General features: G+C 70.2%; 48 protein-coding genes and 4 pseudogenes (2 of these 52 running past the window's edge). 27 read left to right on the top strand and 25 right to left on the bottom strand.

Annotated features, from left to right (window positions below; genetic code table 11):
* On the top strand, positions 1–731 hold the 3' portion of the coding sequence (locus AMK29_RS20590; protein WP_073814978.1) for an alpha/beta fold hydrolase. Its footprint begins 127 nt before the window's first position; the window shows 731 of its 858 coding nt (coding positions 128–858); its start codon lies off the left edge, out of view; its stop codon occupies positions 729–731.
* Between the two features lie 27 nt (positions 732–758).
* Positions 759–1,631 carry an alpha/beta hydrolase gene (locus tag AMK29_RS20595; protein ID WP_073814981.1) on the top strand — a complete coding sequence of 291 codons (873 nt, stop codon included), beginning with the start codon at positions 759–761 and terminating at the stop codon, positions 1,629–1,631.
* Positions 1,632–2,418: 787 nt separating this feature from the next.
* Here the strand turns inward: AMK29_RS20595 and AMK29_RS20600 are convergent.
* On the bottom strand, positions 2,419–3,408 hold the full coding sequence (locus AMK29_RS20600; RefSeq protein ID WP_073814982.1) for a helix-turn-helix domain-containing protein: 990 nt from the start codon (positions 3,406–3,408) through the stop codon (positions 2,419–2,421).
* 784 nt (positions 3,409–4,192) lie between these two features.
* Positions 4,193–4,270: pseudogene (locus AMK29_RS37295) on the bottom strand (SRPBCC family protein); the annotation flags it as partial.
* Positions 4,271–5,006: 736 nt separating this feature from the next.
* Between AMK29_RS37295 and AMK29_RS20605 the strand changes: the two are divergent.
* Both AMK29_RS20605 and AMK29_RS20610 read left to right on the top strand, forming a co-directional pair.
* Positions 5,007–6,205, top strand: a pseudogene (locus AMK29_RS20605) (hypothetical protein).
* 11 nt (positions 6,206–6,216) lie between these two features.
* Complete coding sequence (locus AMK29_RS20610; protein WP_073814984.1) at positions 6,217–6,816, top strand: hemerythrin domain-containing protein; 600 nt, start codon at positions 6,217–6,219, stop codon at positions 6,814–6,816.
* A 132-nt stretch (positions 6,817–6,948) separates the two neighbouring features.
* Here AMK29_RS20610 and AMK29_RS20615 read toward each other — a convergent pair whose 3' ends face one another.
* Both AMK29_RS20615 and AMK29_RS20620 read right to left on the bottom strand, forming a co-directional pair.
* A complete protein-coding gene (locus AMK29_RS20615) occupies positions 6,949–7,518 on the bottom strand; it encodes a hypothetical protein (RefSeq protein WP_073814986.1) in 570 nt (189 codons plus the stop codon).
* 175 nt (positions 7,519–7,693) lie between these two features.
* Positions 7,694–8,167 carry an SPW repeat protein gene (locus AMK29_RS20620; protein WP_079197015.1) on the bottom strand — a complete coding sequence of 158 codons (474 nt, stop codon included), beginning with the start codon at positions 8,165–8,167 and terminating at the stop codon, positions 7,694–7,696.
* 302 nt (positions 8,168–8,469) lie between these two features.
* On the opposite strand from AMK29_RS20620, the gene AMK29_RS20625 reads away from it, so the two are divergent.
* On the top strand, positions 8,470–8,901 hold the full coding sequence (locus tag AMK29_RS20625) for an SPW repeat domain-containing protein (protein WP_073814988.1): 432 nt from the start codon (positions 8,470–8,472) through the stop codon (positions 8,899–8,901).
* Here AMK29_RS20625 and AMK29_RS20630 read toward each other — a convergent pair.
* Both AMK29_RS20630 and ctaD read right to left on the bottom strand, forming a co-directional pair.
* On the bottom strand, positions 8,898–9,326 hold the full coding sequence (locus tag AMK29_RS20630; RefSeq protein ID WP_073814990.1) for a hypothetical protein: 429 nt from the start codon (positions 9,324–9,326) through the stop codon (positions 8,898–8,900). The two genes, AMK29_RS20625 and AMK29_RS20630, sit on opposite strands and share 4 nt — an antisense overlap.
* Positions 9,323–11,038: an aa3-type cytochrome oxidase subunit I gene (ctaD, locus tag AMK29_RS20635; protein WP_073814992.1), complete on the bottom strand. Its 1,716-nt coding sequence runs from the start codon at positions 11,036–11,038 to the stop codon at positions 9,323–9,325. The genes AMK29_RS20630 and ctaD overlap by 4 nt, the downstream gene beginning before the upstream one ends.
* A gap of 1,368 nt (positions 11,039–12,406) precedes the next feature.
* On the opposite strand from ctaD, the gene AMK29_RS20645 reads away from it, so the two are divergent.
* Complete coding sequence (locus tag AMK29_RS20645; protein WP_073814996.1) at positions 12,407–13,324, top strand: DUF6891 domain-containing protein; 918 nt, start codon at positions 12,407–12,409, stop codon at positions 13,322–13,324.
* Between the two features lie 473 nt (positions 13,325–13,797).
* On the opposite strand, the gene AMK29_RS20650 is transcribed toward AMK29_RS20645, so the two are convergent.
* Together AMK29_RS20650 and AMK29_RS20655 are read right to left on the bottom strand one after the other, a co-directional pair.
* Complete coding sequence (locus tag AMK29_RS20650; protein ID WP_274535644.1) at positions 13,798–14,913, bottom strand: DUF5954 family protein; 1,116 nt, start codon at positions 14,911–14,913, stop codon at positions 13,798–13,800.
* Between the two features lie 192 nt (positions 14,914–15,105).
* A complete protein-coding gene (locus AMK29_RS20655; protein ID WP_073815000.1) occupies positions 15,106–15,840 on the bottom strand; it encodes an SOS response-associated peptidase in 735 nt (244 codons plus the stop codon).
* Positions 15,841–16,231: 391 nt separating this feature from the next.
* Between AMK29_RS20655 and AMK29_RS20660 the strand changes: the two genes are divergently transcribed.
* The 3 genes from AMK29_RS20660 (at position 16,232) to AMK29_RS20670 (ending at position 20,861) form a co-directional block, all read left to right on the top strand.
* Positions 16,232–17,947 (top strand): ABC transporter ATP-binding protein, encoded by a 1,716-nt coding sequence (locus tag AMK29_RS20660; RefSeq protein ID WP_073815793.1) that lies wholly within the window; start codon positions 16,232–16,234, stop codon positions 17,945–17,947.
* A 595-nt stretch (positions 17,948–18,542) separates the two neighbouring features.
* Complete coding sequence (locus AMK29_RS20665; protein ID WP_073815005.1) at positions 18,543–19,787, top strand: hypothetical protein; 1,245 nt, start codon at positions 18,543–18,545, stop codon at positions 19,785–19,787.
* A gap of 504 nt (positions 19,788–20,291) precedes the next feature.
* Complete coding sequence (locus AMK29_RS20670; protein WP_073815007.1) at positions 20,292–20,861, top strand: DUF6434 domain-containing protein; 570 nt, start codon at positions 20,292–20,294, stop codon at positions 20,859–20,861.
* Between the two features lie 130 nt (positions 20,862–20,991).
* On the opposite strand, the gene AMK29_RS20675 is transcribed toward AMK29_RS20670, so the two are convergent.
* Positions 20,992–21,294 (bottom strand): hypothetical protein, encoded by a 303-nt coding sequence (locus AMK29_RS20675; protein WP_241845585.1) that lies wholly within the window; start codon positions 21,292–21,294, stop codon positions 20,992–20,994.
* A gap of 381 nt (positions 21,295–21,675) precedes the next feature.
* On the opposite strand from AMK29_RS20675, the gene AMK29_RS20680 reads away from it, so the two are divergent.
* Positions 21,676–22,272, top strand: coding sequence for a hypothetical protein (locus AMK29_RS20680; RefSeq protein ID WP_073815012.1), 597 nt, complete (start codon positions 21,676–21,678; stop codon positions 22,270–22,272).
* A gap of 40 nt (positions 22,273–22,312) precedes the next feature.
* On the top strand, positions 22,313–23,083 hold the full coding sequence (locus AMK29_RS20685; RefSeq protein WP_073815014.1) for an IS5/IS1182 family transposase: 771 nt from the start codon (positions 22,313–22,315) through the stop codon (positions 23,081–23,083).
* 673 nt (positions 23,084–23,756) lie between these two features.
* On the opposite strand, the gene AMK29_RS20690 is transcribed toward AMK29_RS20685, so the two are convergent.
* Positions 23,757–24,209: an SRPBCC family protein gene (locus tag AMK29_RS20690; protein ID WP_073815017.1), complete on the bottom strand. Its 453-nt coding sequence runs from the start codon at positions 24,207–24,209 to the stop codon at positions 23,757–23,759.
* Between the two features lie 388 nt (positions 24,210–24,597).
* Between AMK29_RS20690 and AMK29_RS20695 the strand changes: the two genes are divergently transcribed.
* Positions 24,598–24,960: a PRC-barrel domain-containing protein gene (locus tag AMK29_RS20695; protein ID WP_073815020.1), complete on the top strand. Its 363-nt coding sequence runs from the start codon at positions 24,598–24,600 to the stop codon at positions 24,958–24,960.
* A 213-nt stretch (positions 24,961–25,173) separates the two neighbouring features.
* On the opposite strand, the gene AMK29_RS20700 is transcribed toward AMK29_RS20695, so the two are convergent.
* A complete protein-coding gene (locus AMK29_RS20700; RefSeq protein WP_073815023.1) occupies positions 25,174–25,725 on the bottom strand; it encodes a hypothetical protein in 552 nt (183 codons plus the stop codon).
* Positions 25,726–25,967: 242 nt separating this feature from the next.
* On the opposite strand from AMK29_RS20700, the gene AMK29_RS37975 reads away from it, so the two are divergent.
* On the top strand, positions 25,968–26,348 hold the full coding sequence (locus AMK29_RS37975; protein ID WP_198942297.1) for a hypothetical protein: 381 nt from the start codon (positions 25,968–25,970) through the stop codon (positions 26,346–26,348).
* A gap of 276 nt (positions 26,349–26,624) precedes the next feature.
* Positions 26,625–27,821, top strand: a complete 1,197-nt coding sequence (locus tag AMK29_RS20705; RefSeq protein WP_073815025.1) for a serine hydrolase domain-containing protein — start codon at positions 26,625–26,627, stop codon at positions 27,819–27,821.
* Between the two features lie 398 nt (positions 27,822–28,219).
* Here AMK29_RS20705 and AMK29_RS20710 read toward each other — a convergent pair whose 3' ends face one another.
* From AMK29_RS20710 to AMK29_RS20725, 4 genes are all read right to left on the bottom strand, one after another.
* Positions 28,220–28,774, bottom strand: a complete 555-nt coding sequence (locus AMK29_RS20710; protein ID WP_073815028.1) for a tellurite resistance TerB family protein — start codon at positions 28,772–28,774, stop codon at positions 28,220–28,222.
* 204 nt (positions 28,775–28,978) lie between these two features.
* Positions 28,979–32,254 (bottom strand): tetratricopeptide repeat protein, encoded by a 3,276-nt coding sequence (locus AMK29_RS20715; RefSeq protein ID WP_143202934.1) that lies wholly within the window; start codon positions 32,252–32,254, stop codon positions 28,979–28,981.
* A 181-nt stretch (positions 32,255–32,435) separates the two neighbouring features.
* Positions 32,436–32,765 carry a trypco2 family protein gene (locus tag AMK29_RS20720; RefSeq protein WP_073815034.1) on the bottom strand — a complete coding sequence of 110 codons (330 nt, stop codon included), beginning with the start codon at positions 32,763–32,765 and terminating at the stop codon, positions 32,436–32,438.
* A 449-nt stretch (positions 32,766–33,214) separates the two neighbouring features.
* Positions 33,215–34,354: a PucR family transcriptional regulator gene (locus AMK29_RS20725; protein WP_073815036.1), complete on the bottom strand. Its 1,140-nt coding sequence runs from the start codon at positions 34,352–34,354 to the stop codon at positions 33,215–33,217.
* Between the two features lie 86 nt (positions 34,355–34,440).
* On the opposite strand from AMK29_RS20725, the gene AMK29_RS20730 reads away from it, so the two are divergent.
* Together AMK29_RS20730 and AMK29_RS20735 are read left to right on the top strand one after the other, a co-directional pair.
* Complete coding sequence (locus AMK29_RS20730; RefSeq protein WP_073815039.1) at positions 34,441–35,496, top strand: ferredoxin reductase; 1,056 nt, start codon at positions 34,441–34,443, stop codon at positions 35,494–35,496.
* Between the two features lie 7 nt (positions 35,497–35,503).
* Entirely contained in the window at positions 35,504–36,622 is a 1,119-nt protein-coding gene (locus AMK29_RS20735; RefSeq protein ID WP_073815045.1) for a fatty acid desaturase family protein, read from the top strand.
* Positions 36,623–36,799: 177 nt separating this feature from the next.
* Here the strand turns inward: AMK29_RS20735 and AMK29_RS20740 are convergent, their stop codons facing one another.
* Positions 36,800–37,300 (bottom strand): ATP-binding protein, encoded by a 501-nt coding sequence (locus tag AMK29_RS20740; protein ID WP_073815796.1) that lies wholly within the window; start codon positions 37,298–37,300, stop codon positions 36,800–36,802.
* A gap of 324 nt (positions 37,301–37,624) precedes the next feature.
* On the opposite strand from AMK29_RS20740, the pseudogene AMK29_RS37315 reads away from it, so the two are divergent.
* From AMK29_RS37315 to AMK29_RS20755, 4 genes and pseudogenes are all read left to right on the top strand, one after another.
* Positions 37,625–37,711, top strand: a pseudogene (locus AMK29_RS37315) (MarR family transcriptional regulator); the annotation flags it as partial.
* Positions 37,712–37,802: 91 nt separating this feature from the next.
* Positions 37,803–38,081 carry a GlsB/YeaQ/YmgE family stress response membrane protein gene (locus AMK29_RS20745; RefSeq protein WP_073815048.1) on the top strand — a complete coding sequence of 93 codons (279 nt, stop codon included), beginning with the start codon at positions 37,803–37,805 and terminating at the stop codon, positions 38,079–38,081.
* Between the two features lie 162 nt (positions 38,082–38,243).
* On the top strand, positions 38,244–38,528 hold the full coding sequence (locus tag AMK29_RS20750) for a hypothetical protein (protein WP_073815050.1): 285 nt from the start codon (positions 38,244–38,246) through the stop codon (positions 38,526–38,528).
* A 598-nt stretch (positions 38,529–39,126) separates the two neighbouring features.
* Positions 39,127–39,978 carry an arylamine N-acetyltransferase family protein gene (locus AMK29_RS20755; RefSeq protein WP_073815052.1) on the top strand — a complete coding sequence of 284 codons (852 nt, stop codon included), beginning with the start codon at positions 39,127–39,129 and terminating at the stop codon, positions 39,976–39,978.
* Between the two features lie 161 nt (positions 39,979–40,139).
* Here AMK29_RS20755 and AMK29_RS20760 read toward each other — a convergent pair whose 3' ends face one another.
* Genes AMK29_RS20760 through AMK29_RS20770 form a run of 3 tightly spaced genes read right to left on the bottom strand, consistent with a single transcriptional unit; the run spans position 40,140 to position 42,996 of the window.
* On the bottom strand, positions 40,140–41,345 hold the full coding sequence (locus tag AMK29_RS20760; protein WP_073815055.1) for a cytochrome P450: 1,206 nt from the start codon (positions 41,343–41,345) through the stop codon (positions 40,140–40,142).
* Positions 41,345–41,947, bottom strand: coding sequence for a cupin domain-containing protein (locus AMK29_RS20765; protein WP_079197016.1), 603 nt, complete (start codon positions 41,945–41,947; stop codon positions 41,345–41,347). Before AMK29_RS20765 ends, AMK29_RS20760 begins: the two co-directional genes overlap by 1 nt.
* A complete protein-coding gene (locus AMK29_RS20770) occupies positions 41,944–42,996 on the bottom strand; it encodes a type III polyketide synthase (protein ID WP_073815058.1) in 1,053 nt (350 codons plus the stop codon). Before AMK29_RS20770 ends, AMK29_RS20765 begins: the two co-directional genes overlap by 4 nt.
* Positions 42,997–43,430: 434 nt before the next feature.
* Here AMK29_RS20770 and AMK29_RS20775 point away from each other — a divergent pair, with 434 nt between their 5' ends.
* Together AMK29_RS20775 and AMK29_RS20780 are read left to right on the top strand one after the other, a co-directional pair.
* Positions 43,431–44,039, top strand: a complete 609-nt coding sequence (locus tag AMK29_RS20775; RefSeq protein ID WP_073815061.1) for an SGNH/GDSL hydrolase family protein — start codon at positions 43,431–43,433, stop codon at positions 44,037–44,039.
* A gap of 484 nt (positions 44,040–44,523) precedes the next feature.
* On the top strand, positions 44,524–46,023 hold the full coding sequence (locus AMK29_RS20780) for a carboxylesterase/lipase family protein (protein ID WP_241845588.1): 1,500 nt from the start codon (positions 44,524–44,526) through the stop codon (positions 46,021–46,023).
* 472 nt (positions 46,024–46,495) lie between these two features.
* Here the strand turns inward: AMK29_RS20780 and AMK29_RS20785 are convergent, their stop codons facing one another.
* Entirely contained in the window at positions 46,496–48,181 is a 1,686-nt protein-coding gene (locus tag AMK29_RS20785; RefSeq protein WP_073815066.1) for an amidohydrolase, read from the bottom strand.
* Positions 48,182–48,275: 94 nt separating this feature from the next.
* Positions 48,276–49,763 (bottom strand): APC family permease, encoded by a 1,488-nt coding sequence (locus AMK29_RS20790; protein WP_073815069.1) that lies wholly within the window; start codon positions 49,761–49,763, stop codon positions 48,276–48,278.
* A gap of 135 nt (positions 49,764–49,898) precedes the next feature.
* Between AMK29_RS20790 and AMK29_RS20795 the strand changes: the two genes are divergently transcribed.
* A complete protein-coding gene (locus AMK29_RS20795; protein WP_073815072.1) occupies positions 49,899–50,642 on the top strand; it encodes a TetR family transcriptional regulator in 744 nt (247 codons plus the stop codon).
* 1,108 nt (positions 50,643–51,750) lie between these two features.
* Positions 51,751–52,740: a competence protein CoiA family protein gene (locus AMK29_RS20800; RefSeq protein WP_241845590.1), complete on the top strand. Its 990-nt coding sequence runs from the start codon at positions 51,751–51,753 to the stop codon at positions 52,738–52,740.
* Positions 52,741–52,747: 7 nt separating this feature from the next.
* On the opposite strand, the gene AMK29_RS36510 is transcribed toward AMK29_RS20800, so the two are convergent.
* A complete protein-coding gene (locus AMK29_RS36510; protein ID WP_073815075.1) occupies positions 52,748–52,930 on the bottom strand; it encodes a hypothetical protein in 183 nt (60 codons plus the stop codon).
* 45 nt (positions 52,931–52,975) lie between these two features.
* Here AMK29_RS36510 and AMK29_RS36515 point away from each other — a divergent pair, with 45 nt between their 5' ends.
* Positions 52,976–53,113, top strand: a complete 138-nt coding sequence (locus AMK29_RS36515) for a hypothetical protein (RefSeq protein WP_158071348.1) — start codon at positions 52,976–52,978, stop codon at positions 53,111–53,113.
* 801 nt (positions 53,114–53,914) lie between these two features.
* Here the strand turns inward: AMK29_RS36515 and AMK29_RS20815 are convergent.
* Positions 53,915–54,331 (bottom strand): hypothetical protein, encoded by a 417-nt coding sequence (locus AMK29_RS20815; RefSeq protein ID WP_073815078.1) that lies wholly within the window; start codon positions 54,329–54,331, stop codon positions 53,915–53,917.
* Positions 54,332–54,787: 456 nt separating this feature from the next.
* On the opposite strand from AMK29_RS20815, the gene AMK29_RS20820 reads away from it, so the two are divergent.
* Together AMK29_RS20820 and AMK29_RS20825 are read left to right on the top strand one after the other, a co-directional pair.
* Positions 54,788–55,393: a DUF485 domain-containing protein gene (locus AMK29_RS20820; protein WP_073815080.1), complete on the top strand. Its 606-nt coding sequence runs from the start codon at positions 54,788–54,790 to the stop codon at positions 55,391–55,393.
* Positions 55,390–57,009, top strand: a complete 1,620-nt coding sequence (locus AMK29_RS20825; protein ID WP_073815083.1) for a sodium/solute symporter — start codon at positions 55,390–55,392, stop codon at positions 57,007–57,009. Before AMK29_RS20820 ends, AMK29_RS20825 begins: the two co-directional genes overlap by 4 nt.
* A gap of 129 nt (positions 57,010–57,138) precedes the next feature.
* Here AMK29_RS20825 and AMK29_RS35855 read toward each other — a convergent pair.
* Positions 57,139–57,207: pseudogene (locus AMK29_RS35855) on the bottom strand (transposase); the annotation flags it as partial.
* A gap of 168 nt (positions 57,208–57,375) precedes the next feature.
* On the bottom strand, positions 57,376–57,671 hold the 3' portion of the coding sequence (locus AMK29_RS20835) for a VOC family protein (protein ID WP_073815086.1). 151 nt of this gene lie beyond the right edge of the window; 296 of the gene's 447 nt are visible here — the last part of the coding sequence; the start codon falls outside the window, past its right edge; its stop codon occupies positions 57,376–57,378.

A 57,671-nucleotide genomic window follows, 5' to 3' on the forward strand; every position in this document is an offset into this window, starting at 1 on the left:
CCGACGAGAAGCAGGCCGGAAAGCCGACCGTGGTCCTGGTCCACGGTGCGTTCGCCGACGCCGCCAGCTGGAACCCCGTCACCGAGCGCCTCCAGCACCAGGGTCACCAGGTGATCGCCGCGGCCAACCCGCTGCGCGGCCTCACCCACGACGCCGACCAGGTGGCCGCCCGGCTCGCCGCCGTCCCCGGACCCGTCGTCCTAGTCGGCCACTCCTACGGCGGGGCAGTCATCACCCAGGCCGCCGCCACCGCCCCCAACGTCAAAGCCCTCGTCTACGTGGCCGCGTTCGTCCCCGACACCGGAGAGGTCCTCGGCGAACTCGCCGCCCGGTTCCCCGGCTCCCAGCTCGACGCCGCGCTCACCCCCGTTCCCGTGCCCGGCGCCGACGGCACCAGCGCCATCGACCTGTACATCCGCCCCGACCGCTACCGCGAGGTCTTCGCCCAGGACGTCGCCCGCCCCACCACCCGGGTGCTGGCCGCCGGGCAGCGCCCGCTCAGCGCCTCCGCGTTCACCGACCGGGTCAGCGGCGCAGCCTGGCACACCGTGCCGTCGTGGACCCTGATCTCCACCCAGGACCGGGGCATCGTCCCGGCACTCCAGCGGTTCCAGGCCGCCCGGGCTCGCTCCCGGACCATCGAGGTGCCCTCCTCCCACCTGCCGATGCACAGCAGGCCCGACGCTGTCGCCGCCCTGATCCGCTCCGCAGCCCGCACCGTCCACCCCTGACACCCGTCGCCGTCAAGGAGCCCTTTCGTGTCGTCCCCCGAATCCATTCCTCCCTACGCACGTGACCTCGCCCAGGTCGAGGCGGCCAACGCCACCGGCCGCGTTCCCGTCGTCTTCATCCACGGCCTGTGGCTGCTGCCCACCAGCTGGGACCGCTGGGCCACCGTCTTCGAGCAGGCCGGCTTCGCCCCGGTCCTGCCGGGCTGGCCCGACGATCCGCACACCGTCGAGGAGGCGCACGAGCACCCCGAGGTGTTCGCGGGCAAGAGCGTCGGCCAGGTCGCCGACCACTTCTGCGACCTCATCGGCCGCCTGGAACGCAAGCCGGTGGTGATCGGCCACTCCTTCGGCGGCCTGATCACCCAGATCACCGCCGGACGCGGCCTCTCCCAGGCATCGGTGGCCATCGACCCCGCGCCCTTCCGGGGCGTGCTGCCGCTGCCGCTGTCCTCCCTACGCGCCGCGAGCGCTGTGCTCGGCAACCCGGCCAACTACCACCGCGCGGTGCCCCTCACCTTCGACCAGTTCCGCTACGCCTTCGCCAACGCCGTCAGCGAGGAGGAGGCCCTGCACCTGTACAACACGTTCGCGGTGGCCGCCCCGGGTGAGCCGCTCTTCCAGGCCGCCGCCGCCAATCTCAACCCCTGGACCGAAGCGAAGGTGGACACCCACGCGGCCGGCCGTGGACCGCTGCTGATCATCTCGGGCGAGAAGGACAACACCGTGCCCTGGGCCATCGCCAACGCCGCCTACAAGAAGCAGGCGCAGAACGAGCACGCCGTCACCGAGATCACCGAGATCCCCGGCCGGGGCCACTCCCTGACCATCGACAGCGGATGGCGCGAGGTCGCCGACACCGCGCTCACCTTCACCCGCCGCTTCGTCGACCCGACCATCTGACACTCCGGGCCAGAGCCGGCCCCCATCGGACACGCCCCCGTGCCGACCCCCAGCTCGCACGGGCCATCCCGGCACGGGGCCTCCCACGAGGCGGGCACGCTGTCCGAACAACCACGCCAAGGAGAAACACGAAGTCGAGTCCGCCGCCCAGCGCCAGGAAATCGAGAGCGCGCCGGGCGGCGCGCTTGCCGATGGTGGCGCTCGCCACCTTCACCTTGCTGCTGACCGCAGGACTTTCACCCGCGACGGCGACCGCACTGGCGACAACGGAACGGTCTCCTACAGCCTCCGGGGAGGCGCCGCCCGGAGACATCTGGTCGCCCTGGCCGCAGCTGGGCCACGTCGGCATGAACCATGGTCTCTCCGTTGTCGGCTTCCGCAACGACGCCCGGCTGTTCCGGTCGGCGGCAACCGGGTATGGACTGTGGAGATGACGATTTCCGATAGCCGGGTCACCACCGGGCCGTACTGGCGCCCGTAGACGCATCCCCGGGTCCTTTCCACCTCCAGCTGCATCCACACTCCCCTGATCTTCGACCACGGCGTTCAGACGCGGGGCGGCCCGGAGCAGCTGCTCACCGACCGCAACGACCCGGCTTGGCGGGCGCAGCGGAAACGCAGTGCTCGGATGCATCAGCCCCGAACCACCAGCTTTGGCACGACCGTTCCACCGACGGTGGCTGCACCTGGCAGGGCGCCGGGTCGGCCATGCGCCCCCGCCTGCGGTCGAGCAGGCCACATCTGGCGGCTCCTCAGGGCCAGGCACTCAGCCCCGAGGCGCTCGAACTCACGGGCGGACGACGCGAAGGTCTTCACCACTGCCGGTGTGCAGGGATCGCCAATCGCTGGGGGAGAGTCCGAAGGCGCCCTTGAAGACGCGACTGAAATGGGCGGCGTTCGGGAAGCCCCACCGGTACCCCACGGCCGCGATCGACCGGTGGCGTGCCGAGGGATCCACGAGTTCAGCGCGGCAGCGTTCGAGTCGCTGCGAGCGCACCCACTCGCCCAGATGCACACCGTTGCGGGCCAGGACCTTGTACAGCTGGCGGACCGAGACGTGGTGGCAGGCCGCGATCCGAGCCGGCGTAAGGTCGTGATCGCCCAGGTGGGCGCGGACATAGTCCATGACCCGCAGATGCAGAGTCTCGTCCGAAGCCTGGACGGTCGCGCGGTGGTCACCGAGACGGGCGGCGATGAGAGCGCGCAGCAGTTCAATGCCTGGTCTGCCTGCAGCGTCCAAGCCCTGGCCGGGAGATGCTGCGGATCGGGCCTGCTGGCGCGCGATTCGCCGCAGACAGGTGGCGGTAAGGTCGGCGAGCGGGTCCCGGCGGCTGAACAACACTGCGGTGGCACGCTCCAGCAGCCTCGTCGGCAAGGCAAGTTCAGTACGCGGGATCCGGAAGTAGTGCTGATGTATCCCGTCCCTGTTGAGGAGTGTGTAGGGGCGGGTGGTGTCGTACAGCACCAGGTCGCCGGGCCGCAGCACAGCCTCCCTGCCATCCTGCACCACGACGCTGCTGCCCGTGACCTGCAACCCGACGAACAGGCTCGGCTCCATGTCATCCCGGACCAGTGCGGGAGTACGTTGCACGGTGGTGGCATTCGCGCGCACCGAGCAGACGGTCAGCGGCCCGACTTGGCTGATCGCCCCCACTGTGCGGATCAGCTGAGGATCGGGCTGATGGGTAATCTCCACCCGCACTACGCTGCTCCAGATCACCTCGCGGATCGCCTCCGCGCGCTCACCAGGCGCCATGGCCATGCTGTCGATCAACATCCGCTGCTTACCTCCCCCTGCCGCCGCTCGGAAAGCCGGCGCCTTGGCCAAGTCAAGCGGGTGACGACATCGGTGACAAGGCGTAGCTGGACGGCGGGATGAAGGCCTTCCACTGAGGTACGGACCGGGGTGCTCCCTGCCGGACCGCGGGCGTCCCACCGCCACCTCGCACGGCGGGGATCCGTTGGCTGGTCATGACCGGCCGGCTGCCGTCCTTCGAGCCCGCGGCCCACCTGCGCCGGCGCGGCATCCGGCACGCATCGCGTGGACGGCGTGGAGCGGATCGAACAGCGTACGGACACGCTCTCCCACTGAAGTCGCCCACCTCGAAGAGTCCGAGCCGCACCGGCCCGCCTATGGCGGGCTCGGACCGCCCACGCTGCCCCACTACCGCACCCCGCTACGAGCCATCTGCGTCCGGGGGCAGGAAGCGGGGCGGAGCGGTTCGCCGAGGTCAACTGGCGGGAGGGCAGCAAAGGCTCGATGCCCTCATGGCTTTCCGTCCTGATGGTCCGGCCCGCGGTCAAGCAGTCCTTGGGCGCAGTCCAGAACGCAGGAGGTGGCCACAACCGAGGGAACGGCGTCCTGCCCACCCGGACCCTCCTGGTCGAGTCGTCCCACGGCCAGGACACGCCGACGGGCTAGTGGATATCGAATCTGCCCGCCACCACCCTGGCCGAGGACTTCGTCAAGTGGGCGAAGATGCGCCGGCGGATCGAGCGCCCGGTGGCCAGCTGCCGGGCTGGCCACCGGGCTGGCCGCGTCGATGCGGTTGGCAGCGATGCGGGAATGTCTCGAACTGGGTCCACTGGTCGTACGCGGCGCGGACCGGGACCTCGACGGACGCCTCGACCTTCGACATGGGGACAGCAGACCGTCGACCCTGCCCTCACGCAGGAGACAGCGCCCCGGACCCGCGACCCGCACCTGATCGGCTACGCCATGGTCCGTTCGGCGCAGGTCAGCACCGACCTCGGTGACGGAGCCGGCGTCGTCGACCTGTGCGAGGCCGCCCTCGACGACGACCGCCTCGTCCCGAGGATCACGGTCATGCAGCGGCAGGCCCCACGGCGCGAGCCTCCTGCGCGACCGTGCGGCCGGCGACCGGCTCATCGACGACGCCGACCGGCTTCTGCCCCGCGTCCTTGACGGCTCGCCCTGGGGCAACGCACGCAGAAGGACGCCTGGGCTGCGTTGCCCGAAAGGCCGGCACGACGGACGCCACCGGGCCCACCGGCCGGCGGGGTCGGTGCCGTGGCAGGAGGCTAGGCTCACGGCCGCCACCGCCCCGAGAGGACCGCCACGACTTCGAGCGGTCACGCACAGAGTCTGTTTTCTTCCGGTCACACCGTGACCGGTGCCACGCCTGTTGTCCGGCCCATCGACACGCAGGTGGCCGCCTCAATGCCTTGTGTGCGCACCCACAGGTCTCGCTCTGGGCCATTCAGGGCAGAGCCGTGCGCGACCGGGCGTGGGAGCGCTGGTCAGCCCTGGGTGAGGGAGAAGCATGTGGCCGCTCGCCCGCGTCCCGGACGGACTTGGATCGCGGCTGCCAGGCGCCCGGGGCGCCACGCTGTTTCTCGAGGAGGAGAACCGCTGTGACCTCCAATCCGCTCGAGCAGCGAGGTGTCCCGCTGGACCGGCAGCTGCGTAGTTGGCGTGAGCTGAACGTCAAGCCGATCGACCCCGCCCACTGTGATCCGTACACCCGGTGCCGCATCATCACGATGAACGGCATCGAAGTTGAAGCGATCATGTTCAGCCATATGCTGGCCCGCAACACGGTCGACCCGGAGGTGAAGCGGCAGCTGGCGCGGACGCGTTACATCGAAGCCCAGCAGCAGAAGGTGGTCAACTGGCTGTTGCCCGGTGTGTCGTCGGTTCTGGAGACCACGATCGCGTACGAGCAGGTCGCCGTGGACCTGACGGCCTGGATCGCCCGGATGGAGCCGGACCCGTACCTGAAGCAGGCGTACGAGTTCGGTGTGCTGGAGGACTTCGATCACTTGTACCGGTACGCCAACCTGTACGAGATGATCGAGCACCGCAAGGCGGAGTCGATCGTCGACGGGCTGACCGAGGTGATGCGGGGCCGTCCGACGAAGTTCCACCACCGCAACCCTGTCGACAACGTCCGTGACGCGTACAAGAAGGACGCGACCGGCCCGCTGTCGAAGCTGCACGCCCTGACGGTCATGTCGGCCGAGCAGCAGACGATGAATTTCTACATGAACACCGGTCCCACCTATATGGAGCCCATCGCGCGGCAGCTCTACCAGGAGATCGGCCTCATCGAGGAAGAGCACGTCACCCATTACGAGTCGCTGGTCGACCCGGGCGAGACGTGGTGGGAGCAGCTGGTCAACCACGAGTACAACGAGTGCTACCTCTATTACTCCTTCATGAGCAGGAGAGCGATCCCAAGGTCAAGGGGATCTGGGAGCTGCACCTGAACATGGAGCTGGAGCACCTGCGCATCGCCTGTGACCTGATGCGCCGGCACGACGGCCGCGATCCGGAGTCGGTGCTCGCGCCGGAACTGCCCGACGTGCTGACCTTCGAACCGAACAAGGCGTACGTGCGGGAGCTGCTGGACACCCAGATGGATCTCACCACTCTGGGCGCCGGGTACGTCCGTGAGGCGCACGAGCGATTCGAGGAGATGCAGCAGCAGATCCACGGGGGCGAGGAGCCGCCCAGCGAGCGTGTGATGGCCGAGCACGACGCGATGTTCGGCCGGGAGTACCGGGTCGAGACCGAGGGCAAGCACCCCGATCCCGCGATGCGCGAGAAGTGAGGGATGCGGCCATGTCGGAACTGAAGACCCCACAAGCAGGCGACGATCACGACGCCGACGACAACGTGGTGGCGCTGCTGATGCGTCAGCACGGGGATATCCGCAACCTCTTCGACGAGGTCGAGTCGGGATCCGGTGACGAGCGCCGCGACGCCTTCCGGCGCCTGGTGCGTCTGCTGGCCGTGCACGAGACCGCGGAGGAGGAGGTCGTCCACCCCTACGCCCGGCGTGCCCTCTCGGGCGGTGCCCAGGTCGTCGACGACCGTCTTGCCGAGGAGAAGGCGGCCAAGGAGAGTCTGGCGACGCTCGATGACCTCGACACCGACGACCCGACGTTCATGCCGCGGTTCTTGAAGCTGCGCAAGGACGTGCAGGAACATGCCCGTGCTGAGGAACGCTACGAGTTCATCCACATCCGCCGCAGTACCGACGCGGTGAACCTGGCGGCGATGGCCGCGGCCGTCAAAGCCGCTGAGGCCATCGCCCCGACCCGGCCGCACCCTGGGGTGGAATCGGCTGCCGCCAACGTGGTGCTGGGTCCGGTCGCCGCGGTCATCGACCGGACCAGGGACGCCGTACGCAAGGCTCTGGACCAGGACGGCTCCAGCTGAACGGGCGCGGGCGATCGTCGGCCTGTCTGCGCCCGGACCCCGTCGGCGCGGGCTCGGCGGCTGCCTCCGCCCCCGCCGCCTGAGGGGCCTCGACCTTTCGCCGGCGTCTCTTCGTGAGCCGGGAGTGGAGTGTCATGTCATGAAGGGGCTCACGGAGCGTGCTCGCTCCCACATGCCGGTGACCTGCTGGTGGGCACGCTGCTGTTCGCCGTGGAGGGCGTTGAGGACCACCAGGCCCCCGGTGAGTGCCGGGACCGCCCACTGGGCCCAGGTCAGCTGCCTGCGGGCCTTGTAGAGGTCGATGGGGTGCTCGTTCGCCTTCTCGGCGTCGTCCGGGTCGGTGGACGCGGCCAGCTCGACTTTCTTGCCCAGGACGCGGGCGTAGGCGGTGGCGGCCAGGGCCGCGGCGGTGAGGACCGTCTTGGCCGTGGTGGAGGCGGCCACGCCCTGCTGGGTGGCGACGCGGTGGGCGTTGAAGGCCAGCAGTCCGCCGCCGCCGAACAGGTGCGCGCCGATGGCGGCGGCGTTGACCGGCGTCCACTTGGCCCAGCCGGCGGACGCGATCCGGTCCGTGGCCGTGTCGGTACCGCCTTCGTCCTTGGCGGCGCCGTTGAGGCCGATCGCGCCCATCAGCGAGCCGCCGAACCAGGCGGCCAGGCCGACATCGTGCAGGCTGCGGATGAGCGTGTTGCGTTCGGACATCACAGTGCTCCTGTAAGGGGTGGGGTGGATGTGGCCGGCGAAGATCCTTGGGGAGGCCGATGGGGATGGTCGGTGAAGCGACCGAGCACTGTTCACCCTCGCCGTATTCCGGCGGGGCCGCCATTACGGCTGGCCCGAACGATTCTTCCCAAGGATCTCGCCGTGCGGGATCAGGTCAGCGCTCGTCGGCCGTGGAGCGGCGGTTGCGGGCACCGTGGCGCTTGTCTGCGCGGTCGCGGGCCGCGAAGGCGGCGGCGAGGGCGAGGAGGGTGGCGACGGCGCCGGTGATGAGGTTGCTGGTGATGGAGCGGGTGTGAGCGACGTCCCCGGCGACGACCCAGGGGGCGACACAGGTCCAGACGCCGATGGCGGCGGCGGCCCAGGCCATGGAGTGGGTGCGTTCGTAGGAGTTTCCGAGGCCGCCGAGCATCAGCATGTAGGCGATGCCGGCGATGAGGTTGGTGACAGCAAGGGTGGTGAAGCCGTTGAAGCCGGCTATCCACGGGGACGCGGCGAGATAGAGACCGGTGATCAGGGCCAGGGCCTCGATCATCTGGGCCCGCGGAGTGGCGGCGGCACGGTCGTGCCGGGCCCGCAGCTCCACCAGGTCGGGATGCTCGTCGATGGGTGCGCGATGAGTGGTCGCCATGATGACCTCCAGAGAAGGATTGGTCGACGGGCCCCTACCCATAAAATGGAGATAAACATACACATCCCATAAAAAGCCGGGCTGAACCGGTACGGAGCGGTCGGACTCGCTGCCCCGCGACCACGCGCGGTATCGCACCCGGCTGCCGCCTCACGGGCAGAAGCGTACGTATGCCCGATATGCAGGTATACGTGGATGGGTAATCCCTGAGTCGATTTGGTCGGTGGCTCCGGTTCGGCGTCCACGCCCCGCGCGTCCGGGCGGGGACGCCGGATGGGCCGTAGCACGAGGAGATGAGGGGCATGGTGATGCACATCGATCGAGGACTCACTCCGCGAGTCTCGGATCCCGCGCATGTGCTGCGGCAGGGGGCACACGATCAGATACTGAGCGTGCTGATGCTCGTTGTGGGAGTGCTGCTCTTGGCGGTGCCGATGGCCACGCAGGTGGGGACGAAGGACGCCCAGGTGAATGAGCTGGTGGTCGGGCTCATCGTCACGTTCACCGCAGGCATGCGCCTGTACCGTGGCGCGGGTGTGCGTTCGGACGCCGTCGTGGGGGTTGCGGGCGTGTGGCTGATCGTTTCGCCGTTCCTCCTCGACGCTCAGAACACCGGCATCCATACCGCGGACCGCGTGCTCAGCTTCGCGGCCGGCAGCGTACTGGTCGCCCTGAGCGCGGTGTCCATGCTGGTGTGGCGCCTGGACCGCAAACGGACCAGGACCAGGGGCTAGTCGGTGACTCTCAGCGCGACCGCCAGGACGACCGTCATGCCGGCGGCCAGGCTGATCACCGTGGCCACGAGGCGCCGTCGTAGCCGGGCGTAGCGGTCGCCGTACTGCGCGCTCAGCCCCTCCGCGCGCGCGACGCAGGCCCGGAACATCGCACGGCGCATGGCGAGATGCTCCCGCGCGAACTCACGGGCGACGTCCGACTTCTCTTGTGGCCCCATCCAGGTGAACCGGCAGGCGAAAGCGGCGCCGGCCTCATCGGCTTCCGTCCTGGCCTGGTGCGCGAGCAGGTACCCCTCGACCCGAGCGATGCCCGCCTCGGCCTCGGACGCCAGGGCACGCGCGTCTGCGCCCGCGGCCCTCCCTCGGGGGTCGCGACGTCGCTCGATGGGTGAGCCCTTCGGGTGCGGACGGCTGGGCAGGCTCATTCTCCCGGGCCCCTGGCGGAGCCGACGTCGTCGATCACATCGCGCTTGCCATGGCCCGATTTGCCGGCGTCCAGCGCGGCCACGCCGGGAAAGTTCAGGTCGAAGGCCGGCGATTCGGAGCGGATCTTCGGCAGGGTGAGGAAGTTGTGCCGGGGCGGCGGGCAGGAGGTGGCCCACTCGAGGGAGCGGCCGAAGCCCCAGGGGTCGTCGACGGTGACCCTGGGGGCCGTCTTGGCCGTCTTCCACACGTTGTAGAAGAACGGCAGGGTGGACATGCCCAGGAGAAAGGCACCGATGGAGGAAACGGTGTTCAGAGCGGTGAACCCGTCGGCTTCGAGGTAGTCGGCATATCGGCGGGGCATGCCCTCGGCGCCCAGCCAGTGCTGGACGAGGAAGGTGGCGTGGAAGCCGACGAAGAGCGTCCAGAAGTGCATCTTGCCCAGGCGTTCGTCGAGCATCGTGCCGGTCATCTTCGGCCACCAGAAGTAGAACCCGGCGAACGTCGCGAAGACGACGGTGCCGAAGACGACGTAGTGGAAGTGGGCGACGACGAAGTACGAGTCGGTGACATGGAAGTCCATGGGCGGCGAGGCGAGGATGATGCCGGTCAGCCCGCCGAAGAGGAAGGTGACCAGGAATCCGATGGACCACAGCATCGGGGTCTCGAAGGAGAGGGAGCCCTTCCACATGGTGCCGATCCAGTTGAAGAACTTCACGCCCGTGGGTACGGCGATGAGGAACGTCATGAACGAGAAGAACGGCAGCAGCACCGCTCCCGTGGCGAACATGTGGTGGGCCCAGACGGTGACCGAGAGACCTGCGATCGCGATCGTCGCGGCGATCAGGCCGATGTAGCCGAAAATCGGCTTACGGGAGAACACCGGGAGGATCTCGCTCACGATTCCGAAGAACGGCAGGGCGATGATGTAGACCTCGGGATGGCCGAAGAACCAGAACAGGTGCTGCCACAGCAGGGCTCCACCATTCTCCGGATCGAAGACGTGGGCGCCGAACTGGCGGTCTGCTTCCAGCACCAGGAGGGCGGCGGCCAGGACCGGGAAGGCCAGCAGAACGAGAACCGAGGTGAGCAGAACGTTCCAGGTGAAGATCGGCATCCGGAACATCGTCATGCCCGGCGCCCGCATGCAGATGATCGTCGTGATGAAGTTGACGGCACCCAGGATCGTCCCGAAACCGCCGAGCGCCAGCCCCATGATCCACATGTCACCCCCCACATAGGGGGTGCGCTCCCCGCCGCTGAGCGGCGTGTAGGCGGTCCAGCCGAAGTCCGCCGTTCCCTGCGTCGTGAAGATTCCCGCGAACGCGATGAGGCCCCCGAAGAGGAAGAGCCAGTACGAGAGCATGTTCAGCCGGGGAAAGGCGACGTCGGGCGATCCGATCTGCAGAGGCATGATCGCATTGGCGAATCCGGCGAAGGTCGGCGTCGCGAACAGCAGCAGCATCACCGTCCCATGCAGGGTGAACGCCTGGTTGTACTGCTCGGGCGAAATGATCTGGATGCCGGGCCGAGCCAGTTCCGCCCGGATCAGCAGAGCCAGCAGGCCGCCCAGCAGGAAGAACACGAACGACGTGATCAGATACAGATGACCGATCTTCTTGTGATCGGTCGTCGTCACCCACGCCACGACCACGGAACCGAAGCTCCTGCCCGGCACGGGAATGGGAGTGACCGGCTCAGTCGAAGTCGCCATGACAACCCTCCTGCATAACGCCGGATGCGCGGCAGGCCCGGCACCCGCCTTCTTGTCTACTCGCAGGAAATACCGGCAAGGCCTGCGCATCGCGGATACGCAAGAGTGATACTCCCCGAATGGCGCTGACCAGCCGTCAACCGCCGTGCAGAATCGGCGACGCCTGCCGATGCGCGCATGGCATCGTCCTGTGGCCCGTCACCGGGAATCGCCAGCACGGCGGCGAGTGCGACTTCGACCAGATCGCCGCCGTAGTACATGATCAGTGGCCTGCCGGGCGCCCACGCGGGGCTGACGGTCGGACGCCGGGCGCGGCATCTCGCCGGCCGACGTGCCCTCCGCCGGCGTGAAGCAGGAGGGATCGGGAGCCAGGGTCGTGGGCCTTCCTGAAGGACGGCGTCCATAGGGAACACGAAGGCGTTCAAGGAAAGCGGTCGCCGCCACGCTGGCCCACCGGGGAGTGACCGTCCGTCCGGGTACGGTCGCCGACACCGTCGAGCGGAACATCCGCACCGTAGCCGAGTGGCTCGGTATTCAGGAGGAGCGGCGCGCGATTCAGGAGACTCTGCCTGGCGGTATGTCCCAGCGTCGGCCGCACGTCGTCGAAGAAGCGACAGTCGCCGGCGAACGTGGGGCGCAGTCCGGTGCACTCCTCGGCGGTGACCCGGCGGGTTTCGGGCTACTCGCTCATTTGTGACTGTGTCAACGACGGTCATCCTTCAACCGGCGTCACTGGCCCACAGGCTGAACGGCCCGCACCGTCACCCGGTGCGGGCCGTTCATCCACCCGAGAGCCTGCCGGAAGGGGGAGTACGGCAGACCCTGCATATCCAGAGCGGTCCCATGCGCTCCATCCCCGCATGCCCCCGATCTCACGACCTACACCCAACCTTCCGACCGAACAGCCCGGACAGCCGGGTCGGGCGTGCCAGGGGGCCGGGAACGCATTGCGCCCCCGCACCGAGGCACGGGGGCACACAGGGTGAGGGTGATCTCGTCGCCCGCGACAAGGCCGGTGTCCTCTGGTACTACGAGGGCTCTGGGAACCCGGCCGCGCCGTTCACGTCTCGCGTTCGGGTCGGCGACGGCTGGAACACGTGCACCGCCATCGTCGGCCAGGGGGCAGTGGCTACAACGCCGTGGCACGTGACACCAGCGGCGTGCTCCGGTCGTACGGGTACGCGTTCGAGAAGCGCTGGTTCTTGATCGCGGCGAAGACCTCCGGGTGCCGTGGGGGTGCACGGGCGCCACACCACATACGGAGGTCTTCGTGTCCCACCCTGATGGCCACGGCAGGTCGGGGCGCCCAGAGTGCGGGGATCAGGGTCCGTGGATCGGTTGTCAGAGGCCTGTGTCAGAGTCTGTTGCATGCTCGAGATCGTGGTGAAGACGGAGAACGGGGAGCGGCACGTCCGTGTGTCCGCAGAGGAGTTGGCCGGGCTCGTCCGGCGCATCGGCGATGAAGGGGACCGTTTCCTGGTGGTCCAGCGGATACCGGACCTGCCCGATGTCTTTGCCCAGGTCTGGCACAAGACGGGTGGCGACTACACGCTGGAGCACCGGGACGGTGCTGCCACCCGCCACTTCCAGGTGATGACCGGCGGCCCTGAGGCCGTGATCGCGGCAATGGCCGGCTGGGCGCGCCAGGAGGCAGGCTGGGACACCGGGCTTGACTGGTCGCTACTGGACATGGGCCCCGCCCGCGAAGTGCCGCCGCTCGACCTCGACGCGCGCGAAGCCGAGGAGTTGGAACGGCGCGTCCGGGAGGTGCTGGCAGGCGGCTACGCCTCCCGCGGCGAACTGACCGAGATCGCGGAACATTACCTGGTCACCGAGGACCGCCGGCCGGTCACGCGTGAGCAGGCCGAGGCGCTGGTCGACAGGCTGTGGCTGGAGCGGGTCGAGGAGCAGTCGAGCTGGCGGGGCGAGACGGACCCCGAACGCCTCACTCGCGCGTTCGAGAGCCTGCGGGAGGCCGGCATCACCGCTCGCGAGAACTTCGCCTGCTGCCGCACCTGTGGCGAGTCGGAGATCGGCGGCGAGGGCGGGCCCGACGCCCGCGGCTTCGTCTACTTCCACACCCAGTGCACGGACTCCGCCGCCGCTGGCAAGGGACTGATGCTCCTGTACGGCGGCTTCGACGGCTCACCCGAGACGACGACGGCCATCGGCCGCGAGGTCGTGGCCGCCCTCGAAGCAGCCGGCCTTCCCACCGAGTGGGACCGGAGTCCCGACCGAGCCATCACCATCACCCCTCTGGACTGGCGCCGCCGCCTGGTCGGCTAGGGACTGAGCCTTTCCAACCTGTCCGGGGCTCAGGGGCGGCGTGATAGAACGACGAAGCTCCTGGTCGATGGGTGACGACCAAGATCAGCCTTCGCTGCCGAGGAGCTTCGCGTGCTTGTCCACTCATCAGGACTGGGCCTGTCCGCTTCCGCGCTGCGGCTGCTGCGGCGGGAGCTGGCCGCTCGGCGGCGACGATCGGTACCCGCCGGCGGCGGCTCGCCTGCGGCCACCAGGCGCTGCTGCCTGGCTGTGCTTGGGTCCCGGCTGGCTGCGGGGTGGGCCTCGACGCGATGGGCCCGTTCTTCTTGCCCGGGTATGCCGACAGGACGTAGCCGGTGGCGGAGAAGTTGGACAGGCTGAAGAGTTCCATCAGCCGGACGGGGTGCGGCGCTGTGACGCGCCTCGTCGACGATTCGGTCCACGCGCAGGCGGCCGACTTGCTGGCAGACCGACACGCTGGCAGCGCCCGCCCGCTACTGAGCGGAGTCGTCACCCGCGGACTGGTCGAAGCGGACGGTACCGTCCTCGTCGAGGCGCGGGTGAAGCACCGCTGGGGTGTGCGTGCTGGTGTCGGACGGGCGTGGGCTTTCCGGTCCGTCGAGGCCCCAGCGCAGCAGGCGGCGGGAGCGGGCGATGCGGTAGACGGTGCCGTGGGCCTCGACCTGGTCGCAGCGGCCGACACGCAGTCTGTCCGCGGCCTCCGCGAATTCCTTCAGCTTGGCGGCTGCCGTCTCCGGGATTCCGGCGGCCGGATGACGGGCGTCGATCGTGCGGTCGGCGTCGTAGGGGATCAGGCCGCGAGTACGCGGTTCCATCCAGGTCAGGGCGAAGTCCAGAGTGCGGCGTGCGTCGTGGGCGGTGGCCTGCAGCCCGCTGCCCGGCGACCAGGGGCCGTTGCCGGTCCGCTCGACGATCAGGAAGGCCGCCGGCATCAGCAGGACGTCCGGATGGCTCTCCACGGCCCGCGCGGAGTCGGCCAGCACGGGGGCGGGGAAGCCGCTCCCGCTGTAGGCCAGGGGCCGCAGGGCGACTCGCTCCGCCGCCTGGAGTGGGTAGAGGGGTGCGTCCGGGTCCAGGACGAGGCCGTCGTCGACCCGCGGACTGCGGGCACCGGCGCCGGGGCTCCAGTCGGGGGTGAGGGGCTCGGGGTCGGTAGGCCGCGGAGTTTCGATGCCGCCGTGCTCATCGACGGCCGCGTACTCCTCGGCTCGCACGACGCGGTAGCGGGTGCCGAGCACGGTCAGCTCGTCGACGTCCTCCGTCTCCAGCCGGGCGACCGCCGCAAGCAGCGCGCGCCGCTCCCGTGGGCTCTTCGCCTCGTCCTTCGCCCGGAACCACAGCAGGGAGTTCAGCGCGTCGCGGGCCTGCTGCGGACAGCCATGGGTCACCTCGACGACCACCCGCCACCGCCGCCCGCCGCCCTGGTCCCGGGCCTGCGCGGCGACACCGAACAAGGGGCCCCGTACCGCAAGAGCGCTGTAGCGTGCCGCCGCGTCGAGGGCATCGGCCTCCATCGCGGCCTCCACCGGCTCCACCGGAACCCTCACCACCACCGGCCACTCCCCCGGCCCCGCATCCTCGTCAGTCACGCCACCATCGTGGCGGCCCCGGAGCGCCCGCACCGCCATTTCACCGGATTCCACCTCGGCCATCGGCAGCGGGGACACGGCGGGCGCAGGGGTGGCTGCGGGCTTGCGGCAGCCCCGCCGCAGCCTGCGGCAGGCCGCCGCCATGGCTGGGTCTCTGCGACCCGGTCTCGGACGGGCACGGCAGACAGCGGGTCAGGTGACCGCGTCCAGGAGATGGGCGCCGTTGTTGCGGACGCTGTTGACGGCCGCGGAGACCGGCCTGGCGTCGAGCCGGCCGTCTGCGGGCTGGATGAGCAGGGCGCGGAGGTCGTCGGTGTCGTGGTGGCTCGGGTCGAGCCAGGTGTCGTAGTGCTCCGGGGTGAGGGCGAGTGGCATGCGGGGGTGCACGCGGCCGGCCGCGTCGGTGGCCTCGGTGGTGATGATCGTGCAGGTCGTCAGCCAGGCGTCGGGGTCGTCGCCGCTGGTGATGTCGGGATTGCGCCAGTATTCGTACAGGCCCGCCATGGCCATCGGCTGGCCGTCGGCGGGGTGGATGAAGTACGGCTGCTTGCGGGTCTTGCCCGTCGCCTCGTCCTTCACCGGCTCCCATTCGTAGAAGCCGTCGGCCGGCAGCAGGCAGCGGCGCTTGGCGAAAGCACGCCGGTACGCCGGCTTCTCGTGCACGGTCTCGACCCGGGCGTTGATCATCCGGGAGCCGACCTTCGGGTCCTTCGCCCACGACGGCACCAGGCCCCAGCGCAGCGCCCGCAGCTCACGGCGTACGTCGTCGCCGTCGTCCCGCCCGGCGCGTTGCAGGACCGCGTAGACCTCGTCCGTCGGCGCGACGTTCCAGCTCGGTGCCAGCGTCTCCGCGGGGTTCCAGTCGGTGACCTGGAAGAGCCGGGTCAGGTCCTCGGGACCACGGGTCGAGGCATAGCGGCCGCACATGTAGCCACTGTGCCACGGAACCTGTCGCAGTCCCGTGCAAGAAGGCGAGTCACTGAGGACGTCGGCGCCTCCCGCCCCCGGTCGGCTGCGGCAGGGTGTCGCCCGGGGCGGCCGGCCCGCGGAGAGCCGACGCGGCTGCCCTCCTCAACCGCAGGGCCTCTCAACGCGTCTGGCTTCCTGGAGGTTCACCCCACGGCCCGTACCCTCCCGGCTCGGACGTACATTGATGCCTTCTCCCGCCCGGGCGGACCCCGGCCCCCCACCCGGCACAGCACACCAACGAGGAGCACGCGTGGCCACCACCACAGAGTCGGCCCCACCCGCCGAGCCCGCACCGCTGGACCGGCCCGCGAACGATGAGCCGACCGGAACCGCCACGCCCGCCTGGCGCATGCTCCTGGGCTACGTACGTCCGCACCGCTGGACGCTGCTCCTCGGGGCGGTGCTGTCGCTGGTCACCGGAGCCACAGGGCTCGCGCTGCCTCTGGTGGCCAAGTTCCTCATCGACGCGCTCTCCGACGACCGTCCGATCGCCGGGGCCCTGCTGCTGATGTCGGCTCTGGTCGTCGCCAACGCGGGGATCGGCGCGCTCGGTGGGTACGTCCTGCAGCGCACCGCGGAGTCGGTCGTCCTCGGCGCGCGGCGCACCCTGTCGTCGTATCTGCTGCGACTTCGCATCGCGGCCGTGGACCGCAGTGAACCCGGCGACCTGATGGCCCGGGTCACCTCGGACACGACCCTGCTGCGCGAGGTCACTACCGACTCCCTGGTGGGCCTCGGCACCGGGGGGCTGACACTCGTCGCGACGCTGGTGATGATGGGCGTGGTCGACCCGGTCCTGTTGGCGGTCACGCTCGGCGTCGTGGTGGTCGCGGGAACGGTGATCGGTGTCTTCGTGCCCCGTATCAACAAGGCCAGCAGGCAGGCACAGGACGCCGTCGGGGCGATGGGGGCATCACTGGAGCGCGTCCTCGGCGCACTGCGCACCGTCAAGGCATCCGGCGCCGAGCACCGTGAGGAGCAGGCCGTGCACGCGGCGGCCGAGGAGTCCTGGCGGCAGAGCCTTCGAGCCGCCAAGTGGTCCGCGCTGGCCGGTAACACGGCCGGCCTCTCCATGCAGATCGCGTTCATCACCGTGCTCGCGGTCGGCGGCGCCCGGGTCGCCACCGGCGCGATCGACGTGGGAACGCTGGTCGCCTTCCTGCTGTACGTCTTCTATCTGATGTCGCCGATCCAGCAGGTCGTCGGCGCCGTCACCCAGTACCAGGCCGGAGCCGGCGCCCTGGCCCGTATCCGCGAGGCTCTGCAGTTGCCGGCCGAGCCGGCCGCCGCCCCCGCGCCGCTGCCCGCCCCCGGTGCCGAACCCGCCGCGCTGGCCTTCGAGGACGTCATATTCCGGTACTCGGACGATCTGCCGCATGTCCACCACGGCGTGACCTTCTCCGTACCGCAGCGAGGCATGACGGCCTTCGTCGGTCCGTCCGGCGCGGGCAAGACAACCGTCTTCTCGCTCATCGAGCGGTTCTACGACCCGGAGGCCGGACGGATCACCCTTGACGGCCGCGACCTGGACGCCTGGGAGATACCCCAGCTCCGTTCCGCGATCGGGTACGTCGAACAGGACGCGCCCGTCCTCTCCGGCACCCTGCGCGACAACCTGCTGCTCGGCAACCCCGGTGCGGGCGAGGACGACGTACTGAGGGTGCTGGGGACCACTCGGCTCGACGGTCTCGTCGAGCGGCTCCCCCAGGGCCTGGACACACTCGTGGGCCATCGCGGCACGAAGTTGTCCGGCGGCGAGCGTCAGCGCGTCGCCATCGCCCGCGCACTGCTGCGCCGACCCCGGCTGCTCCTGCTCGACGAGGCCACGAGCCAGCTCGACGCCGTCAACGAGGCCGCGCTGCGCGACACCGTGGCCGATGTGGCCCGCACCACGACCGTGATGGTGGTCGCCCACCGGCTGTCCACGGTCACCATGGCGGACCGCATCGTCGTCATGGACGCAGGCCGCGTCCGGGCCGTGGGCACACACCGCGAACTCATCGCCGCCGACCCGCTGTACGCCGAGCTCGCCGCGACCCAATTCCTCGCCACGGCCGACAAGTGACCGCGACGAGGCGCCGGTCGCATCACCCGGTTCGCGCGGGCCTCCGAGGGCTGGAAGAGGGCCCGGGGGCTCGCGACCACCCCTAGGGGCGGCTCCCCGTACGGCCGGCCCACGGGCGGTCGAGGCCGGCGTACGGGGACCCGAACCGGTACGGGTGCAGCACTGTCTGATCCTCGGTGTCCCATGGGTACAGGGCGCGCCGGTGGCCGGTCATGATCCGGCGCCCGTGGCTGGGGGAGCTGTCGGTCCCGTGTACACGATCTGCTTGTCCGGTCCGGGGTCCGGGTCGGCCCCGCAGGCGTAGGCGAGGTGACGGCGCGCTGCGGCGAGCAGGTCGGGGCGCGCGAACACAATATTCGAGGTCACAGCCCGCCCGGACCGGGTTGTCCTAGGGATGGGAATAATCGACGAGATCGGGAGCCCGCTCGGCGCGCACCTCCGCTTCCTCGTGGCCGACGAGTCGAGATACTTCTGCGCCCGGCGCACGGGACCGTCTGCTTTCAGCCCATTTGAGCGCGACGCCGGGCCACGTTCGGCCTGCCCGGTTTCCCCTAGACTGCACGATCCGCGAAGGCTCGACGGGGGGAGCAGGAACATGGGTAGTGGGGCAGCGGACGTTGATCCTCCCCTGGTCGCCGCGGTCCGGGCCGGGGATACCGACCTGGCGAGGAGCCTGCTTCTGGAAGACGATGGTCCCGAGATGCTGGATTTCGCGTTCTGCCTGGCCGTCGGAACGTACTCGGGAGCCCTCGCCCAGATGCTGCTCGATCACGGCGCCGACCCCAGCCGGTGCGAAGCGGAGGCACTGCTGCCACTGCGCGAAGCGGTGGCTTCGGGTTCGCCCGCGCTGTGCGAGGCGCTCCTGGACGGCAGGGTCCGCAACACGTACAGCAAGTCCGAGCTTCTGGACATGCGGGATCTCGCACGCCGCTGGCACGAGACGGGGGTCGAAACCGAACTGCGGCGCCTCACAGGCTCCCAGGGCACCCTTGTCCGTACCCGGGTTCAGGACGACGAGTACTACAGCGTCGACGAGTACGCGCTCGGGGCCAGGACCGTTCGCGACGGGCACGCCGCGATCCTCACGCGCCTGGAAGAGCTGCTGGGGATACGAACCTCCTTCCAGGAGCTGATGGCACGCGCCTTGAACCACGGCCAGGACCACACCGCATGGGGCAATGCCACCATCCTGCTGGCCCACCGACGCGACCAGGAGACCTGGGCGGCTGCGGCGGCTCTGCGCACGCATCCCGAGCCGGCCCGCCGACTCTTCGGCGCCGAGGTGCTACGGCTGACCCACCTCCTCGACGACAGCGACGAGGACGCATTCGTCGGCCCCGCCCTGGACCTCTTCATCGACTGGTCGACCGAGGAAGGGGACGTCACGGTCCTCACCGAAGTTCTGGTCGCGCTCGGAGACCACGCCGATCCGCGTGCCGACGCGGCCCTCGTGGGCTACGCCGGCCCCCCTGACGCCAGGGTTCGGTGTGCGGTGGCGCGGGGACTTTCCTCATGGCCCGAGCCACCCGCCTTCTCCGACGATGTCCGTGAGACGCTGCTGGTGCTGATGACGGACACGGACGCGGTGGTACGGCAGAGCGCCTGCCTCACGGTTGCCGTGAGCAGGGACCGCGATCTCGTCTTCGCCGATGCCATGGCCGCTCTGCTGGACGACGCTGACCGCCGAGTCCAGCTCGTCGCCGTGTACGGGCTCGCCCTCCACGACGACGAACGGTGCGTGAGCGGGGCAGACCGCCTTCCGTCGGCGCCGCCCGGCACTCCGCACGAGCACGAACTCGACGCGGTGTGGCGATACGAACGGCGGCGCGACAGCCGCTGATGCCCCGGCCTCCGCTCCTCCTCCGCGACCGGGACAAGCCGATCGCCTAGGCGGGCTGCCACGGCGCGGGTGGGATGCCGGAGCAGGTCGGCCCGCCCCCGGCATCGGGACTCCCGGCCCAGGCGGAGCGCGTGCTGCCCAAGACCCGCCTTCTGGGTCCGGTACCGCAGCGTGGAGAACTGGTCGCGGTCCCGTAGCCACAGGTAGAGCCGGTCCAAGGAGCGACTCTGGCTCTCCCACCTGAAGGACGGGAGCAGGAAGTGGTACCAGCAGGCGGCACACAAGCAGGACCGCGCGGCGGTCAAGCTGACGCTACGACTCGGCGTCGAACCGCCGCTCCCCCAGCGCCGTCGCGTCGACTGGGACATGCAGGACTGTCCTGCCGCAGTGCAGCTCGCGGACGCACAGTCGGTAACCCGGGCCGCCAGATTCTCACGGCGTCGCGGTTGGCCGCCGGTTCGTCTCGCGGAACGCCTGGGTTACCACCCCTTCTACCATGGGGATATGGGTTCGAACACGGGGGCTGAGACGCGACCAGTGCTGAGCGCGGCGTTGAGCGGTGAGGAGTTGTCCCGCTGGTACTGGACGCTGGCCGAGCTGACCGTGCTTGCCCGCGAGCTCGGGGTGCCGCGGGGCGGTGGGAAGGCGGCACTGACGGAGCGGCTCCAGGCCGCATTGGACGGCGTCGCCCCGCCGGCCGCGCCGCCCCGGACGCGCAGCGCCGGCCGCCAGCTCGCCGCGCCAGTGAACGGGTTCACCGTGATTCCCGCGGGCCAGCGGTGCAGTCAGGTGCTACGCGAGTACTTCCGCCGCGAAATCGGCGAAGGATTTCACTTCGACGCCTCCATGCGGACATTCGTAGCCGAAGGTGCAGGGCGCACCCTGGCCGATGCCATCGCCCACTGGCACGCCACGCGTCAAGCCGCCGCCCAGCCTCAGGAGATCGGCTCGCAGTTCGAGCTCAACCGTTTTCTGCGTGACTGGTATGCCGAGCATCCGGCTGGCAGCCGTACCGAAGCGCTCGCCGCCTGGCGCGCTCAGCGCGACCGGCCTCGTCGCCCGGCCGCGGGGTGACCGGTCCGCAGCTGAGTGCCTCGCCTCCTCGCCCGCCCGAGCGGACGGGCGGCCGCCTGTTGGGTGTGGACGACCGATTCACGTGTGAACGACACCCAGGTTCATCGGCAAAGGCCGTGAGAAGCGTGTGTCAGCGGCTGCGCGTGAGCGTGTCGAGTTCACAGCTGTCGGGGTCGCCAACGTATCCGTAGAGGTGTGGATTCTCACGACTGCCGCTGACGTACAGGCCGTTTCCGTGATATCCACCGTTGACAGCGCTGTCCCAGTAGCCGCTGATCTTGTGGAAGGTGAAGGAGACAGGCCAGTCAGAGCCGTCGACGGAAGTCAGCTTCCAAGTTCCGCTTCCGGTTCTGCTCTGCGGGTCCCCGGTGGCTTCTTCAAGACTTGCGGGCCACCCGAGTGTGGTGAACGTCCCGTCGCTGCTGAGAGTCAAGCGTCCGACAGCACCTTGATAGGTGCCGACCAGGTCCTGCGTGCTGAGCCCCTCCGGCCTCTGGCCCGCCCCCGGGCATGGGGAGTATCGGCCGCAACCGGTGGCACTCGCCGATGCCGCCATGATCATCGTGCATGCCAGACCAAACAGTCGTCGGTTCAAATCCCGCCCCCACCATGAGACCTCACTCGTTGCAGTCTCCCAGTGAGCCTCTCGGGCCTTGCGCGGGGTCTCGCTTGTCGACAGCGCCGAACCTCGCAGCGGCGGGCATCGCTGATCCGGTGGTTTACGCCCTAAGGGCTGTCCCGCAATGGCCTGGAGGCACACGTCAGGGCTCGAAAAGATGCGATGCCATGTGCGTAGCGTGTGTACTGTGCCGGAGTGATCGACTTTGATGGTGCTTGGTTGGGTGCGGAGGCGGCGCGGCGGTTGGCGGAGGCGGACTGCTGTGAGATAGCTCCAGGGCTCACGGAGGAAGAGTTCAGCCGGATCGAGGCGACCTACGGGTTTGAGTTCTCCCCGGAGCATCATGCCTTCCTGGCGGCTGGGCTGCCGGTCGCCTCGCCTCCCAAGGAAGGCGCGACGTGGGAGCAGCCCTGGCCCGACTGGCGTCACGCTGATACGGACGACCTGCGCGATCGGCTGGAGTGGCCGGTACGAGAAGTGCTGGGCGACGTTGCTCATGGCAGCTGGCATTCGGCCCTGGGGGTGCGTCCCGCCTCTAATGAAGAGGCCGTGGAGGTAGCCCGAGCGGTACTTGCACGAGCGCCGCAACTCGTGCCCGTCTACGCGCACCGCTTCATACCCGCGGGTCGCGACACTCCGGGACATCCGGTCCTGTCAGTGTGGGGAACCGACATCATCTGTTACGGCCACGATCTGGCCGACTACATCGACCGTGAGTTCGGCGAGGTCGACGAGGAAGCGCCGTGGGCTCCGCAGGCGTCCGTGCCGTTCTGGAAGGACTTCCTCGGCTGAGATTGCCCACGGCTGGTGCCGGGCACAGATGATCTCTGTCGTGCCTGGTGTGATCACGGCCTCGGAGCCGTCCTGGATAGCCCCGTTTACTGGCGTGACCCCGCGCCAGTTCAACCGGGTGGTGCGTGCGCTGCGGCGCGAAGGCGCCGACATCGCTCGGCGAGGCCGGCCGTGGGGGATTCCGCTGGAAGACCGGTTGCTCCTGGTGGCCGCGTACTGGCGTACCAACCTGACACTGCGCCAGCTCGCCCCGCTGTTCGGCGTCTCGAAGTCCGCAGCCAACCGCATCGTCAACCACCTCGGGCCTCTTCTCGCGCTCCGGCCCGGTAAGCGGTTTCGCAAGGACGCCGTGCTCATCGTGGACGGCACCCTGGTCCCCACCCGCGACCACACGGTGGCGGAGCAGTCGAAGAACTACCGGTACTCGACGAATCACCAGGTCGTCATCGACGCCGACACCCGGCTCGTCGTCGTGGTCGGCCAACCTCTGCCCGGCAACCGCAACGACTGCAAGGCATGGGCGCTGTCCGGCGCCAAGGACGCCGTCGGGAGCACCACAGTGATTGCCGATGGAGGCTATCGAGGTACCGGGCTCGTCATCCCGCACCGCCGCAACCCTGGGCAGAGCGAACTGCCTGCCTGGAAGGAAGAACACAACGCCTCCCACCGCAAGGTCCGCGCTCGGGTCGAGCATGCCTTCGCCCGGATGAAGACCTGGAAGATCCTGCGCGACTGCCGCCTCAAGGGCGATGGCGTACACCACGCGATGAGCGGAATCGCCTGGCTGCACAACCTCTCCCACGCTGGGTGACCGCTCGGCCCGAACAGCGACCGGCTCGTCCACACCGGCCCAAAGATCGTTTACGGGACAACCCTTAGGCAAGCCTCGCCATCTCCTGGGCTAGCCCTGGGTGCACCGACCCTGAGCAAGCCGTCGGTTCGGGGTGCGGCAGCTCTGATTATCGGGAAGGAAGCGCCTGGCCCTCATCAAGGACCAGACTTTGCTCGTCTCGCCGGTCAAGACCTCACCGCGCCGGCCCGACGGCCCCGCGTGCGGCGGGCGATCTGCAGCTACTTCAGGAGCCGGAAGTCAGGTTGCCGGGCCCCGCTCTGAGGAATTTCGCTGAGCCTTATGCCGCAGGCTACGAATCGGTCATCGTCGCTACGATGCCAGAAAGAAAGGCCACGATCGGCACTTGATCCTCACGGAGTTCGGCGCTGACGACGTCGCGGAGACGAGCGCACCGATTATCGCCCAGCTGTTCTGCATGCCTGGGTCCCTGCGTACGGGCCGGCCGCCTCCTCATAACGACGACTCCGACCTGCCGTACGACCTCGCCCGCACCCTGGCGGCGAGTCGGCTGGGCCTTTCTGGCGACGCCCGAGGGCGTGGTCCGGACAGTCAGCTCGTACGGACCACGCCCTCAGGCATATCGGGTCGCTCCTGATCGCGCGGCGGCGCGAAGCCGCGCCTCCCCGGATCCTTACACCGAACCGCGCCAGGCACCCGTCTCGTGACCGCCGCGCTCTTCGATGAACGACTTGAACCGCTTGAGATCACCCGTGACCTTCCGCTTGACGAAGCCGAGCTTGTCGCCGACCTGCTCCGTCAGCCCCTCGGGGGCGAAGTCCATCTGGAGCATGACCTTCGTCCGGGTGTCGTCGAGACGATGGAACGTCACGACACCCGCCTGGCGCGCCTCGCCCTCGACGGTCGTCCAGGCGACGCGCTCGTCGGGGATCTGCTCGGTCACGACGGCGTCGAACTCCCGGTGCACTCCGCCGATCTCGGTGACCCAGTGGGTGAGCGTGTCCGTACGCTGTTCGATCCGCTCCACGCCGTCCATGAAATGCGGGAACGTCTCGAACTGGGTCCACTGGTCGTACGCGGTACGGACCGGGACCTCAACCTCGACGGACTCCTCGACCTTCGACATGGGTAACGCCCTTCTTGTCCGGTTGCGGGTTACTGGGATTCGCGTAACCCGCTCCCGAGAACTCACACCTCTTCAATGAGAACCGGACGAACTTCGCGCCGCCGACTGCTGCACCGGACCGGGAGCCGGAGCCGGTGTGGTGGTCGCATCGGCCTCTGGCGCCCGCCCGACCGTGACCTCGGGCCGCTCTGGGACCCGGCGACGGACGTCCTCATGCGCAGAGCCCCAGGCATATGGGGGACGGATCGGGGCACTCGGATGCCAGAGGTTGTTACGAAGGAAAGAGCGGTCGACGCACAGGGCCTTGAGCGGGACAAAGAAAAACCTTGCGCCCCCGCCCCCGGTCCGGTCGGACTGCCATCGAATGCGAACCAGGAGTTGTCCGTACGTGACTGAGAACGCGTGGAATTACCGGCCGTCCTTCAACTACGCCGTCGGCACCGACCTCACCGGCTACAAGGTGGAGGCGGTCGACGGGAGCATCGGCAAGGTCGACAAGCACTCCGAAGAGGTGGACGACTCCTACGTCGTGGTCGACACCGGAGTGTGGATCTTCGGCAAGGAGGTCCTTCTGCCGGCGAACACGATCTCGCGCATCGACGCGGAAGACGAGAAGGTCTACCTGGACCTCAGCAAGGAACAGATCAAGAACGCCCCCGAGTTCCACCGTGAGGAACACCTCGACGAGATCGCGTATCGCGATCAGGTGGCCTCGTACTACGGGCACACGGGCGGCGCGGGCCCGCTGTAGGACTCCGGCGAGCATCTGGCCGTGGCCTTCGGAACAGGCCGTACAGCCGTCCGCCGACGCGCTTGTCTCTCGAACGCGTCGGCGGACGGCTGTACGGCCTGTTCCGGGGGTGGGCCGGGCGAGCCATGTGCGGCTCTGCAGGGTCCGCCTAAGGGCTGTCCCGCAAAGATCTTGGGTCCGAGTACAGAACAGCCCAAGGAGCTGTCGAGGTGCTCAGCCAGTGGTTCGTGGGATGTCCAGGGACCGGGCAAAGGCGGCGAGCGCGTGGAAGTCGTTCTCCTGTAGGCCGATCCGCGGGTTGACGTGGTGCAGGAGCCCGGCACCTCGGTGGTGGGCGGTCACGTAGGTCTCATCCAGCTCGCTCTGCTCGTCGTCCACCCAGGCGAAAGGACGGCCGCCTGCGTGGTCCACCAGCGGCCCGGTCTTCCAGTGAACTCCATCAGGGCGTTCTCGGAGTAGGACGTCGCCGAAGTCCACGAAGGGAAGGTCTGGAAGGCCCAGCACCGGTGCGATCCATCGGTTGGCGTCGTCCATCCACGTGGTGGCCCAGCACAGCTCGAAGCCGAGCTGGAGCAGGGTTCGTCCGTGCTCCGGGTTGAGCCAGACTCGCAGGGGACGTCGTCGGGACGACAGGCCCGTGCCGTCGTGGTGGGCGTCGTTCCGGGGGACTCTGAGTGTGGTGTAGCCGTCGGGACGCCTCTCCGGCTTGGCTGCGTAGGGGTTGAGCGGTCCGTCCACGTCGAGGAACAGGAGTGGTCGGTTCACGGTATCCCCCGGTCTTTGCGCACTGTGGACTGCCACGGTCAGCGTAGCTATGGGATTGTCTCGGCACTGGGCTGGCCTCAGTGATGATGATGTGGCGAGTGTGATTACGGCATCGGAGCCGTCCTGGATAACCCCGTTCGCGGGGCTGAGCCCGCGCTGCTGAGGCAAACTGCTGCGGACGGCGCTACGTTTCCGGACACCCCTTGCCGCCACCTATGCACGCCTCGCGCGGGAACGGCCTCATGAACTCCGCATCCTTGTGGAACCCCGCCGACGAACCCGAAGCGGTGGCGCGCCCGGCCGAGCTGACTTGTGAGCAGAACGCGAAGCTCACCGACGCCCTCCGCGACCTCGTCCTCAAAGCTCAGCAGCCGGGAACGCCCTCCCACCCATCGAGGGTGTACACAGGTCAGCCCGATCTCGTTGAGCCGGTGGAACACGCCCCGGACGGTGTCCTCGTCGGTCTGCACCAGCTGCGCGATCTCCGGGACCGGCCTGCCGCCCGGCGAGGCCACCAGCATCATCGTCCACCGGACCCGCACCGCACCGGTGTCTCCCCGCCGAACGATCCGTGGCAGCCTCTCTCCCTCCTGCTCGGTCAGCCGGCGGATTCTCACCGGTGATGCCGTGCCCACCCCTGCCGAATATCGCCACTGACACCCAACGCAACGAGCAACCCGGCAAAGATGCCCGGTCACGGCATCAGCGGGGCCACGTCAGCGCTGCGTCCTCCGTCCCACGCGGCGCGCCACGCCGGGGAGGGCATTGCCGTGTCCGCTGATCGGGGGTGGCGGCGCGCGCCGCCACCCCCGCGCGGCCCCGGGGCTGCTAGGCAGGCAGGTGCACCGGCCGGTGTCGCCGACCCCTGCCGCCCCACCGCACACCCAGGAGACACGTACGTGCTGACCCGTGCCCGCGGACGCCGACTCCGCCCCGGACTCGCCGCCGCCGCCCTCACCGCCGCTGCGCTCGGCGGGCTGCTCCAGCCCGCGCAGGCGGGCGTCGGTCCCGAACCGGCCCGGGACCGCCCGCACCACGACAAACGCCTCCAGCAGCAACTCGAGCGGCTCGTCGCACAGGAGGACGGCCCTCCCGGGGTGATCGCCGTGCTCACCCGCGGCGACCGTACGCAGGTGTACACCGCCGGTGTCGGCGACATCGCAACCGGCCGCCCGCCCCACCCCGACGACCACATGCGCATCGCCAGCATCGCGAAGGCCTTCAGTGGGGCCGTCGCCCTCAGGCTGGTCGACCAGGGGAAGCTCTCCCTCGACGACACCATCGGCGAGCTCCTGCCCGACCAGCCCGCCGCCTGGCACACGGTGACCTTGCGCCAGCTCCTCCAGCACACCAGCGGCCTGCCCGACTTCTCGGCCGACCCCGAGTTCCTGGAGATCATCACCGCCGACCCCCGCCACGTGTTCGACTCGCGGCGACTCCTCGACTTCGTAGCCGACGAACCGCTGCTCTTCGCCCCCGGCGCCCTGTACGAGTACTCCAACTCCGACAACATCGCCGTCGCCCTCATGGCCGAGGCCGCCACCGGCCGCCGTTACGAGGCCCTGCTCAAGGAACTCGTGTACCGTCCGCTGGGTCTGCGCCGCACGAGCCTGCCCCAGGGCTACCGGCTCCCCCAGCCCTACTTCCACGGCTATGACGTCGCGCCGCCCGCCGAACCCGAAGACATCAGCGAAGCCATCAGCGCTTCCGGCGTCTGGGCCTCCGGAGGAATCGTCTCCACCCCCCGGGAACTGGGCGCCTTCATGCGCGGGTACGGCGGCCCCGAGCTGCTGTCGGAGCAGACCCGCAAGGCACAGCTCACGTTCATCCCCGGAGGTTCCTCCGAGCCGGCCGGCCCCGGAACCAATGCCGCCGGGCTGGCGATCTTCCAGTACACGACCCGCTGCGGCGTGCTCCACGGCCACACCGGGAACACCCCCGGCTACACCCAACTCGCCGCCACCACCCCCGACGGCACCCGATCACTGACCTTCTCCATCAACACGCAGACCAGCAAGAGCAACAAGCCCGCCCTGCTGGCCCGGCTGCGCACGGTACAGGAGAACTTCGCCTGCGCTCTGCTGGAAGGCCGTTGACCCGCAGCCGCATCCACCGGCGGCGACACCATGCCGGGCCATCCGAGCGGTGGCCCGGCATGGGCGGCAGTCCGAGACGACCGGTCAGGGCTGTCATGTGATCGGCTTGCGTATCTCGTCGCGAATCTCGCGGGTCTCCTACGCCGCCGTTTCGAGGGAGCCGGTCGGGATGGGGGCGGCCAGCACGAACGTGGAGGCGTTCGCCGCCTGGGCAGATCAGGGGCCAGGGGGCTCCCGCCGAGTGGAGGGGCCCCTGTCGTCAAACGAGGGAGCGCATCCGGGGCACGATCGTGTCGGCGACCGGATCGGACAAGACCATCACGCCCGCAGCGTACGCGCGGGCTCGCCGGGCCCGCAGCAGGTACACGGCCGCGCGTCTCTTCGCCGAAGGCAGCGGGTCAGATGCCGAACTCCGTCGCCGACAGGCCAAGCGCAGCGCACGCCTCGCGGATGATCTGCTCCTCGGCAGGCGCGATGAAGCCGTCCGCACCCGCGACCACGATGCCGGTCTGGATGACAGCCCGTGCCTCGGTGGGCTTCTTCGCCACCTTGACGACGTCCTGAAGCACCGCCGCCTTGCCCATGACGAAGCCGGCCGAAAGCTGGTCGACGTGCTTGTTGAAACGCTGGCGGAGCTGGTCGGCGGGGAAGTTCTGAAGAACGTCGTTGGTGAGGATGAGTGACTCGACGTGCTGGCGCTCGGCCGGGTCGACCCGTCCGTCAGCGGCGGCCACCAACGCGCACATGGCCATGCTGGCGTCCCGGAAGGCGCCGCTCTTCAGCTCCGTCTTCAGCGACGTGAGCTGCGTCTTCAACGCGCTCACGAGCTCGGCCCTGGAACCACCCCCGGGCCGTGCACCGGACGGTCCATGGCCGCCGGAGCCGCCGCGCACCCCCTGGGCCTGCTGCAGACCTCTGGTCGCCTGGTCCTTGATCCGATCCCACATCGCCACTCGTGCCACCTCAGCTTCTGCCACGTCGTCCCTCGTCGGACGCTCATCATCGTGCAACACCCCGCTAACGCCTGCCACACACCGTGAAGTTCCGCCACCACGACGAGCGCGCCGAGGAACAGCTGCTGCAGCCGCGCGGAGCGGCGGCCGGGCCGACCGCCGAGGTCGCCCGGCAACCGCTGCGCGGTCTCGGTCGCAGCTGGATCAACGTCGCTCGTACAGCGCCAGCTCGGGCAGAAGACGGAAGGCCTCGCGGACCGCGGCGAGCGCCTCGTCCCACCGGCGCAGCCCCTCCAGCCTGCGGGAGAGCCCGTACAGGGCCCTGGCGAGGTCGGGGACGTGGGCGGGACGGGTGGCAGCCAGGGTGCGGTAGACGGCGACGGCTTCCTCGAGGGCGGCGACAGCCTCCCCCGGCCGGCCGGACTGCTCCCGTCGTACCGCTACGCCGATCAGGCTGCTCGCCAGGCCTGGCAGGTGGGCGTCCGGGTCGCGGGATGCGAGGGTGCGGCGAATGCCCAGGGCTTCCTCGACGGCCGCCAGGGCCTGCTCTGTGCGGCCCACGGCCGCCAGCTGGGTGCCGAGGGTGTGCAGTTGCACCGCCAGATGGGGCAGGTGGGCGTCAGGGTAGGCGCGCGCCAGGTCGCGGATGATCCGTACACACTCCTCGGTGGCGGCGAGAGCCTGGTCGGGCCGGCCCAGGGCCGCGTAGAGCGGCGAGACCGTGCTCAGGCTCGCGTTGAGCGCCGTCAGGTGGGCGTCGGGATGGATGGCGACCAGGCCCCGTTGGATGGCCAAGGCCTCTTCGGCGACGGCCAAGGCTTCTTCCTGCCGGCCAGAGTCCTCCAGGGCCCAGGCCAGCCGGCCGAGGCTCTGGGCCAGCTGGGGAAGGTAGGCATCGGGGCGGTTCCTGGCCATTGCGCGGCTGACATGCACCACACGCTCGGCCACCGACAGGGCGCCTTTCAGCCAGCCCATCTCCGCACCTTTGACCGCCATCTCGTTCAGCGTCGCGACGTAAGCGGGTGAGTACGCAGAGCCCGCACCGGTCATGCCGTCGTGCAGGCGGGCGGCTTCGATGAGCACTTCCATGGCCTCCTCCTTCCGGCCCAGGTCCCACAGGCGTCCGGAGTGGATGTTCAGGCTCCGGGCCAGCTGACGGGCTTCGGCGTCCGAGCCTGCTCCGGCATCGCGGCGCAGGCGCACCGCCTCCTCGGACGCGGCCAGCGCCGCCTCGTGCCGCCCGAGATCACCCAGCAGGGCGGCAAGCCTGTTCAGACTCTCGACGAGCTCGGGGGTGCGGCCGTCGCCCAAGCCGCGGGACAGTGCTACGGCCTCTGTGATCGGGGCCATGGCCTCCTCACGGCGTCCCAGGTCACGCAGCCGGTCGGCGTACGTGTTCAGGCTCGCGATCAGGGGGATGGCGTCCGCCAGGGAACGGGCGACGGTGACCGCTTCCTCGGCTGGGGTCAGGGCCTCCTCCCGCCGGTCCAGGGCCGCCAGGCGCGAGGAGAGGGAATGCAGACTCCACACCAGGCCGGGGGTGTGGGGGAGGCCGCGGTGGCGTGCGACCAGGTGCCGGGCCAGGTCGCAGGCCCAGACGGCCAGGCGCTCGCTGCGCGGGAGCCTGTCGTCGAGCTGCCTGAGGGCGTCCAGCGGGGTCTGGGGATCCGCGGCGATCTGCTGCAATCCGGCCACCAGCGGGCCGGGACGCTCCACCTGGGTGGCGGCGGCCATCGCCGGGGACGCCAGGACGGTACGGTGCCGGACGCACAGCGCGGTCAGTCGGTCGTCGAGCCGTCCCGCGAAGACGGCGTGCGCGGCCGCGCGGCTGTAGAGGGTCAGCAGCCGGCCCGCCTGTTCCTCGGTGATGCCCGGTACGAGGTCGTGGGCGAGCCCGGGGTGTGCTGCCAGGCGGCGGCCGATCAGACGCTCCGTCAGCCGGTCGGGCTGCAGGCTGCCCCACGGACCCGCATCGGCCGGCGGATAGAGGGCGGCGATCCAGGCCAGGACGGCATCGCGACGGTCGCGCGGCTGGTCGGCCAGCCCGCCGACCTTGCGGAGGACCTCGGCGGCCTGATCGCGATCGGCTGCCCCCACCAGCAGAGCGGCGGCGAGCGCGGCATCGAGGGTGGCCGTGCTCAGCGCCGGGCTGAGACCCGAGGCGGTCGCGCTCTGCTCCCAGTAGCGGCGCTCGTGCAGGAGCAGGCGGTCCTCGACGCCGGTGGCGGGTCCCGCCGTGTCCTCGGCCGAACCGGTGTCGGCGGCGTCCAACAGGTCGGCCAGGGCGGTCATGTGCAGGGTCAGCGCATTGTCCATACCCGCCCGGTCCACGTCGGGGAAGGGAAGAGCGGCAGCCAGTACCGGCCAGTCGGGCCCCTGCCGACCGCGAACGTCGGGCAGCGCGGCCGCGAAGGCCTGCGCCGCCCTCCGGTACGCCTGCGGACGTGCGGCCGTATCGCTCTCCAGCGCCGGCAGCGCAACCACCGGCGTGCCGTCGAGCAGTTCTTCGGCGGTACGGCTCACGGCCTGCGTGCTGGTCCACCAGTCCCCGGCCGTCCGCGCCAGCAGGAGGACCTTGAAGGGCGTCGCGCCCCCGTGCTCGGCGGCGGCCTCCAGGAGCGCGGCGAGCTGTTCCGCGCGGGTCTCCGCGTAATCCAGCACCACCAGCAGCGGCTTGGCGGCCCGGCCGACCGCCCGCAGTTCTGCCGGAGCTGCGGTGGCGCGCGGCCACAGCACCGCCCAGCCGTCCGGAGCCATGGTGCCGGCGAGCTCGTGGGCCAGCCGGGTCTTCCCCTGCCCGGCCGGGCCGTGCAGCAGCCAGCTGCCGAACCCCTCCTGCCGGCACCAGCGAGCCAGCCGGTCCAGCAGTTCCTCGCGGCCATGGAAGGCCACAACCTGCCGCCCCGCCTGCAGGAGCGCCGCCGCCGAGCCCAGGCCGCCGGCCGGCGCCACCGGGTCGGCCTCGGCCACGTCCTGGAACTCGACCGCGTCGAGCATCATCGCTCCGGCGCAGTGCTCGGCCAGCACAGCCCGGAACTCCGCGTCGTGATGCAGCACGTACGCCGGCACCACCGAGAGCGCGGCATGCCCGGAGCGGCCCGCGTCGGCCGCGACCACCCCGGTCAGCAGGCGGCCGCAGAACACAGCCGCCCCTGACAGCCCGCCCCAGGGCGACGACCCATCGGCCGGCCAGACCGGCGGGAACGAACCGAGGTCCATCAGGTGCCGGTTGGCCACGAAGCCGCTGCCCGGATTCACCGTCCCCGCCAGCTGCGCGGCCTCCACCGCCGCTCCGGGCTGCTGTGCCACGTCCGGTACGCCCCAGGTAGCACAGGGCTGCCCGGGCTGCTCGGTCACCAAGCGGCCCCAGCGCACCCCCGCGCCCGCAGGTGGCCGCCACCTGGCGTCGTCCACTTCCACCAGGGCGGCATCGTCGCGCCCGCCGGGCGTGCCGCACCACACCACGACACCGCCGGACACCGCGTCGGCGCCCGGCCGGAACACCTGCACCAGGGTGCCTCGCCGACCGACCACGTGTGCCGAGGTGAGCACCAGCCGGGGACCGATCACGTACCCCGATCCCGGCCCGCCGGGTCCTCCGACCGCGACCAGACGATCCCGCCTCATGGCGTCCCCCGTTTCGTACGCCGACGCCCGCCGGTCAGTCCTGGATCCGCCCGCTCACGTCGCCGGGACCGGCCGGCCGGTCCGCGCCCCCGCTGACCAGCAGATCGCCGCCGGCGGGATTCCTCGGGGTGAGTGTGAACGACACCCGGTGCGTCCGGCCGCGGGCCACCCCGGCCTCTGCGTCCGCAGTCACGGCCCACACCCGGAAGCCCGCCTTGGCCCGTGCGTCGGCGCGCAGCTCGACTTCGAACTCCATCTCCACGGGCCCGACCACGAACGAGATCTCGTGTCCCGCGCCGCGCGCCGTGGCATCCAGCAGCTCGTCCCGTACCGCCGCCACCGCGTCCGCCAAGCCGATCTCCACGCGTCCCATCCTGTCCCCGTTCGACTGCACGTCTCTTGCGGGTCGAGCGTAAGGGCACGGCGCCGCTCGGCGCAGGCGATCAAGAACGGTTGTCCGAGTCCGCACGGGGACAGGGCAGTTGCCCGCGACGACAGGCGGCGGGCGCGGGTGGCGAGCCGGGCGCCGCAACGCCTCGAACGACCGTCGGCGGGCTTCGGTCTCCCAGGCGACGAGTTCGCGGACCAGGCCGTACGCCGACCGCGCCTCGGCGGCCGCCACACCAGGTCCGGTCACCGGTCCTGGACCAGGGCCCCGCAGTGACGTACCCCACGTATCACCGGGTCGTCATCGACACCGACACCCGCCTCGTCGTGGTGGTCCGGGGTCGCACGAACCAGCTGTTGGCACCGAGAACGAGGCACGATTCCTGGACCGCTCACGGACGCGGTCGTGGACGGTCGAGGGACGCGTCAGCTGACCCGAAGACCGACCGCCAGCGTCAGTTCAAGGACCCGGTGGGGCGATGCGAGATCCGGAAACAGCTCCCGCAGCTGCGACATCCGGTACCGGACCGTCTGGGGATGGACGAACAGCGCCGCCGCCACCTCGTCCCGCCGGCCCTGGTGCAGCAGCCACGCCCGCAACGTCTCCTCCAGCCGCCGCGCGGTCGCGACAGGCAAGGCCCGCAGCGGTGCGAGGGCTCGGGCACGCAGGTCCGCGAACGCGTCCATGTCGGCGCTCAGCACCAGCTCGGGCAGGTGGTCCTCGGTGTCGCGAATGTCGGAGGAGAGGGAGCGCGCGCGTACGGCTCGTGTGTACGAGGCGGACGCACGAGTCCATGGCCGGGCCGGGCCGGCCACGGCGGTGCGGTCGGTCAGCTGCCGCAGGAGATGCGATCGGTCGGCATCGGGGACGAGCAGCACACCGGTGGCGTCCGGCAGATCGTCGAGGATGAGGGTGCTCGGGTCGAGCGCGCGGTAGGCCGGCCGGGCCTGGGCGGCGGGCAGCAGGACCGCGGTCAGCGAAAGCGGAGGCTGCCACCCGGCCCGTTGAGCAGAGGCCAGCAGCACGTCCGGACTCGCGCCGGCGATGAGGTCGCGGGCCAGGTGTTCCAGGTGGCGCTCGTGGGCCCTGCCCCGGGCGGCCAGTTCGTCGGCGTGGCCCGCGGCACTCGCGGCGGAGAGCTCGTCGATGTAGGCGAAGGTCAGCTCGGCGAACTTGGCGACTTCGGCGGCGGGCAGGCCTGCGGGTACGGCACCCGCTGCCAGGCATCGCCAGGCCACGCGGGCGCCGACACGGTATGCGCTGAGCAGGGCGTCCATCGAACGGCCGGAGCGCACCTCGCCGCGGCCCAGCTCGTAGGCTGCGTCACCGGCGTCGCCGCCGGTGGCGTTCCCGCTCGCGAGGTCCAGGTAGTGCCCCAGGGCGGTACGGACGGCTCGGCGGATGGTGGCGCCCATGCGGCCCGAGAGGGCGTTGGCATAGGGAGGGACCTCGTCGATGATCGCTTGGACGACCTCGTCGGCGGTGGTCCTCAGCGCGGCCCGAAGCGCGGTGACCGTCGTGTCGTCCAGGGCCAGCTCGCTGGCCCTCTGAATTGCATGACTCACGTTTTGTTCCCTGCGAACAATTCGGCCGATCAGATTCACGTCCTGCGGTCAGGACTTTACCCCCTGAGACGCAGCAAGCTGGAGCCATGACGAGTGCAGCCCTCCGCAGCAGGGCGTGGAAACTGCTGGAGATGGTCACGACGCCGCTGCTGCCGTCGGACTACCTCGACCTGGTCAGCCCACTGCGTGCGGGCGCTGACCTGCGTGGCCGCATCGAGGCCGTGCAGCCCGAGACGGGTGACGCCGCCACTATCGTGATCAGGCCGGGACGGGGCTGGCGCGGCCACGCAGCCGGTCAGTACACGCGGATCGGGGTCGACGTCGACGGGGTGCGCCTGTGGCGTGCCTACTCCGTCACCTCGCCGACGAAACGCCAGGACGGCCGCGTCACGATCACCGTGAAGGCGATCCCGGACGGCAAGGTCAGCAACTACCTGGTCCGCAGGGCGAAACCGGGCACGCTGGTCCAGCTCGACCAGCCGACCGGTGACTTCGTGCTGCCGCAGGCCAAGCCCGCCAAGGTGCTGTTCCTGACGGCCGGCAGCGGTATCACGCCCGTGATGGGCATGCTGCGCGACATCGAGTTCGACGACGTCGTCATGGTCCACTGCGCGCCGCAGCCGCAAGACGTGATCTTCCGCGACGAACTGCACGACCTGGTCGCGGACGGGAAGCTGCGGCTCACCGAGGTGCACACCGACACGGACGGCATGCTCGACATCGCCCGTCTCGGCGACATCGTGCCCGACTGGGCCGAGCGCGAGGCCTGGGCTTGCGGGCCCGCGGGCCTGCTCGACGCCGCCGAAAAGCACTGGAGCGAGCACGGCGTACCCGAGCGCCTGCATACCGAACGTTTCCGCCCCGGCATCGTCGTCACCGGCGACGGCGGCGAGGTCACGTTCAGCGCCACCGGCAGGACCGTCGACGCGGACGGCGCCACGCCGTTGCTGGACGTCGGCGAGGAGGCCGGCGTGCTCATGCCCTCCGGGTGCCGTATGGGCATCTGCTTCGGCTGCGTCACGCCGCTCAAGGCGGGCGCCGTCCGGGACCTGCGCACCGGAGAGATCACCGAGGCCGAGCCGGGCGTCCTCATCCAGACCTGCGTGTCCGCCGCGGCGGGCCCCTGCGACATCGAACGGTAGGAGCACCTTGACCGCCATCGACCCCACCGCCCACCTGACCGCGGAGCAGATCGAGGAGCTCGGCCGCGAGCTGGACGCTATCCGCGACGAGGTGATCGCCGACCGCGGCGAGAGGGACGCCGCATACATCCGGAAGGTCATCTCGGCGCAGCGCAAACTCGAGCTGGTCAGCAGGGGCGTGTTGCTGTTCTCGATCTTTCCGCCCGCGTGGCTGCTCGGCACCGCCGGTCTGTCCGTGGCGAAGATCATGGACAACATGGAGATCGGTCACAACATCCTGCACGGCCAGTGGGACTGGATGCGAGACCCGAAGATCCACTCCACCACCTGGGAGTGGGATCACGTCTCGCCGTCCGAGCAGTGGAAGCACTCGCACAACGAGCTGCACCACACGTACACCAACGTGATCGGCAAGGACAACGACCTCGGCTACGGCATCATGCGCGTCGACGAGGACCAGAAGTGGCACCCGTTCCACCTCGGCCAGCCGCTGTGGAACTTCATCAACGCCTGCTTCTTCGAGTACGGCATCGCAGCGTACGACCTGGAGCTCGGCAAGAACCTGCACAAGCGCCGCCGCAAGAACCCGGAGTTCCGCGCGCAGGCCAAGGCGGTGGGCCGCAAGATCCGCAAGCAGGTGCTCAAGGACTACGTGATCCACCCGCTGCTGTCGGGCCCGTCGTTCCTCCCCACGCTCGCCGCCACGTTCACCGCGAACCTGGTCCGCAACCTCTGGTCCCACTCGGTGATCATGTGCGGGCACTTCCCCGAGGGCGTGCAGGTCTTCGAGCGCCGGTCGATCAAGGGCGAGACACGCGGCCAGTGGTACCTGCGCCAGATGATGGGCTCGGCGAACATCAGCGGCAGCAGGGCCATGCACTTCATGACCGGCAACCTGTCGCACCAGATCGAGCACCACCTGTTCCCGGACCTGCCGAGCAACCGGTACGCCGAGGTCGCGGTGAAGGTGCGCGCGCTGTTCGAGAAGTACGAGCTGGAGTACGTCACCGGCCCGCTGCCCAAGCAGGTGTTCTCCGCGTGGCACAAGGTCTTCCGGCTCTCGCTGCCGAACAAGAAGCCCAAGGTCAAAAGGCCGGCCCGGGAGCGGGAGCTCGTCGCTGTCTGATGCCCGGCGTCGGTACAGGTCTTTCGGCCGTACCGCGGCACCGCCGGTCAGGTCAGCCGCGGTGAAACAGGGCTGCGCCCGCTGACCGGTGCCTTCCTTTCGACGCGGCTCCTTCGCGGCGGCTCCTTCGCGGCGGTCAGCGTAAGGCGCGAAAGGGTCACCCGTGCTCGGGTGATCTCACGGGTGGTCAGGGTGGGGCTGTCGCGACTGGTGGCCGACGGTGTCTTCGCCGGGGTCGTCGGCCAGTCCGATGGCGGTGGTGATCCGTTTACCCACAGGCTCGCGGTGGACCGCGAAGCTCTGGCCGACCGCCATGACGATCTCCAGCCCGTGCTGGCCGATCCGGGTGGGATCGGGTGCCAGGATCGCCGGTGGTGTGGGGCTGCTGTCCCACACGCTCACCTCGACCGAGGCACCGTCGTTGACCTCCAGAGTCAGCAGGCACGGACCAGGTGCGTACTTGCGGGCGTTGGTCACCAGCTCACTCACCACGAGCTGCACGGTGCCCATGACGCGCCCGGACACCGGCAGGCCGTACACGGCCTGCACATCAGTGAGGAAACTCCGGGCGAGGTCACGGGCAACAGCGATGTCCTCGCTGCCCTCGAACGCCCCCGACACGGAGAAGACATCTCCACGCAGCAACCGCCTGCGCTCGGCGCCCGTCATCTGTTCCATCAATCCGCCCTCGTTCATTCGACCGGCTGCCGTCTACCCCTGGATCTCCAGCACAAACCCGCCTCTCACCGGCCCACCGACCGGCCCGCCCCGCGCCCATCCGCCGGGACATCCGGCAGTCGCACCGAAGCCTGGACGCCCCGAGCGGGCGGGTAGGGACGGTTGTACTACTCGTGCGAGGGCTCGGTGCCGTCCCCACCGATGACGACACGAACGGGCTATATCTCGAACGCGTCATCGAGCACGCCCAGGCGGGCATGGGGAGGCTCTTGTCATCCCCCGCAACCCCCGCCCCGCGTCCTCGGGCGCCGGACCCATGCACGCGTGCCGACGGCGATCTCCGACGACCCGAACGCCCGGATCCGTGACATCGCCGCTCACTGCCGGCTCACGGAGCGGGCGGTCCAGAAAGACCCGATGCCGACGGGAGACGTTTACCTGGACGAGATCGGCGCAGACGTTGAGCTAACACTGCCTTTATGTAACGAAATGGAGAGGCATCATGGGCATCATCGCGTGGATCCTCATCGGTCTGATCGCCGGCGCCATCGCCAAGGCCCTGATGCCGGGCAAGGACCCCGGCGGCATCATCATCACCATGCTCATCGGCATCGCCGGCGGCCTGCTCGGCGGCTGGCTCGGCAAGGTCCTCTTCGGCGTCGACTCCGTCGACGGTTTCTTCGAGATTTCCACCTGGATCGCCGCGATCGTCGGTTCCGTCATCCTCCTCGCCCTCTACCGCCTGGTCACCGGCAACCGACACTCGCACCGCCACGCGTAACCCGCCGAAGGCGCCAGTCTCCGACGGCTCCCTCTTCCTGGTTGCAACAGGATGGGAGCCGTCGGCCTGTACAGCCCGCCCCCCTCACTCCGACGCCGCCTTCGACGCATGGAGTGTGAGGACCTTCCGCCCCGTACTTCCGCCGCACGAGGAGATGCCGCCATGATCCCCACCGCGGTCCTGCCCGTCCCCCGCCACTCGGTGCCCGCAGCCGCCCATGCGTCCGCCGCTTTCCCGCCTTCGGCGCTCGATGCGATGCTGGACGCCGCCTACGAGACGCACCGCCGTTTTCGGCACGGCCCTTTCGCCGAGCCCTGCCCGACCTGCCACGTACCGGCGGGCGAGCTCTGCCTGGCACGTCGCAGTGTGCACGCCGCCCGCCGCCAGGCGCACCGGGTTCGAGCGGTGCAAGCCAAGCTGGTTCCCCACACGGCCGCGGCCCGCTGACCGCAAGGACGGGTGGCGTCGGCGTCACGCGTGCCGTGTGACGCCGAGACCGCGTGCGTAGGCCGCAACGGCGCGTCGCCGTCGCCCGCGTCGCGCGGACGTCACTCCTCCGCGTGCCGGAACCGCTCCACCGAAGAACGCTGGATCGCCGAGGACACCGCCACCGGTGCGCTGACCCGGAACATCGAGTACGGCAGCCCCCGCCCCGATCAGGCGACCACCCGCTACAACTGGCTCGGCGCAAAGCACCGATTCGCCGACCCTCACCGGTCTCTTCAACCCCACCACCAGCCGCTTCTTCTCCGTCGACCCTGTGTACGGCGGGAACGCCAACGCTTACGAATACGTCACCGCCGACCCAGCAGGTCGGTGCCATCGGCGTCACAGCGGCGGCGGCTCTGGGCTGCGACGTGTCCATCGTCCGCGGACTGGCGGCCGGAGCGGCTGTCTGAGCCATGGGCTACCGGGGCACCTCGAGGCTCTTGCTTCATCGCCGGTCCGCCATATCCCCTCGCGCTACACCGTGATCACTGTAAGGAAAGATCCATATCCGCAACAGGCCCTAGGATGATCACCCGTTTGAAGGGTGAGGGGGAGCATGATCGACGTCGACGCGTACTTGACCGTGCTGGGGGTGGCCCGACCCGCCGCCCCGACCCTCAAGTCGCTGTGTGCGCTGCACCGGGCGCAGGTGGAGCGGGTCACCTACGAGAACCTCGACATCCATCTGGGGCGCCCGACGGGCATCAGCGCTGCGGAATCCGTTGCCCGGATCGTGCGCGGGCGGGGCGGCTACTGCTTCCATCTGAACGGCGCCTTCGGCGCGCTCCTGGCGGCCCTGGGCTTCGACGTCACGCTGCACCGGGCCGGGGTCCAGGGCACCCCGGAGGATCCCGCGGGCGCGACCGGCGACCACCTGGCGCTGACCGTACGGCTCGACGGCGAGCGGTGGCTGGTCGACGCCGGGCTCGGCGACGCGGTGCACGAGCCGCTGCCGCTGCGCGAAGGCAGCTACGTCCAGGGGCCGTTCACCTACGCGATGACCCCGTCGGCGGCGGAGCCCGGCGGATGGCGGTTCAACCACGACCCCCGCGGCTCGTTCACCGCGATGGACTTCGCACCGGACCCCGTCGAGCTGTCCTCCTTCGCCGCGGAACACGCCCGGCTGTCCACTTCCCCCGAGTCCGGCTTCGTCCGGGTCCTCACCGCCCAGCGCCGCGACGCCAAGGGGGTCGACGTGCTGCGCGGCCGCGTGCTGCGCCGGGTCGACGCCGGGGGCACGGAGGAGCGGACCGTCGACTCGGCCGACGAGTGGTACGACGTACTGGCCGGTGTGTTCCGCCTGGATCTGACCGATGTCGCCGCCCCCGCGCGGGCGGAACTGTGGCACCGCGTCCACACCGCGCACGAAGAGTGGAAGACCGCAGGGCAGCGCGGAGCAACGCTCTGACGAAGCGGGATGTTTCGCGCAGGATCCGAGCGTGAGGGGTGATCACGCTGGGTGTGTTGTATGTCAGCACGGCCGGAATGGACGGGGTGGGCACGAACCGGGGTGGGCCCGTCGGCCGCTGCCGGACCGCCGGTCTGCGGCCCCGGCTCCGTCCCGTGGGCTTACCAGGTCACCGGTAGTCCCACCGGCCCGCGGATGAGCACGTTCCTCTGCCACATGACCTCGCCGGGGTCAACTGCCAGCCGGAGGTCCGGTAGCCGCTCGACCAGGGTGGTCAGGAGCAGCTCCGCCTCCAGCCGGGCCAGCAGCGGTGCCACGCAGTGGTGGGGACCGTACCCGAAGGCCAGGTGGGGCGGGCCCTGGCGGCCGAGGTCGATGCGGCCCGGCTCGGGGTAGCACGACTCGTCCCAGTTGGCCGCCACGTACGAGACGTACACGGCCTCACCCCGACGGATCTGGACCCCGCCCACCTCGACGTCCTCGGTGGCGACGCGTGGCTGTCCCACGCCGTGCTTGTGCGGAATCCAGCGCAGCAGCTCCTCCACGGCAGCCGGTACGGCCCGCGGGTCCGACCGCAGCCGGCTCATCAGGCCGTCGTGGGTCAGGAGTACGTACATCATGTTCGAGGTGTGATTGCGGACGGCGTGCCAGCCGTTCAGTCCCATCAGCACCGCCAGGGCGAGCATTTCCTCCTCCTCGATCTGGCCACTGGCGACCGCGGCTGCCAACGTGCTCGTGAGATCATCCTCCGGCCGGGCCCGGCGCTCGCGGGCCAGCTCCCGGAACAAGGCGCGGGCGGCCTCCTTGGCCTGACGGGCCCGCTCGACGCCTGCCTCGTCCGTCGCCCTCGTCAGCACGGTGTCCGCCCAGACCCGCAGGCGCAGCCGGTCTGCCTCCGCCACGCCCAGCACCGCTCCGATGACGTGCAGGGGGAACGGCGAGGTCACCTGCCGTACGAGGTCCGCGGGTGGCCCCGACGCCACCATACGGTCGATCAGGCCGTCGAGCACAGCCTGCGCGCGCGGACGCAGTGCCGCCATGCCCGAGCGGTTGAACGCCGACGAGACCACGGAACGGACCCGGGTGTGGTCGGGGGGATCCACGAAGCTGACCGCCCGGTCCAGCGGCACGAGGTACCTGTTCATGCTCGGCAGCGGCCGGCCGACGATGTCCCGGCTGAACCGGGGGTCGGAGGTGACGAACCGGACCACGTCGTGCCGCGTCGCCAGCCAGCACTCACCAGGTGTCCCGTGCAGCAGCCGGACCCGGACGACCGGCGCTTCCCGCAGTGCCTCGTGGAGGAACGGGTCGAAGTCCAGCGCCGCCAGGTCGACGGCCTCGTACACGGGGGGAGCGGTGTCCCGCATCACTGACTCCTCGCCGGCCGGTCGTGGCGCAGCGGGGTGAGCTGCTCGATGTCGTAGCGGCGGCGCAGGGCCGCGATGGCGGTGTGGTCGGTGGGTCCTCCGGCGGACAGGATGTCCATGAGCTCCTCGAAGTACCGTTCGTGGTCCGGCGGCGGGGACGACTGGAAGAACATCCTCGCCGGGGCTTCGGTGGGGTTGGCGAACGCGTGCGGGCAGCCCGGCGGGACCAGGATGACCGTGCCGGGGGTGGCGCGGACCACACGCTCCCCCTGCGTGGACCGCCACCCGCGCCAGCCGTCGGGAGTCCGCACGCGCGGCTCGAAGGCGAGGACGTCGAGTTCCCCTTCGAGTACGTAGAAGAGCTCCTCGCTGCGGGTGTGGACGTGCGCGCCGACGTCGAAGCCGGGCGGTACGACGACCTCGAAGCTCGATGCGCTGCGCGACTGTTCGCCGGTCACCTTGAACGTCACCTGCTGCGCGGCGGTACGGAGCGTGCGGCCACCGCCGGGCGGCACGATCAGGCCGCCGGGCGGCCGCGGGCCTGCGGGGGATGTGGCGGAGGTGGCGGATGCGGTCGTGGTGTCTGCTTCGGGAAGGGTCATGGCGTACGGCTCCAGCGGCCCAGCGTCATCTCGGCGGTGATGCCCGGCCCGAATCCGGCCAGCAGGCCGCGCGCGCGGTCGGCGGCGCCGCCCTCGTCGAACAGACGGCGCAGCGCGTCCAGTACGACGACGCTCGCCACGTTTCCGTACTCGGTGAGCGTGGCCCGGCTGAAGCGGAAGGCGTCCGGGGGCACACCCAGGTACTTGCTGAGGTCGTCGAGGATCCGCGGCCCCCCGGCGTGCACGATGTAGAAGTCGAGATCGGACACGTCCCAGCCGTGACCGTCGGCGAGTGCGCGCAGCGCGGGGGCGAGCGGCTCCATGGTGCCGGGCACCCGCTTGTCGAGCAGGAAGTGGAAGCCGGTGGCGCGTACGTCGTACGCGATCCAGTCCTCGGTGCCCGGCACCAGGTACGAGCCGTTTCGCTCCAGATGGATGCCGGCTCCGCCCTTCCCGCGGACCACTGCGGCGGCCACACCGTCGCCGAACAAGCCGTTGGACAGCAGCGATCCGATGCCGATGTCGGTGGGCTGGTAGCACAGGGAACAGAACTCACAGGCCACGATCAGCGCGTTCGCCTCCGGGTAGGCCGTGCAGAAGTCGTGCGCCCGGTTGATGGCGGCGCCGCCGGCCGCGCAGCCCAGCTGGGCGATCGGCAGCTGTCGGGTGGTGGAGGGAAGCCCCAGCGAGTTGATGAGCCAGGCGGTGAGCGAGGGCATCATGAACCCGGTGCAGGACACGTAGATGACCAGGTCGATGTCGGCGGCGCGCAGCGAGGCGTCCTCCAGCGCCCGCCGTACGACCAGGGGCACGCGGGCCTTGGCCTCTGCCGCGTAGAGCCGGTTGCGCTCTTCGAAGCCAGGGTGTGCGAGCGTCTCTTCGACCGGTCGCACGAGGTGGCGGGTCCGTACCCCGGTGTTCTCGATCAGGCGGAGCGAGAGTCCTAGTCGGGGGTGGTCGGCATGGCGCGAGCGCGCGAGCTCAAGCGTCTCCTCCACGGTGATGACGTGTTCCGGAACCGACACGGCCGGCCGACATAACGTCGCCACATGCAACACCCTCTTCCTCTCGGGCCCACCAGGGCGCCCGGTCCGGCTCAACTCGCTGAGTAACGATCACCGTCGGTATGGGTCACAGCGGTCCGCAGCTGGCACCGCGGTGTGGAACGAGGGACGGAAGTGAGACGGTGGCAGCAAGACCGCCCGGTCATGCCGAGTCCGACTTGCTGGGTGGTTTCGGCGTCGCTGTGGGCGTCGCCGCTGGCCCTTGGACGGCCCGCGGGGTCGAAGCCGCACGGAACTCGACCCGTCCAGGCGGTTGCACGGCAGCGGCGGGTGCCGGGGCCGGATGATCACGTCCCGGGGTTCGATGTCCTGAGCCCCTGCGGCCGTTTGCGCGGACGATCTTGAGCGGGCAGCATGGTCCGACGACGGGGCGCCGTGGCCGTCGGGGAGTCGCGGCGGCCGGGCGGGAGGAGCACGGAATGATCAGGCTGGCGGACGTCCCCATGACCTGGGTGGCGACAGGCGACAGCATCACCCAGGGTGTCCTGCACACCCACGGCGGCCGCAGCTGGGTCGAGCACCTGCACGAGCGGGTCCGCTGGCAGCTGGACCGGCTCACCGACATCGTGGTCAACACCGGTGTGTCCGGCTGGGGCGCAGTCGATGTGCTGGCAGCCCACGAGCGGCTCATCGGCCGGTTCGAGCCCGATGTGCTGTCCGTGTCCCTCGGCACCAACGACTGCCTCGCCGGGGAGGACGGCCTGCCGGCGTTCCACGACGCGATGCGCCGGATCGTCGCCGGGGTGAGCCCGCGGACGCAGGTCGTGCTGCACACACCCGCCCTGGTCGGCTTCTCGGGCCGGGAGCGGCGCTCAGCACTTCCCGCGTACTGCCAGGCCGTTCGGGAGATCGCCGAGGACACCGGCGCGCTGCTCGTGGACCACGAGACGCACTGGCGGAAGCACCACGGCACGGCCGACCCCATCGCATGGCTCGACGACGCGGCCCACCCCAACGCGGTCGGCCACCTGCACATGGCCGAACACACCCTGCGTACGCTGGGCCTCGGCGGGCTTGACCCCCTCTAGGAGCTGCCCTACGGGTCGAGCGGTTCTGCCAGTCGATGAGGTCCGGGGCGAGGTGTGCCTCGCGTCGGCCTGGCTGGTCCCATGGGGCAGCAGGCTGACGAGCCGTGGCCTGTGTCTGGCGAGGCCCGCGGTCGTGGCCGGCGCCCTGTCGGCATCCGCCACCACCGACAGCTTCTGGTTCCACCGGGACGCAGGTTTCGCCTTCGCCTGCAGTCGCGGGGCCGCCCGCGCCCACCTGGTGAGAACCCCGCCGGAGCCGGGCCGCCCGCGGGTATGACCGGTGATTCGCGCGATGCGGGAGGAGCACGCAGGCCTCGAGACTGCGGTGCTCCAGTCACCACCCGACCCCCGCACGGAGGTACCGATGCCCGATTCGTACACGAGGCACACGGCAAGGACGGCGCGACGATCCCCGTCGTGGAAACGCCGCTTACGGGGTGCGCTGGCGAGCGCGCTCCTGCTGTCGGCGACCGGGCTGGGCGCCGTGCCCGCCGCGGCCGCTCCGGCGGCCGACGACACGACCGTCACCACCCGCTACGGGCAGGTGCGGGGGACAGCGGGTGAGAGGGCCGACGACTACCTCGGCATCCCCTACGCCGCGCCGCCCGTCGGCGGCCTGCGCTGGAAGCCGCCCGCCGCACCCGCGCGCTGGACGGGAGTCCGGGACGCCGCGACTCCCGGCAACCCCTGTATGCAGACGGACTCGTCGACCCCCTGGGGTGATCTGGCCGGACCGGGCACCCCCAGCGAGGACTGCCTCTACCTCAACGTCCACACGCCCGCCGAGCGCTCCCTGCGCGCCCGTCCCGTGATGGTCTGGATCCACGGCGGCGGCTTCACCATCGGTTCCGGGACCTTCTACGACGGCGGGGAACTGGCCGCTCGGGGCGACGTGGTCGTCGTCACCCTCAACTACCGTCTCGGCGCCTTCGGTTACCTCGCCCACCCGGGCCTGGCGGGAGAGTCGGCGGACGGCATCTCCGGCAACTACGGTCTCCTCGACCAACAGGCGGCCCTGCGCTGGGTGCGGCAGAACATCGCCGCCTTCGGCGGCGACGCCGGCAACGTCACGGTCTTCGGCGAGTCGGCGGGCGGCGGCAGCGTCTGCCAGCACCTCGTCTCCCCCCGCGCGACCGGCCTCTTCGACCGTGCCATCGCCCAGTCGGGCTGCGGCTTCCCACTGCCCACCCAGGAGTCGCAGCAGCGCACGGGCGCGACCTGGGCCGGCTCCCTGGGCTGCGCCGATGTCGCCTGCCTGCGCGGTAAGCCCGCCGGCGAGCTGCTCACGGCCTCGACGAGCCCCACCGCCCGCTGGGTACCCAACGTCGACGGCCGGGTCGTCCCGCTCCAGATCGCCGACGCGCTGGAGAGCGGCAGGTTCCACCGCGTGCCCGTCCTCCAGGGCACCACCGCCGACGAGGGCCGGCTCACCGTGGCATCCACCTACGACCTGGCCGGGCGCAAGCTCACCGCAGCGGGGTACCCGGTGGCCGTCCGCGCCCTGTACGGCGAGCGTGCCGACGCAATCCTGGCCCGCTACCCGCTGTCGGACCACGGCTCCCCCGCCGAGGCACTCGGCGCGATCCTCACCGACTCGCAGTTCGCCTGCCTCCAGTCCCGCACGGCGCGGCTGATGGCCGGCCACACCCGGTCCTACCAGTACGAGTTCGCCGACGGCGGCGCCATGGACCACCTCGACCTGCCGGTCGGCTTCCCCCTAGGCGCCCCGCACGGCTCCGAGATCCGGTACGTGTTCGGCGGCGTCTCGGGCACCCCCGCCCAGAACTCTCTGGCCTCCACGATGCTCGGCTACTGGACCAACTTCGCCCACACGGGCATCCCGTACGCGACGGACGCCCCCCGCTGGAACCAGTACCCGAAGGTGCAGGTGCTCGCGCCCGAGGCGATCACCGCATCGACGACGTTCCCCGGGGACCACATGTGCGACCTGTGGCTCCCGGAAGGTGTGACCGCCCGACGCTGAACGGCGCCGGACGCGCGGCCCCGGCACCCAGAAGATCGGGAGCCGGGACCGCCGGGCGTTGCCACCGAGAGGCGAGCAGAGGCGGATGTCCGGCAGACACCTGGGCAGCCCGGGTATGCAGCCACGCGACGGCTCGCCCGAGTACTCCGCGGCGGCGGCATCACGGTTCCGGAGGAGCCTCGCGCAACAGCCGCAGCATCGAGGGCATCAGCCTCCATCGCGGCCTCCCGGGCTCCACCGGCTCCGCCGGAACCCCTCACCACCACCGGCCCCTCCCCCGGCCCAGGCGCGGAGGGCGTCGGTGTCGTGGGGTTGGCTCGGGTCGAGCCAGGCGTCGTAGTGGTCCGGGGCGAGGGCGAGTGGCATGCGGGGGTGTACCACCCTGGATGTGCTCGTGGCAGAGCGGCTCTCCCGGCGCGCGGATGCCCGACCAGCTCGTCGGGAGCCGCCACCCGACCTCCCGGCGGCCCGTTCAGTGCGCGCCGGGGGCCGCCGTACGCCCGTCCGCGCTGTAGACCCTCACGCCGCCGACGTACGTCTCGACCGTGCGGACCGCGTGGAGGTCGGTGGTGGCGATGGCGAACGGGTCGCGGTCCAGGACCGCGAGGTCGGCGAGACGGCCGACCGCGATCACACCGGCGTCGTCCTGATGGTTGACCCATGCCGAACCGGCCGTGTAGGCGGCGAGGGCGTCACTGAGAGCCAGGCGCTGTTCGGGCAGGAACGGGGGGCGCAGATCCGGTTCGCCCAGCTCCTCCGCCCACACCTGGCGGTTGACGGCGACGTGGATGCCGTGCCAGGGGTCGGGGCTGGAGACGAACCAGTCGCTGCCCGCCGCGAGGACGGCGCCGGCCGCGTGCAGGGCTCCGAAGGGGTACTGGCGCCGCCCCCGTTCCTCGCCGAGGAAGGGCAGCGTGAGCTCGTCCATCGCCGGTTCGTGCGCGGCCCACAGCGGCTGCATGTTCGCGGCGGCGCGCAGGGTGCGGAATCGGGGGATGTCGTCGGGGTGCACCACCTGGAGGTGGGCCAGGTGGTGGCGCAGGCCGGTGTGGCCGTGCGCGGCGACGGCCGCTTCGAGCGAGTTCAGCGCCTCGCGGACCGCCCGGTCGCCCAGGGCGTGGAAGTGGATCTGGAATCCGTGGCCGTCGAGGGCGATCACGGCGTCGCGGAGCACGGCCGGGTCGACCATGGAGATCCCGGCGTTGTCTCCCGGGCAGCCGCAGGAGTCCAGGTAGGGCTCCAGCATGGCGGCGGAGAAGTTCTCCACCACGCCGTCCTGCATGATCTTGACGCTGCCGGCGGTGAAGCGCCGGCCCCCGGCAGCCTTCTCGCGGCGGGCGAGCAGCGAGTCGATCTGGCCGAGGTCCTGGTCGCGTTCCCACCAGAGCGCTCCGCGCACCCGTGCGGTCAACGAGCCGTCTGCGTCGCAGGCGAGGTAGGTGTCGAGGGGGTCGGGGAAGCCCGCGTACGTGCCGACGAGGGCGTCCTGCCAGCCGGTGATCCCGAGCGAGTGCAGCAGTTCCTGGGCGGCGAGGAGCCCGGCTCGGGCTTCGGCCGCCGAGGCGGGGGGCACGAGGGCGCCGACGATGGTCATGGCGCCCTCGTGCAGTACGCCGGTGGGTTCCCCGGTGGCGTCGCGCTCGATGCGGCCGTCCGCCGGATCGGGTGTGTGCCGGTCGACCCCGGCCAGGGCGAGGGCGCGGGAGTTCGCCCATGCCGAGTGTCCGTCGCGGACGGGGAAGTAGGCGGGCCGGTCGGGGAGGATGTCGTCGAGCTGGTCGCGGTGCGGCAGACCGCCCGGAAAGGCGTCGAAGGACCAGCCGCTGCCCTTGATCCAGGCGGCTCCTGGGTGGGCGGCGGCGTAGGCGGCGATCGTGGCTCGGTAGTCGCGGGCGGTGCGGCCCGTGCTCAGGTCGCATCCGAGCATGCCGATCCCGGCGATGACCGGGTGGACGTGGGCGTCGGTGAACCCGGGCTGTACGAACCGGCCGCCGAGGTCGGTCACCTCGGTGCGCGGGCCGATGTGCTCGCGGACCTCCCGGTCGGTGCCGAGGGCGGTGATCCGGCCGCCGGTGACGGCCAGTGCCGATATCCGGTGGCGTACGGGGGATGCCGTCCAGATGGTGCCGTTGAGGAGGACGAGGTCTGCGTGGCGCATGTGCGGGGCTCCGGTGGGTGGGGTGGGTGGGAGAAATAGGTGGGGTGGGTGGGAGGGGGCTTGGGCAGGCGTGCCGGCGTCCTCCGGGCCGCGGTCAGCTCCCGGCGGCGGCCGGGGCGGGCGCGAGAGGGGCCGGCGGCTGTGTGAAGTAGGCGGCTCTGCGCCGGTAGCGGGTCCACAGGGCGGCGGGTACGCCGAGGGCGATGACGGTGAGCGGCAGGACGGTGAGGAAGCGCCCGTTCTCGGCGTCGAAGGCCAGGTGGTCCACCGAGTTCCACTGCTGGTGGGCCACGAGGCCGCCGAGCAGCAGCAGCGCGATGCCGCCGAGCAGCGGCAGGAGTCCCACGACGAGCGTGTCCCGTATCCGGCCCCGCAGTTCGCGGCGGAAGGTGACGACGCAGGCGATGCCGCCGACCCCGTACATCAGCGAGACCAGGATGCCGACGGAGTTGACGACGGCGACGACCACTTCGGACAGCGACCCGACGGCCAGCCCCGCGAGCGACACCCCGACGGCGAGGGCCGCGATGCGCACGGTGGAGGTGGCCGGCGTGCCCCAGGCGGGATGCAGCCGGGTCCAGCTCGGGCCGAGGACCCCGTCGCGGCCCATGGCGAGCGTGAGCCGGGCCCCCGCGATGACGCTCGACTGCATGCAGGCGATGGTGGCGAAGAGCATGGCGGCGAGGGCGGCGGTCGCGCCCGCGGTGCCGTAGAAGGTGCGGGCCAGTTCGGTGACGCCGGACAGTGGGTCCGCGAGTTGTTCGGGCGTGAGGGCGTGCAGGAAGCCGGTGGCCGAGAAGAGGAAGAACCCGGTGGTGACGAGGATCGCGATGATTCCGGCCCGGCCCGGCGAGCGGACCGAGGTCGACTCCTCGACGACGGAGAAGGCGCTCTCCCAGCCCCAGAACATGTACGCCGCCATCACGGTCGCTCCGAGCAGCGTGAGCGTGTCGGGGAAGGCGAACGGCGAGAACCACGAGGCGGAGACGGGGGCCGCGTCACCCCGGACGAAGGCGGTGGCCACGAGGACGGTGACCACGACCGCGGAGACGCCGAGCAGCACGCTCTGCACCGCGGTGGCGCCCCGCACCCCCCGCAGCGCGCTCACGACGATCAGGCCGCTCCACACCAGGCCGGTGGCGGTGACCGCGAGGGCGTCGTCCGGGGAGAGCGCCGTGACGCCTGCCTCCGCGAGCAGTCCGAGGGTGAACTGCCCGGTGAGCTGGCCCGCGTACGACAGGAACAGGATGTTGGTGGCGACCGAGGTCCATCCGGTGAGATAGCCGGTCCAGGGGCCGAGCGCCCGGCGTACCCAGACGTACGCCGTCCCGCAGTTGGGATCGCGGGCGGCGAGCCGAGCGTAACCCCCGGAGACGGCCAGGATCGGCAGGGCCGCGAGCAGGAAGGCGGCGGGCATCGCGGTGCCGGCGAGGGCGGCGAGGAAGGCGAGGCCGATGCCGACACTGACGGTGGGGCTGATGTTGGCCAGCGCGATGACCACGCCGTGCCGGGTGCTGAGGGTCTTGCGGAACGCGGCGACGGGCGGCGACGCCTCGCCGGAGACGGGGCTTCCGTGGTCCATGAGCAGCACTCCTCGGTTCGGGGTGCCCCGCAGACAACCGCTCGCCGCCCTATTTTGTCAACGGTGTGGGTAAAAAGATTTCACGCCCCACGACAGGGCTTGCGGAGGCGCTGCCCGGCCTGGTCTGATCACCCCATGGCAGTACGAGGCAGAGGCCGTCCCCCCAAGGTCGAGCTGGACCTGCGGATCATCGTGGACGCCGCGCTCGCGCTGACCGACGACGAGGGCGCGGCGGCGCTCAGCGTGCGGCGGCTCGCCGCCAGACTGGGCGTCGACCCTTCCGCGCTGTACCGGCACGTCAGGGACAAGGACGAACTCCATCTGGCCCTGGCCGACCGCCTGTTCGAGGAGGCCCTGACCGGGTTCGAACCCTCGGAGAGCTGGCGCGACACCTTGCGCGACCTCGCGCTGCGCACACGCGACACGGCGCTGCGCCACCCCGGCGCGGCGGTCGTGGCCACCTACCGCACCACCCGGCGCCCTGCCGAGATGCGGATCGTGGAGCACATCCTGGCCGCCTTCGGCCGGGCCGGCTGCTCCCCCGCGCTGGCCGCCGTACTGCACCGGGTCTACGGGGACTTCTCCCTGGCCTGGGCCGGGATGGACGCGGCGTTCGAGACACTCGACGGGGCGGCCCGTAAGGGCGACGAACAGGCATGGACTCGCGACTACCCGGCGGCCGACCCGGTCGCCTTCCCCGCGATCGCGCGGAGCGTGGCCCACATGGCGCGGCTGGACGGGACCACGGTGTTCCTCGCCGCGCTGGAGACCCTCCTGGACGGGCTCGCGGCGCGGATCGCGGCGGAGGCCGCGAGCCGACGCCCGGACGCACCCGGCGAACCGCCGGATCGGACGCCGGCCACACAGCCGCCCCAGTAGCCGCGACCGGCCCCGGGACGTCCCGGTGGAGGCGGCGGTTGCGCTACGCGGCATCCTGGGCGGGTACGGCCGCGCGTACGGACCCATCAGGGGCGGGTTGACGAGCCGCCGCACACCGCCGTTGATGGCGGCCCATCGGGGTCGGGATTCATGGCGGTACCCCCCACATACGGACGCCGTCGCGTGGCTCCCCCACGCCGGGCTGTGGTCGGCAGGGGTGGGGCCCGCAGGGCTGGGGCCCGCAGGGCTGGGGCACACAGGGGTGCGGCCCGCCATCCAGGAGATCCGCGCTGTGCACGACACCCCAGATCCGCCGCGGCCACCCCATGTGAACCGGCTGTTCGGGTTCATCCCGGAGGCCGACTTCCCTGCGGAGGCCCCGCTGTCAGCCACCGTGGCCGTCGCGGCGCAGCCGTTCGAGGCCGCCGTCTCAGCGGAGTGCGCTCCTTCCGACACCGGGATTGCGCCACCCTGTGACTCGATCCCGATGCGGGCCTCGCGCCCTGGAGGGCGCTCCAGAGCGGTCTGGAGGAGCGGGTCACCCGGCCATGCGCGACACAGTCCGCCAAAGGATCGCTGAGGACCCGCCTAACGTCGGACAACTCTCTACGGCTATCCGACGGGATACGTCACTGGAGGGCGGCTCCTGGAACTGCACGGAAGAACCTGGAGATGGCACCGAGCTCCCTCGGCGGCGGGTCCGATCCGGCAGAGCCGGCCGCGGCTCCGACGAGTCGCCGGTCGCATGGAACTCGCCCACCAAGCTTTCCTCGGGTCGGGGCGCGGTGCCGACGGATACCTACCCGAGTTCGTCGGTGATCCTGCCGCCGCGCTCGTCATCGTCCTCGCCAGACGTCTGGACCGATGCCGTCGGGCCCGCCGCGACCGGCGCCGCGCGCAGCACCCCGAGTAGACGAGCCCCAGGCCGGGGTCCGCGCGATCTCTCGCACGGACACCAGGCAGACCGCCGCCCCCTGCCCCCCACGGCCGATGGTTGCGACAATACGGCTATCCGAGTCGTCCTCCATGCAGCGGCCGGCGCGGGCTCGATGACCGGGCCGCACCGGACGCAGCCGCCGAGGGCGGCATCGCCATGAAGGGGAGGGGCATGGTGCAGGACGACTTACTCGTGGTCGGCTTCGATCTGGAGACCCGTCGGGAGGTGCACATCGCCGAGGGGCCGCCGGAGCGCTGGAAGCAGCTCGGGTACGGGGGTACAGGCCAGCTCGTGTGCTTCTACTGCTTCCACGGCTTCGAGGCCCCGGTGGGCACCCAGGTGCCGCTGGTGACGCGCGGGCGGCTGGGCGGGAAGGTCCGCCGTCACTTCGCGCACCCGGCCGGGCAGGCCCCACCCGGCGGCCACGGCCCGGAGACGGTCTGGCACATCACAACCAAACACACACTGGCGGCCTGGGCGCGGACGAGGCCCGGGGTTGCCCGGGTGCGGCTGGAACAGTGGACGGAGGACCGCGACCGGCGGGCCGACGTCGAGGTGTTGCTGGAGGACGGTACGAGGATCGCACTGGAGGCGCAGCGCAGGCTGATGACCGATGACGGCTGGCGGGACCGGCACCGTGACTATGTCCGTCAGGATGTGGTCGATGTCTGGTTCTGGCGGCCGGGGGTGCACTTCCCGCACATCGTGCTCAGCGAGGGCTTGCCGGTGTGGTTCTACTCCGTCTCCAAGCGGGAGGCGGCGACGTCGCTGGGCCGTCCGCACCGGCAGGTGGGCGAGTGGTGGAAGGCACCGGACCTGTCGGTGTACGGACTTCACCATCCTCCGTGCGCGCTGGACGAGCTCGAGCGGGTGACGATGCCCCTCGGCTCACTGGGCCTGGCGGCACACGGCGCGGTACTGCCGGAAGACGTGCACCAACGACTGCTCGACTCGCAGCGGGAGGCGCGCAGGGAGGCGAAGCAGCGCCAGGACGCCGTGGCCCGGTACGCCCAGTCCGTTCGTGACACCGATGAACGGGCGGCACGGGCGCCCGCACCTGCGCCGCCGCCCCGCGTGCCTGCAGGGAGCCTGGTGTGCGAGGCGTGCCGCCGACCGCTCGACCCCCTCCTCGCCAAGGCCCGCCGCCATATCCTGTGCTGACGGCCGGTTACGCGAGTGGGCGGAACACCTGGCCGTCGCCGGGGACGCGGTGATTGTGGGCCTCGGTCCACTCGGGCCGCCACCCCGGTCGCCCGGCATCCCGGTCGGCGTCGGCCGGCACGAGCACCGCCGGCTCCCGGGCGGGAGCCCTGCGGGGCGGGCGCGCGTACCAGCCGGCGATCTCGCCCATGCGTCGGGCGAAAGCGAGGCCGACCCAAACGGCGAGCCCCGCGGGGTGCCTGTGGTCATCGAGCACTTCATCCTTCTGCTGGACGCGGTGTCGGCGGAGGAGTTCGCGGCCGGGGTCGAGGGCCCGGACGTCGTCGTCTCCGCCGAGAAGATTTCCTCACCGGGGTTTAACCCCTCGAACTGAGCCATCACTTGGGTCGCTGGCATTGCCGATGCGCACGCCCCCACCGAGCGCGACATGTTGGGAAAGGCTCACTGCTCGAACCATTGGGTAGCGAGAAGCGGACGCTGGATGATACGCAGACGGCGAAGGCCGTCTACCGCAGCCTCACCAGCACGACCGACGGCACAGACAGCAAGTCGAACTTCCCACCATGGGCATTCCTTGCGTCATTTTTTGGAGACATGCAATGATTCGCACGGAAACGTCCTGGGTTCTCTTCATGGCTGGCCTCATCTTCGCCGCGGCCCTTGTTATCGGCGTGTGGAGATGACAGCAATCGATATCCTCGCCGGACGGCACGGCACATCGATACGTCGACGTCGCACATAGCGCCGGGCTGATGTACTCGTTCGCGACATCGGCGATTATCGCGCCACTCGTCCAGGTCTCCGGCTGGCCGACCGCAGTGAACATCGGCGCCGCCTCAGCGATCATCGAATGTTCGTGGTGACGATAACGAATGACGTCCGGCTCGGGTTTCAGGCGAGAACCGACAATCAGATGCGCGATTCAAGGTCAAGTCTGCGTGGCGTACGGGAAGCACTGCTCATCGGCGAGCTCGGCGGCACCGTCTCCCTTCTGGCCGGCTTCGCTTCAGCTCAGCTGTACTTCCGGCCTCGCGACGGTCTCCGTTTGGGCGCCCGCTGTCGCAGCGCCCCTCGCGCGGCACCCCCACGGGCACCCCCCGCACATACGGCTCCCCATAGGGGCACGCACTGGGTGCGGTCGAACCTCCTCGCCCCCCGGCTGCGTCGAACGGTGTCAGGCGGTGGCGATGGCGGCGAGGGCCTTGTGGAGCCGACGGATCGCGTCTTCGGCGTCCGTGTAGTGCTGGAGGGCCGCCGGGACAGCTCCGAAGGTGGGGCCGGGTTCGGCGGGCATGGCGCGCCAGTGCAGAACTGGCGTCAGGGAGGTGGCGGCCGCGCCGAGGAACCAGGCCAGGCGTCCGTGTACGTGGGCGAGGGCGATGGCCACAGCAGCGAGGGCTTCGCGCAGGTGTGCCAGCCGCTCGACCTCGGACAGGGCCTGCTGGGTCTGCGGGGCACCCACGACGGCGTGCAGATCGGCGGCTGCCTTCGCCGCGACGGCACGGTCGTCGGGTGTCAGGACCCACGTACGGTCGCGGATTTGCCGTTCGGCTTCCTCCGCCAGCTCTTCGACGACACCCCGGATGTCCATGCCCGCAATCCTATGCCTGTGCTCATGAGCGGTAGAGGGCTGGCAACCTGCCAGTGTGATCCCGTCACCTCTGACGTCCGAGCGGTCCGACTACAAAAGCGACGAGCCTCCGTGCGCAGCAGTGCGAGCGTGTGCGAAGCGCCGAGAAAGATCACGGCTCCAGCTATGAGCCAGAGGACCGATGCCCCCCAAGCGGTACTGCTGCGGGAGGAGCTGATCACCACCCTCTCGTGCCCACTCGACCCGACCCCAGAGGCGACCGAGACCCACCTGTGACCTGCGGAAAGATCCACGACGGAGGTTTCCGCCGGTTTCGTCGCCACGCGCACAGGATCGTCACCGAACCGACATACCGAGCAGTCGGAAACCCCTTACGTGGCGGCTATACCCATGAGTAACGTACGCGGACCACCAGCGCCACCCGCCCGTCCCCCGGGGCGGCAAGGAGCAAGATCGATGTCGTACCACGAGCCTTTCCCCGGCCCACCGCCCATACCCCAGAACCGGAATGCCGGGCGCCACCGCCAAGAGGCGGCGTCGCAGTCCTGGGAGGGTGTATCGCCGTCCTGGGACTCTGATCCACAGGCAGCCTGGGCCTCGCCCTCGCGACCGTGGGACTCCTCGCCGCAGGGCTGGGACTCCGCACAGCAGCCCTGGGACACGTCCTCGCAGCCGCAACCGCCCGCCGCCGTCACCAACGATCGTGATGATCTGCACCGGCTCGGATCGGCCTACCGCAGGCTGCGCCGCGTCGCCACCTTCACCGCGTTGGGCTACTTCGTCGTCTTCCTCTTCCTGTCCGGTTACGCCCCCTCGATGATGACCAGCAGCGTCACCGGTGGTCTCACCATCGGTCTGGTCCTGGGGCTCCTCCAACTGCCCGTGGCGCTGGCCGCGATCGCACTGTACGAGCGGATCGCGCGCAACAACGTCGACCCGCTCGCCGCGGCGATCCGCGAACGCGCCGAGCAGGCGGCCGCGGCAGCCGCGCCCCGGCCGGAACGCCAGAGCCGCTCCGGCCGTCCCGTGTGGCAGCAGCCCACCGGAGGTGCGCGCGCATGACCAGCTTCAGCTCCGAGGCCCAGACCATGTCGCTGATGGCGTTCATCGCGGTCATCACCGTCACGCTGCTGCTGTGCGTGATGACAGGCCCCGATCGTGACGACCTGGGCGATTTCTACACCGGCTACCGCTCGCTCTCCCCCGTGCAGAGCGGCCTCGCGATCGCCGGCGACTACATCTCCGCCGGTACCGTGCTCGGCACCATCGGCATCATCGCGCTCGTCGGCTACGACGGCGTCACGCTCGCCCTGAGCACCGTGCTCTCACTGGTCCTGATGATGTTCCTGCTCGCCGAACCGCTGCGTAACGCCGGACGGTTCACGATCGGCGACGTCTTCACCCGACGTCTCCCAGGCCCCGCCGTGCGGATCACCACGGCCGCGGTCACTCTGACAGCTCTGTTGCCGCTGGTGATCTTCCAGCTCGCGGGCGCCGGCGATCTCCTCTCCGTCGTCCTCGGCTTCGACTCCGACGGCTTCAAGACCGGGGCGATCGTGTTCCTGGGCCTGCTGATGATCGCGTACGCGGCGATCGGCGGGATGAAGGGCACCGCCTTCATCCAGATCGTCAAGACCGTCGCCCTGCTCGGCGCGTCCCTCGCGATCGCCGCGCTCATCCTCAACCGCTTCGACTTCAGCCTGCCCTCCCTGCTGGACGCCGCCAAGCGCGGCAGCGGGGCGGGAGACGCCTATCTCGCTGCCGGTCTGCAGTTCGGCGGCAACGAACTCGACATGATCAGCACTCAGTTGACGGTCGTGCTCGGCGCAGCGGTGCTGCCGCAGATCACCATGCGGATGTTCACCGCGCGCAGCGCGGCAGCCGTGCGGCGCTCGATGTCCTGGGCCGTGTCGACCGTCGTCGTGACCTGTCTGCTGATCGCCGTCATCGGCTTCGGCGCGGCGGCGATCGTCGGCCACCAGGGGATCGTCGCCGGCGACCCGCAGGGCAAGACAGCGTTTCTCATGGTCAGCCAGGCCGTCATGGGCACGGACCAGACAACCGTCGAGACACTGCTGTTCACGGCCGTGTCGACGGCCATCTTCCTCACCCTGCTGGCCTCGGTCGCCGGCATCACCCTCGCCTGCGCCAACACACTGGCGCACGACCTCGTCACGCACGGGTTGCGCCGCAAGGCGCGACTGAAGGACTCCGCGGAGATGGCCATCGCCCGGATCGCCGCGGCGGGCGTCGGGTTCGTGGCGATCGCGATCGCCGCCGGTGCGCGGCATCTGAACCTTCAGGCGCTGCTCACCCTGTCGTTCTGCATCGGCGCGTCCGCGGTCGCACCGGCTCTCATCTACAGCCTCTTCTGGCGCCGCTACTCCCGTAAGGGACTGCTCTGCACCCTGATCGTGGGCAGCGCCTCCGCGTTCATCCTCATGACCGGCAGCAACCTGGTGTCCGGATCGCCCCAGGCGATCTTCCCGGACCAGGACTTCAACTGGTTCCCGTTCACGACGTCGGGCATCATCTCGGCTCCGCTGGGCTTCCTCGCGGGCTGGCTCGGCACGGTGCTCTACGAACGTGACCCGGCCGCCCAGCGCATGCGGTACGAAGCGGTGGAGGAGACGATCCTGGCCGGCACACCCGCGGCGAACAGCGCCTCCACGTCCTGACGCGCACGCCCCCGCCGAAAGGGCGCCAGGCCTGAAGTTCCAGGCCAGGCGCCCTTTCGGCTGTCACGAGGTGCCTAGGGGGCTCCGGAAAGTCATGGGAGCCAGCGTGGGGAGCAGGCGAGGGCGAGGGGCGGACCAGCGCCGGAAGCGTTCGTAGACCGTCTTCCACGGACCGTAACGTTCGGGCAGGTCACGCCAGGTCACCACCTACCCGATGCCTCTGTGGATGATCCGCTGGAGCCGCAGACCCCGATCATCCTCGATCTCACGTATCCGCACCCGATCAGTCACCCGAGCATGACAGTCATCGATCACCAAGAAATGAGCCCGGCAGGCCGTTTCCTGTTGACGGGTCCTGACGTCGCGTCAACTCGCATCGTCAGATACCTCGACAGCCGACAATGTCACGGTGCCGTCGTCCGCAACGGACCAGCCGGGGTTGTGACACACCTCCCAGCGGTGGCCATCGGGATCGGCAAAGTAGCCGTGGTAGCCGCCGAATGCCGCGCGCTGGGGCTCTTTGAGGATCGTGGCTCCGGCCGCACGGGCCCGCTGCACAGCAGCGTCCACCGCGGCGGGAGAGGAGAGGTTTTGCGCGAGGGTGAATGGCGTGCCGAAAGTTGCAGGATGCCCGGTGTCGGTGCCGAGATCAGCCAGCGGGA

This window comes from Streptomyces sp. CB02261, from assembly GCF_001905665.1.
In the GTDB taxonomy this organism is placed as follows: Bacteria; Actinomycetota; Actinomycetes; order Streptomycetales; family Streptomycetaceae; genus Streptomyces.

Bases quoted from the DNA above. Each gene is read 5' to 3' on its own strand.
- AMK29_RS20600 (WP_073814982.1), bottom strand. From the start codon at position 3,408: ATGTTGATCGACAGCATGGCCATGGCGCCTGGTGAGCGCGCGGAGGCG.
- AMK29_RS20610 (WP_073814984.1), top strand. From the start codon at position 6,217: ATGTCGGAACTGAAGACCCCACAAGCAGGCGACGATCACGACGCCGAC.
- AMK29_RS20615 (WP_073814986.1), bottom strand. From the start codon at position 7,518: ATGTCCGAACGCAACACGCTCATCCGCAGCCTGCACGATGTCGGCCTG.
- AMK29_RS20620 (WP_079197015.1), bottom strand. From the start codon at position 8,167: ATGGCGACCACTCATCGCGCACCCATCGACGAGCATCCCGACCTGGTG.
- AMK29_RS20625 (WP_073814988.1), top strand. From the start codon at position 8,470: ATGGTGATGCACATCGATCGAGGACTCACTCCGCGAGTCTCGGATCCC.
- AMK29_RS20630 (WP_073814990.1), bottom strand. From the start codon at position 9,326: ATGAGCCTGCCCAGCCGTCCGCACCCGAAGGGCTCACCCATCGAGCGA.
- ctaD (WP_073814992.1), bottom strand. From the start codon at position 11,038: ATGGCGACTTCGACTGAGCCGGTCACTCCCATTCCCGTGCCGGGCAGG.
- AMK29_RS20645 (WP_073814996.1), top strand. From the start codon at position 12,407: ATGCTCGAGATCGTGGTGAAGACGGAGAACGGGGAGCGGCACGTCCGT.
- AMK29_RS20655 (WP_073815000.1), bottom strand. From the start codon at position 15,840: ATGTGCGGCCGCTATGCCTCGACCCGTGGTCCCGAGGACCTGACCCGG.
- AMK29_RS20660 (WP_073815793.1), top strand. From the start codon at position 16,232: ATGCTCCTGGGCTACGTACGTCCGCACCGCTGGACGCTGCTCCTCGGG.
- AMK29_RS20665 (WP_073815005.1), top strand. From the start codon at position 18,543: ATGGGTAGTGGGGCAGCGGACGTTGATCCTCCCCTGGTCGCCGCGGTC.
- AMK29_RS20670 (WP_073815007.1), top strand. From the start codon at position 20,292: ATGGGTTCGAACACGGGGGCTGAGACGCGACCAGTGCTGAGCGCGGCG.
- AMK29_RS20690 (WP_073815017.1), bottom strand. From the start codon at position 24,209: ATGTCGAAGGTCGAGGAGTCCGTCGAGGTTGAGGTCCCGGTCCGTACC.
- AMK29_RS37975 (WP_198942297.1), top strand. From the start codon at position 25,968: ATGAACTCCGCATCCTTGTGGAACCCCGCCGACGAACCCGAAGCGGTG.
- AMK29_RS20730 (WP_073815039.1), top strand. From the start codon at position 34,441: ATGACGAGTGCAGCCCTCCGCAGCAGGGCGTGGAAACTGCTGGAGATG.
- AMK29_RS20740 (WP_073815796.1), bottom strand. From the start codon at position 37,300: ATGGAACAGATGACGGGCGCCGAGCGCAGGCGGTTGCTGCGTGGAGAT.
- AMK29_RS20745 (WP_073815048.1), top strand. From the start codon at position 37,803: ATGGGCATCATCGCGTGGATCCTCATCGGTCTGATCGCCGGCGCCATC.
- AMK29_RS20750 (WP_073815050.1), top strand. From the start codon at position 38,244: ATGATCCCCACCGCGGTCCTGCCCGTCCCCCGCCACTCGGTGCCCGCA.
- AMK29_RS20755 (WP_073815052.1), top strand. From the start codon at position 39,127: ATGATCGACGTCGACGCGTACTTGACCGTGCTGGGGGTGGCCCGACCC.
- AMK29_RS20760 (WP_073815055.1), bottom strand. From the start codon at position 41,345: ATGCGGGACACCGCTCCCCCCGTGTACGAGGCCGTCGACCTGGCGGCG.
- AMK29_RS20765 (WP_079197016.1), bottom strand. From the start codon at position 41,947: ATGACCCTTCCCGAAGCAGACACCACGACCGCATCCGCCACCTCCGCC.
- AMK29_RS20775 (WP_073815061.1), top strand. From the start codon at position 43,431: ATGATCAGGCTGGCGGACGTCCCCATGACCTGGGTGGCGACAGGCGAC.
- AMK29_RS20785 (WP_073815066.1), bottom strand. From the start codon at position 48,181: ATGCGCCACGCAGACCTCGTCCTCCTCAACGGCACCATCTGGACGGCA.
- AMK29_RS20790 (WP_073815069.1), bottom strand. From the start codon at position 49,763: ATGGACCACGGAAGCCCCGTCTCCGGCGAGGCGTCGCCGCCCGTCGCC.
- AMK29_RS20795 (WP_073815072.1), top strand. From the start codon at position 49,899: ATGGCAGTACGAGGCAGAGGCCGTCCCCCCAAGGTCGAGCTGGACCTG.
- AMK29_RS20800 (WP_241845590.1), top strand. From the start codon at position 51,751: ATGGTGCAGGACGACTTACTCGTGGTCGGCTTCGATCTGGAGACCCGT.
- AMK29_RS36510 (WP_073815075.1), bottom strand. From the start codon at position 52,930: ATGGGCGAGATCGCCGGCTGGTACGCGCGCCCGCCCCGCAGGGCTCCC.
- AMK29_RS20815 (WP_073815078.1), bottom strand. From the start codon at position 54,331: ATGGACATCCGGGGTGTCGTCGAAGAGCTGGCGGAGGAAGCCGAACGG.
- AMK29_RS20820 (WP_073815080.1), top strand. From the start codon at position 54,788: ATGTCGTACCACGAGCCTTTCCCCGGCCCACCGCCCATACCCCAGAAC.
- AMK29_RS20825 (WP_073815083.1), top strand. From the start codon at position 55,390: ATGACCAGCTTCAGCTCCGAGGCCCAGACCATGTCGCTGATGGCGTTC.